General features: G+C 64.7%; 51 protein-coding genes, 1 tRNA gene and 1 riboswitch (1 of these 53 running past the window's edge). Of the genes, 16 read left to right on the top strand and 36 right to left on the bottom strand.

What is annotated here, in order from left to right; translation table 11 throughout:
* Window positions 1-208, bottom strand: the 5' portion of a protein-coding gene (gene ruvB, locus PQU89_RS15610) for a Holliday junction branch migration DNA helicase RuvB (protein WP_047968029.1). It extends 827 nt beyond the left edge of the window; 208 of the gene's 1,035 nt are visible here — the first part of the coding sequence; the start codon lies at window positions 206-208; its stop codon lies off the left edge, out of view.
* Between the two features lie 79 nt (window positions 209-287).
* Window positions 288-438, top strand: a riboswitch (FMN riboswitch).
* 131 nt (window positions 439-569) lie between these two features.
* On the opposite strand from ruvB, the gene ribB reads away from it, so the two are divergent.
* On the top strand, window positions 570-1,202 hold the full coding sequence (gene ribB, locus PQU89_RS15605) for a 3,4-dihydroxy-2-butanone-4-phosphate synthase (RefSeq protein WP_272766619.1): 633 nt from the start codon (window positions 570-572) through the stop codon (window positions 1,200-1,202).
* Window positions 1,203-1,297: 95 nt separating this feature from the next.
* Here the strand turns inward: ribB and PQU89_RS15600 are convergent, their stop codons facing one another.
* The 5 genes from PQU89_RS15600 to PQU89_RS15580 form a co-directional block, all read right to left on the bottom strand.
* Complete coding sequence (locus PQU89_RS15600; RefSeq protein ID WP_272766618.1) at window positions 1,298-2,080, bottom strand: NYN domain-containing protein; 783 nt, start codon at window positions 2,078-2,080, stop codon at window positions 1,298-1,300.
* A gap of 33 nt (window positions 2,081-2,113) precedes the next feature.
* Window positions 2,114-2,860, bottom strand: a complete 747-nt coding sequence (locus PQU89_RS15595) for an SDR family oxidoreductase (protein WP_272766617.1) — start codon at window positions 2,858-2,860, stop codon at window positions 2,114-2,116.
* Window positions 2,861-2,863: 3 nt separating this feature from the next.
* On the bottom strand, window positions 2,864-3,457 hold the full coding sequence (ruvA, locus tag PQU89_RS15590) for a Holliday junction branch migration protein RuvA (protein ID WP_272758467.1): 594 nt from the start codon (window positions 3,455-3,457) through the stop codon (window positions 2,864-2,866).
* 36 nt (window positions 3,458-3,493) lie between these two features.
* Window positions 3,494-4,438 (bottom strand): prenyltransferase, encoded by a 945-nt coding sequence (locus PQU89_RS15585; protein ID WP_272766616.1) that lies wholly within the window; start codon window positions 4,436-4,438, stop codon window positions 3,494-3,496.
* A 78-nt stretch (window positions 4,439-4,516) separates the two neighbouring features.
* A complete protein-coding gene (locus PQU89_RS15580; protein WP_272766615.1) occupies window positions 4,517-4,990 on the bottom strand; it encodes a hypothetical protein in 474 nt (157 codons plus the stop codon).
* A gap of 268 nt (window positions 4,991-5,258) precedes the next feature.
* On the opposite strand from PQU89_RS15580, the gene PQU89_RS15575 reads away from it, so the two are divergent.
* The gene (locus PQU89_RS15575; protein ID WP_272766614.1) at window positions 5,259-6,302 is read left to right on the top strand and encodes a sensor domain-containing diguanylate cyclase; all 1,044 of its coding nucleotides are present in this window, start codon (window positions 5,259-5,261) and stop codon (window positions 6,300-6,302) included.
* A 142-nt stretch (window positions 6,303-6,444) separates the two neighbouring features.
* Here PQU89_RS15575 and ruvC read toward each other — a convergent pair whose 3' ends face one another.
* The 3 genes from ruvC to amgK all read right to left on the bottom strand — a co-directional run bounded on the left by ruvC (window position 6,445) and on the right by amgK (window position 8,786).
* A complete protein-coding gene (gene ruvC / locus PQU89_RS15570) occupies window positions 6,445-6,975 on the bottom strand; it encodes a crossover junction endodeoxyribonuclease RuvC (protein WP_272758471.1) in 531 nt (176 codons plus the stop codon).
* On the bottom strand, window positions 6,972-7,673 hold the full coding sequence (murU, locus tag PQU89_RS15565) for an N-acetylmuramate alpha-1-phosphate uridylyltransferase MurU (RefSeq protein ID WP_272766613.1): 702 nt from the start codon (window positions 7,671-7,673) through the stop codon (window positions 6,972-6,974). Before murU ends, ruvC begins: the two co-directional genes overlap by 4 nt.
* Window positions 7,674-7,739: 66 nt before the next feature.
* Window positions 7,740-8,786, bottom strand: coding sequence for an N-acetylmuramate/N-acetylglucosamine kinase AmgK (amgK, locus tag PQU89_RS15560; protein WP_272758473.1), 1,047 nt, complete (start codon window positions 8,784-8,786; stop codon window positions 7,740-7,742).
* Window positions 8,787-8,902: 116 nt separating this feature from the next.
* Here amgK and PQU89_RS15555 point away from each other — a divergent pair, with 116 nt between their 5' ends.
* The 4 genes from PQU89_RS15555 to PQU89_RS15540 all read left to right on the top strand — a co-directional run bounded on the left by PQU89_RS15555 (window position 8,903) and on the right by PQU89_RS15540 (window position 17,457).
* Window positions 8,903-11,065 (top strand): LPS-assembly protein LptD, encoded by a 2,163-nt coding sequence (locus tag PQU89_RS15555; protein ID WP_272766612.1) that lies wholly within the window; start codon window positions 8,903-8,905, stop codon window positions 11,063-11,065.
* The gene (locus PQU89_RS15550; RefSeq protein ID WP_272766611.1) at window positions 11,065-12,345 is read left to right on the top strand and encodes a peptidylprolyl isomerase; all 1,281 of its coding nucleotides are present in this window, start codon (window positions 11,065-11,067) and stop codon (window positions 12,343-12,345) included. Before PQU89_RS15555 ends, PQU89_RS15550 begins: the two co-directional genes overlap by 1 nt.
* 78 nt (window positions 12,346-12,423) lie before the next feature.
* Window positions 12,424-13,398, top strand: a complete 975-nt coding sequence (pdxA, locus tag PQU89_RS15545) for a 4-hydroxythreonine-4-phosphate dehydrogenase PdxA (RefSeq protein ID WP_272766610.1) — start codon at window positions 12,424-12,426, stop codon at window positions 13,396-13,398.
* Between the two features lie 213 nt (window positions 13,399-13,611).
* Complete coding sequence (locus PQU89_RS15540; protein WP_272766609.1) at window positions 13,612-17,457, top strand: DUF3683 domain-containing protein; 3,846 nt, start codon at window positions 13,612-13,614, stop codon at window positions 17,455-17,457.
* A 71-nt stretch (window positions 17,458-17,528) separates the two neighbouring features.
* Here the strand turns inward: PQU89_RS15540 and PQU89_RS15535 are convergent, their stop codons facing one another.
* Window positions 17,529-18,311, bottom strand: a complete 783-nt coding sequence (locus tag PQU89_RS15535; protein ID WP_272766608.1) for an EAL domain-containing protein — start codon at window positions 18,309-18,311, stop codon at window positions 17,529-17,531.
* Window positions 18,312-18,476: 165 nt separating this feature from the next.
* Between PQU89_RS15535 and PQU89_RS15530 the strand changes: the two genes are divergently transcribed.
* A complete protein-coding gene (locus PQU89_RS15530; RefSeq protein ID WP_272766607.1) occupies window positions 18,477-19,022 on the top strand; it encodes a cysteine hydrolase family protein in 546 nt (181 codons plus the stop codon).
* Entirely contained in the window at window positions 19,012-19,641 is a 630-nt protein-coding gene (locus PQU89_RS15525; protein ID WP_272766606.1) for a VC0807 family protein, read from the top strand. The genes PQU89_RS15530 and PQU89_RS15525 overlap by 11 nt, the downstream gene beginning before the upstream one ends.
* 63 nt (window positions 19,642-19,704) lie before the next feature.
* Here PQU89_RS15525 and PQU89_RS15520 read toward each other — a convergent pair whose 3' ends face one another.
* The 19 genes from PQU89_RS15520 to mnmG all read right to left on the bottom strand — a co-directional run bounded on the left by PQU89_RS15520 (window position 19,705) and on the right by mnmG (window position 39,281).
* Window positions 19,705-20,067 (bottom strand): nuclear transport factor 2 family protein, encoded by a 363-nt coding sequence (locus PQU89_RS15520; protein ID WP_272766605.1) that lies wholly within the window; start codon window positions 20,065-20,067, stop codon window positions 19,705-19,707.
* Between the two features lies 1 nt (window position 20,068).
* Window positions 20,069-21,454, bottom strand: a complete 1,386-nt coding sequence (locus PQU89_RS15515; RefSeq protein ID WP_272766604.1) for a nicotinate phosphoribosyltransferase — start codon at window positions 21,452-21,454, stop codon at window positions 20,069-20,071.
* Between the two features lie 70 nt (window positions 21,455-21,524).
* Window positions 21,525-23,246 carry a diguanylate cyclase domain-containing protein gene (locus PQU89_RS15510; RefSeq protein ID WP_272766603.1) on the bottom strand — a complete coding sequence of 574 codons (1,722 nt, stop codon included), beginning with the start codon at window positions 23,244-23,246 and terminating at the stop codon, window positions 21,525-21,527.
* Window positions 23,247-23,707: 461 nt separating this feature from the next.
* Window positions 23,708-25,537 (bottom strand): glutamine--fructose-6-phosphate transaminase (isomerizing), encoded by a 1,830-nt coding sequence (glmS, locus tag PQU89_RS15505; RefSeq protein WP_272766602.1) that lies wholly within the window; start codon window positions 25,535-25,537, stop codon window positions 23,708-23,710.
* Between the two features lie 15 nt (window positions 25,538-25,552).
* On the bottom strand, window positions 25,553-26,329 hold the full coding sequence (locus tag PQU89_RS15500) for a DeoR/GlpR family DNA-binding transcription regulator (RefSeq protein ID WP_272766601.1): 777 nt from the start codon (window positions 26,327-26,329) through the stop codon (window positions 25,553-25,555).
* A 173-nt stretch (window positions 26,330-26,502) separates the two neighbouring features.
* Window positions 26,503-27,867: a bifunctional UDP-N-acetylglucosamine diphosphorylase/glucosamine-1-phosphate N-acetyltransferase GlmU gene (gene glmU / locus PQU89_RS15495; RefSeq protein WP_272766600.1), complete on the bottom strand. Its 1,365-nt coding sequence runs from the start codon at window positions 27,865-27,867 to the stop codon at window positions 26,503-26,505.
* 112 nt (window positions 27,868-27,979) lie between these two features.
* Window positions 27,980-28,402 carry a F0F1 ATP synthase subunit epsilon gene (locus PQU89_RS15490; protein WP_047968188.1) on the bottom strand — a complete coding sequence of 141 codons (423 nt, stop codon included), beginning with the start codon at window positions 28,400-28,402 and terminating at the stop codon, window positions 27,980-27,982.
* Window positions 28,403-28,417: 15 nt separating this feature from the next.
* Entirely contained in the window at window positions 28,418-29,812 is a 1,395-nt protein-coding gene (atpD, locus tag PQU89_RS15485; RefSeq protein ID WP_047968189.1) for a F0F1 ATP synthase subunit beta, read from the bottom strand.
* 42 nt (window positions 29,813-29,854) lie between these two features.
* Window positions 29,855-30,721, bottom strand: coding sequence for a F0F1 ATP synthase subunit gamma (gene atpG / locus PQU89_RS15480; RefSeq protein ID WP_047968190.1), 867 nt, complete (start codon window positions 30,719-30,721; stop codon window positions 29,855-29,857).
* Between the two features lie 44 nt (window positions 30,722-30,765).
* Window positions 30,766-32,307, bottom strand: coding sequence for a F0F1 ATP synthase subunit alpha (atpA, locus tag PQU89_RS15475; protein ID WP_272766599.1), 1,542 nt, complete (start codon window positions 32,305-32,307; stop codon window positions 30,766-30,768).
* 8 nt (window positions 32,308-32,315) lie between these two features.
* Window positions 32,316-32,852, bottom strand: a complete 537-nt coding sequence (locus PQU89_RS15470; protein WP_189375384.1) for a F0F1 ATP synthase subunit delta — start codon at window positions 32,850-32,852, stop codon at window positions 32,316-32,318.
* 7 nt (window positions 32,853-32,859) lie between these two features.
* Complete coding sequence (locus PQU89_RS15465; protein WP_047968193.1) at window positions 32,860-33,330, bottom strand: F0F1 ATP synthase subunit B; 471 nt, start codon at window positions 33,328-33,330, stop codon at window positions 32,860-32,862.
* Window positions 33,331-33,379: 49 nt separating this feature from the next.
* Complete coding sequence (gene atpE, locus PQU89_RS15460; protein WP_047968194.1) at window positions 33,380-33,667, bottom strand: F0F1 ATP synthase subunit C; 288 nt, start codon at window positions 33,665-33,667, stop codon at window positions 33,380-33,382.
* A 63-nt stretch (window positions 33,668-33,730) separates the two neighbouring features.
* Complete coding sequence (gene atpB, locus PQU89_RS15455; RefSeq protein ID WP_047968195.1) at window positions 33,731-34,543, bottom strand: F0F1 ATP synthase subunit A; 813 nt, start codon at window positions 34,541-34,543, stop codon at window positions 33,731-33,733.
* 10 nt (window positions 34,544-34,553) lie between these two features.
* The gene (locus PQU89_RS15450) at window positions 34,554-35,057 is read right to left on the bottom strand and encodes an ATP synthase subunit I (protein WP_272766597.1); all 504 of its coding nucleotides are present in this window, start codon (window positions 35,055-35,057) and stop codon (window positions 34,554-34,556) included.
* Window positions 35,008-35,865, bottom strand: a complete 858-nt coding sequence (locus PQU89_RS15445) for a ParB/RepB/Spo0J family partition protein (RefSeq protein WP_272766596.1) — start codon at window positions 35,863-35,865, stop codon at window positions 35,008-35,010. The genes PQU89_RS15450 and PQU89_RS15445 overlap by 50 nt, the downstream gene beginning before the upstream one ends.
* A 2-nt stretch (window positions 35,866-35,867) precedes the next feature.
* Window positions 35,868-36,659, bottom strand: coding sequence for a ParA family protein (locus tag PQU89_RS15440; RefSeq protein WP_272766595.1), 792 nt, complete (start codon window positions 36,657-36,659; stop codon window positions 35,868-35,870).
* Window positions 36,656-37,282: a 16S rRNA (guanine(527)-N(7))-methyltransferase RsmG gene (gene rsmG / locus PQU89_RS15435; RefSeq protein ID WP_272766594.1), complete on the bottom strand. Its 627-nt coding sequence runs from the start codon at window positions 37,280-37,282 to the stop codon at window positions 36,656-36,658. Before rsmG ends, PQU89_RS15440 begins: the two co-directional genes overlap by 4 nt.
* A gap of 106 nt (window positions 37,283-37,388) precedes the next feature.
* Complete coding sequence (gene mnmG / locus PQU89_RS15430; RefSeq protein WP_272766593.1) at window positions 37,389-39,281, bottom strand: tRNA uridine-5-carboxymethylaminomethyl(34) synthesis enzyme MnmG; 1,893 nt, start codon at window positions 39,279-39,281, stop codon at window positions 37,389-37,391.
* Window positions 39,282-39,551: 270 nt separating this feature from the next.
* On the opposite strand from mnmG, the gene PQU89_RS15425 reads away from it, so the two are divergent.
* From PQU89_RS15425 to PQU89_RS15415, 3 genes are all read left to right on the top strand, one after another.
* Window positions 39,552-40,304, top strand: coding sequence for a GNAT family N-acetyltransferase (locus tag PQU89_RS15425; protein ID WP_272766592.1), 753 nt, complete (start codon window positions 39,552-39,554; stop codon window positions 40,302-40,304).
* 68 nt (window positions 40,305-40,372) lie between these two features.
* The gene (gene tsaA / locus PQU89_RS15420; RefSeq protein WP_272766591.1) at window positions 40,373-41,074 is read left to right on the top strand and encodes a tRNA (N6-threonylcarbamoyladenosine(37)-N6)-methyltransferase TrmO; all 702 of its coding nucleotides are present in this window, start codon (window positions 40,373-40,375) and stop codon (window positions 41,072-41,074) included.
* 80 nt (window positions 41,075-41,154) lie between these two features.
* Window positions 41,155-42,045: a Tim44 domain-containing protein gene (locus PQU89_RS15415; RefSeq protein ID WP_272766590.1), complete on the top strand. Its 891-nt coding sequence runs from the start codon at window positions 41,155-41,157 to the stop codon at window positions 42,043-42,045.
* A 352-nt stretch (window positions 42,046-42,397) separates the two neighbouring features.
* Here PQU89_RS15415 and PQU89_RS15410 read toward each other — a convergent pair whose 3' ends face one another.
* Both PQU89_RS15410 and PQU89_RS15405 read right to left on the bottom strand, forming a co-directional pair.
* Window positions 42,398-44,311 carry a bifunctional diguanylate cyclase/phosphodiesterase gene (locus PQU89_RS15410; RefSeq protein ID WP_272766589.1) on the bottom strand — a complete coding sequence of 638 codons (1,914 nt, stop codon included), beginning with the start codon at window positions 44,309-44,311 and terminating at the stop codon, window positions 42,398-42,400.
* Window positions 44,312-44,322: 11 nt separating this feature from the next.
* A complete protein-coding gene (locus tag PQU89_RS15405; RefSeq protein WP_272766630.1) occupies window positions 44,323-44,949 on the bottom strand; it encodes a transglutaminase-like cysteine peptidase in 627 nt (208 codons plus the stop codon).
* Window positions 44,950-45,192: 243 nt separating this feature from the next.
* Here PQU89_RS15405 and PQU89_RS15400 point away from each other — a divergent pair, with 243 nt between their 5' ends.
* The gene (locus tag PQU89_RS15400) at window positions 45,193-47,055 is read left to right on the top strand and encodes a TolC family outer membrane protein (RefSeq protein ID WP_308446599.1); all 1,863 of its coding nucleotides are present in this window, start codon (window positions 45,193-45,195) and stop codon (window positions 47,053-47,055) included.
* Window positions 47,056-47,140: 85 nt separating this feature from the next.
* Here PQU89_RS15400 and PQU89_RS15395 read toward each other — a convergent pair whose 3' ends face one another.
* The 3 genes from PQU89_RS15395 to rsmI form a co-directional block, all read right to left on the bottom strand.
* Complete coding sequence (locus PQU89_RS15395; RefSeq protein WP_272766588.1) at window positions 47,141-47,911, bottom strand: TatD family hydrolase; 771 nt, start codon at window positions 47,909-47,911, stop codon at window positions 47,141-47,143.
* 355 nt (window positions 47,912-48,266) lie between these two features.
* A tRNA-Leu gene (locus tag PQU89_RS15390) sits at window positions 48,267-48,351 on the bottom strand.
* A 50-nt stretch (window positions 48,352-48,401) separates the two neighbouring features.
* The gene (rsmI, locus tag PQU89_RS15385) at window positions 48,402-49,274 is read right to left on the bottom strand and encodes a 16S rRNA (cytidine(1402)-2'-O)-methyltransferase (RefSeq protein WP_272766587.1); all 873 of its coding nucleotides are present in this window, start codon (window positions 49,272-49,274) and stop codon (window positions 48,402-48,404) included.
* Between the two features lie 60 nt (window positions 49,275-49,334).
* On the opposite strand from rsmI, the gene PQU89_RS15380 reads away from it, so the two are divergent.
* The 4 genes from PQU89_RS15380 to PQU89_RS15365 are packed head-to-tail and all read left to right on the top strand — an operon-like array spanning window position 49,335 to window position 51,959.
* Window positions 49,335-50,408: a penicillin-binding protein activator gene (locus tag PQU89_RS15380; protein WP_272766586.1), complete on the top strand. Its 1,074-nt coding sequence runs from the start codon at window positions 49,335-49,337 to the stop codon at window positions 50,406-50,408.
* Window positions 50,405-50,743 carry a YraN family protein gene (locus PQU89_RS15375; protein ID WP_272766585.1) on the top strand — a complete coding sequence of 113 codons (339 nt, stop codon included), beginning with the start codon at window positions 50,405-50,407 and terminating at the stop codon, window positions 50,741-50,743. The genes PQU89_RS15380 and PQU89_RS15375 overlap by 4 nt, the downstream gene beginning before the upstream one ends.
* A 23-nt stretch (window positions 50,744-50,766) precedes the next feature.
* Window positions 50,767-51,357: a phosphoheptose isomerase gene (locus PQU89_RS15370; protein ID WP_047968209.1), complete on the top strand. Its 591-nt coding sequence runs from the start codon at window positions 50,767-50,769 to the stop codon at window positions 51,355-51,357.
* Window positions 51,357-51,959, top strand: coding sequence for a BON domain-containing protein (locus PQU89_RS15365; RefSeq protein WP_272766584.1), 603 nt, complete (start codon window positions 51,357-51,359; stop codon window positions 51,957-51,959). Before PQU89_RS15370 ends, PQU89_RS15365 begins: the two co-directional genes overlap by 1 nt.
* Window positions 51,960-52,022: 63 nt before the next feature.
* Here PQU89_RS15365 and PQU89_RS15360 read toward each other — a convergent pair whose 3' ends face one another.
* Window positions 52,023-53,213 (bottom strand): sensor domain-containing phosphodiesterase, encoded by a 1,191-nt coding sequence (locus PQU89_RS15360; protein ID WP_272766583.1) that lies wholly within the window; start codon window positions 53,211-53,213, stop codon window positions 52,023-52,025.
* A gap of 193 nt (window positions 53,214-53,406) precedes the next feature.
* On the bottom strand, window positions 53,407-56,204 hold a 2,798-nt coding region (locus PQU89_RS15355; protein WP_272766582.1), incomplete at its 5' end, for a Calx-beta domain-containing protein.

Below are 56,204 nucleotides of genomic sequence, written 5' to 3'. Positions count from 1 at the left end.
GCAGCACGTGGTCGAGCGCCTCGCCGCGTTTCTTCGCCGCCTCGATGAAGATTTCCAGCTGCTCGCGCGCCTTCTTCTGGCCGACGTACTCGTCCAGCTGCTTGGGCCGCAGCGCGCGCTCCAGCGCCTCTTCCTGCTGCGACAGGCTTTGCTGGGTGACGATGCGGCGCTCCGGCGCGCCGCCTATCAGGTTGTCGGTCTGGATCATGTCGCTATCACTCGGAATCAATCGCCCGATGTTACCACTGCTATACTGTGCCCCGCTTGCGGCCAACGTTGGCCGCAAGCGACGTCTTCAGGGCGGGGTGCAATTCCCCACCGGCGGTATGGCTGCCTGCGCAGCCGAGCCCGCGAGCGCTTTTGCCGCCCGGCAAAAGGTCAGCAGATCTGGTGCGATGCCAGAGCCGACGGTTACAGTCCGGATGAAAGAAGATGACGCCATTCCCCGCACGCCAGCTGGCGGCGGGTGGTGCTGTCCGCGCACGCCGTGCGCCCCAGGTTGGCCGCAAGGCTCGCCGCTTCACGCCCCGTGACGTGTTTCTCACTAGCTGATTTGAGGACCGTTATCCATGAATGCCCACACCGATATCCTTTCCCTGCGCCTCCACGCCGCGCTGGACGCGCTGCGCGCCGGCAAGCCGGTGATCGTCGCCGACGACCACGACCGCGAAAACGAGGCCGACCTGATCCTGGCCGCCGACGCACTGACGGTGCCGGAAATGGCGCGCCTGATCCGCGATTGCAGCGGCATCGTCTGCCTGTGCCTGACACCCGAGCACGCCGCGCGGCTGCAGTTACCGCCGATGGTGGCCGACAACGGCAGCCGCTACGGCACCGCCTTCACCGTCAGCATCGAGGCCGCCGAGGGCGTGACTACCGGCGTGTCCGCCGCCGACCGCGTCACCACCATCCGCGCCGCCATCGCGCCGGATGCCCAGCCCGCCGACCTCGCCCGCCCCGGCCACGTCTACCCGCTGATCGCCCGAGCCGGCGGCGTGCGCGAACGCCGCGGCCATACCGAATCCGCCGTCGAGCTGGCGCGGCTGGCCGGTTTCAGCCCGGCCGGCGTGCTGTGCGAGCTGATGAACCCGGACGGCAGCATGATGCGCGGCGCCGAACTGGACGCCTACGCCGCGCAGCACCAGCTGCCGCAACTGACGGTGGCCGAGCTGGTGCAATGGCTGGCGCGCGAACAGCCGTAAAGGTCTGCGGCCAACGTTGGCCGCAAACAAAAACCGCAGCGTGCCTCACGCTGCGGTTTTTTCCCGGCTGGTGCCGGCATGGTGCGGCAAGCGCCTTACTTGGCCGACTTGCGCCCGCCGCCATTGCCCGGCTTGAGGCGGATCGACACCCCGCCGCGGCCGCTGCTGGCCTTGCGGACCTCGAACCAGCCCGACTTCAGCACCAGCTCGGACAGCTTGGCAAAGCCGTAGTTGCGCGGGTCGAAGTCCGGCATCCACTGGCCGAGCAGGCTGCCGACGCCGCCGAGGTCGGCCCAGCCCTCGTCGTCGTCCATGCTCTCGATGCCCTTCTGGAATTGCGCGCGCAGCTTCTTGTCCAGCGGCCGCAACACCCGCGCCGCCGGCGCCGGTTTGCCGCTACCACGCGCGCCGTCGCCCTCCTTGGCCGCGCTCTCCTCCGCCTTGGCCTCGTCGCTCAGCGCCAGCACTTCCACGTACACGAACTTGCTGCAGGCATTGACGAAGGCCGACGGCGTCTTCTCCTCGCCGAAGCCCCACACCTCCAGCCCGTCCTCGCGCAGCCGCGTCGCCAGCCGCGAAAAATCGCTGTCGCTGGAGACCAGGCAGAAGCTGTGGTAGCGGCCGGAGTGCAGCATGTCCATCGCGTCGATCACCAGCGTGATGTCGGACGCGTTCTTGCCCTTGGTGTTCGGGAACTGCTGGATCGGGTGGATGGCAAAGCGCGCGCACAGGTCGCGCCACGCCTTGTCGTGACGGCTGAAGTCGCCGTATACCCGTTTCAGCGCCAGCACGCCCAGCTTGCCGGCTTCTTCCAGCACGTCCTCGATCCAGCCCGGCGACACGTTGTCCGCGTCGATCAGTACCGCTACGTTGGCCATGGTTTTCCCCTTGTTGACGATGCCGCGGCGCGCTCAGCGGCCGCCGGCGACATCGATGAAACTGCCGGTGGTGAACGAGGCGGCGTCGGACAGCAGCCACAGGATCGCCTCCGCCACTTCCTGCGGCTGGCCGCCGCGTTGCAGCGGTACCGCGCCTTTGACGCGCTCGACGCGGCCCGGCTCGCCGCCGTCGGCGTGCATGTCGGTGTAGATGAAACCGGGGCGCACCGCGTTGACGCGGATGCCCTCGCCGGCTACTTCCTTCGCCAGCCCGATGGTCAGCGTGTCCAGCGCGCCCTTGCTGGCGGCGTAGTCCACGTATTCGCCGGCCGAGCCCAACCGCGCGGCGGCCGAGGACACGTTGACGATGGCGCCGCCCTGCCCGCCGTGACGGGTGGACAGCCGCTTTACCGCCTCGCGGCAGCACAGCAGCGGGCCGATGACGTTGGTGGTCAGGATGCGCTGCCAGCGGGCCACGCTCATTTCATCGAGCCGCATCTGCTGCTCCAGCACGCCGGCGTTGTTGACCAGCGCCGTCAGCGGCCCCAGCGCCAGCTCGGTCTCGGCGAACAGGCGCTGCACGTCGATTTCATCGGCCACGTTGGCCGCAATCGCCACCGCGCGACCGCCGCCGGCGTGAATGGCGGCCACCACCGCCTCGGCGGCCGCCTGGTTGCGGTGGTAGTTCACCGCCACCGCGTAGCCGCGCTGCGCCGCCAGCAGTGCGGTGGCGGCGCCGATGCCACGACTGGCACCGGTGACCAGCAGCACCTTGTCCATACCTTAGCCTTTCATCAGGTTTTTCAGCGCCAGCCGTACGCCGTCGCTGACGGTGACCTCCGCCGGCAAGCCCTTGGTGGCCGCGGCGGCCTCTTTTTCGTTGTAGCCCAGCGCCAGCAGCGCGTTCACGATGTCGCTCTTTTCGTCCGGCGTGGCGGCAAACGGCAGGCCGCCGGGCACGGTGAGGTTGCCGCCGGTGGCCAGCTTGCCGCGCAGCTCCAGCACCAGCCGCTCGGCGGTTTTCTTGCCGATGCCGGGCACGCTGGACAGGCGCTTGATGTCTTCGCTGGCCACCGCGATCGCCAGCTCGTCGGCGGTCATGCCGGACAGGATGGCCAGCGCGATCTTGGCGCCGACGCCGGTGATCTTGATCAGCTGGCGGAAGGTTTCGCGCTCGTCGCGGCTGCCGAAGCCGTACAGCAGGTGGGCGTCCTCGCGCACCACCAGGTGGGTGAACAGCGTGGTCTTCTGCCCCAGCGCCGGCAGCTGGTAGAAGGTGGTCATGGTCACGTCCACGTCGTAGCCGACGCCGTTCACGTCGACGGTGATTTGCGGTGGCAGTTTTTCGAGCAGGGTGCCGGTGAGTCGTCCGATCATTTCGGGGCTTTCAAAAGGTTGGCCGCAGCGCGGCGCTTAACAGGACAGGATGACGGCCAGCGCCAGCGGATACAGGTTGGCCGCGGCAATGGTCTGGATCAGGGCGGGACGCAGTCGCGCCGGTTGCGCGGCATTGTGCCACAGCGTGACGGCCGCCCGTGCCGGCAACGCCCACAGCGGCAACAGCAGCGCGGCCCGCAGCGGCAGCAGGCCGGCGGCGATCGCCGCCAGCAGGCTCAGCAAGGCCAGCGCCAGCAGCAGCGGGTAGCCGTAGCGCGCCTGCTGCGGCGCCAGCCGCACCACCCAGTGGCGTTTGCCGGCCAGTGCGTCGGCGTCGCGATCCGGGAACTGGTTGATGTACAGCAGCGCGGTGGCCAGCAGGCCGTAGGGCAAGGCCGCGGCCAGCAAGGACAGCGACGGCGCGCCGCGCAGCAGCACCTGCGCGCCCAGCGGCAGCAGGGTGAAGCACAGCAGCACGCACAGCTCGCCCAAGCCACGGCTGTTCAGCCGCAGCGGCGGCGCCGAGTAGCCCCAGCCCAGTAGCACGCCGATCACGCCGATGGCCAGCAGCCACGGCCCGCTCAGCCACACCAGCAGCAGGCCGCCGCCGATCACCAGCGCAAACAGCCCCTGCGCCAGCCGCGCCATGTCGCGGCGGCTGAGCAGCGCGTTCTGGATCACGCGGCTGCCGCCGGTAAACGGAAACTGCCGCGCCACGTTGGCCGCATCGCTGCCGTTGTCGTGGTCGGCCACATCGTTGATGACATTGACCGCGGCGTGACACAGCAAGGCCAGCAGCAGCGCCAGCGCCGCTTGCGGCCAACGTTGCCACAGTGCGTCGCCGCCACTGCCTGCGATGCCGAGCAGCACACCGCCCAGCGTCAGGGTCAGGAAGGCCGGGCGCGTGGCCAGCAGCCAGCGCGCGGCGCGGCCGTCGGGGCGGGAGTGGTCAAGTGGCGGCGGGCAAGGGACGGCAGGCATGGTGTCGGGGTCGGAAGGACGATCCTTCTAGCATAACGCAAAGCCGGCGCGCGGCCGCTGCCGGCAGGCGATAAGGCGTCAGAAGCGCCAGCCGCCATGGGCGCCGACCACGCCGGCCAGCAGTGCGCTCAGCGTCAGCGCCAGCAGCACCACGTGCAGCCGCTGCAGCAGGCGCAGGGTGCCGGCCGGGTCGCGCTGCGCGCGCCGCTTCAGCCAGCGGTGGATGAAGAACGGCTCCAGCACGAACAGCATCAGCAGGAAGGGTAGCCACGCCACCAGCATCAGCTGCAGCCAGCCGGTGTCCAGCAGCCGCGCCCAGCCATCGCTGGCGTGCAGCATCCACGCGCCGCTGGCCAGCGCCAGCAGCACCCACAGCCGCGCCTGCGCGCCGAAGCGGTGCTCGACGTCCTCGAACATCGCGTACTGCTGGTCGGGAGCGAAGCGGCGGCCGATGGCCGGAATCAGCACCGTGGTGACAAAGCCGACGCCGCCGACCCACATCACGATTGCCAGCACGTGCAACGCGCGGGCGATGGCATAGTCATTCCACATCACAAGCCCCGCTTTCTTGATGACAAAGGTTGGCCGCAGTGTGCCACACGGCGTGATGGCCGGCCTTGGGCTGGCGCAATAAAACGCGGGGCCGGCCAGTTCATTGCGGCGCCGGGGCGAGACATGACCCGACACGCTGACGCACGACGGCTGCTATGGCCGGCGTCGCGGCGGGTGCGCGGCAAAGCGTTCTTGCCTGAGCGCTATATTTCAATCGCATGTTCCGCTACAGTGCGCAGCAATCGCAACTTCGTTGAGGCTGTTCGGCATGGACCCGATCCTCTCGCAACTCTCGCTGTCCCTGAATACGGCCCGGACCATTGATCAGCTGATTCGCCCGGTGCTCGAGATGCTGGGCAGCATCACCGGCATGGAGTCCACCTACCTCACCAATATCGAGCTGGGACTAGGCCTGCAGCATGTGCGCTATGCGCGCAACAGTGGTGAGATGCAGATCCCGGAAGGGCTGAGCGTGCCGTGGGAAGACACCTTGTGCAAGCGCTCACTGGACTCCGGCACCCTGTCGACCAACCAGGTCAGTACGTTGTGGGGCGATTCCGACGCGGCGCGCCAGCTCGGCATCAAGAGTTACATCAGCGCACCGGTGCGCAGCGCTGACGGCGGGCTGCTGGGCACCTTGTGCGCCGCCAGCGTCCGCGCGGTGACGATCAGCGCCGAAACCGAAACGCTGCTGCAACTGTTTGCCAACATCGCGGCCAACTTCATCGAGCGGGAAATGCTGCTGGAAAACCTGCAGCGCGCCAACGCCCAACTGGCCAGCTATGCGCTGACCGACCCGCTGACCGCGCTGCCCAACCGCCGCGCACTGTTCGACGAACTGGAACGGCTGCTGGCGCAGGCGGTGCGCACCGGCAGCAGCATCCTGGTCGGGGTGATCGACCTTGACGGTTTCAAGCAGATCAACGACCGCCACGGCCACCAGGCCGGCGACGACTTCCTGCAGGCGATCGCGCAACGCCTGCAATCCGGCTTGCGCGCGACGGAAATGCTGGGGCGGATGGGCGGGGACGAGTTTCTGTTCATCGGCCCGGGGCCGGCATGGACGAGTGGCGGCGTGCCGGGAGCACTGATTACCACCGGCGAGCCGGCCAGCGCGGCGCGCGCGCTGCAACAGCGGCTGTCGGCTCTGACAGCCGGCGACTACCAGGTGGCCGGTCACCGCGTCGCCTACAGCGGGGCCAGTGTCGGTGTCGTGCCGCTCGCCCCGTTCGGACTGCGCAGCGCCGACGCCGTCCATCTGGCCGACAGCGAAATGTATGTGGTGAAACAGGCCAGAAAACAGCGCGCCTGAGCGCTGTACCCCTGAGCGCTGTACCATTGCGGCGTGTGACCGGGACGAACCCGCCCGGGACGAGTGGCCGCGATACGGGTGGGTAATATAGAAGTGATGCAACGACACCCCGTCGCGCCCAAGGTTGGCCGCAGGCCGCCGCTCACACCAGCCGCCCGCCCTTGACCTTGTAGCCGAGCTTGGCCAGCTGGCCGATGGCGCCGCCGCTGTGGTTGGCGTGGGTCAGCGCCACCGCCAGCGCGTCGGCGGCGTCGGCCTGCGGCGTGCCGGACAGATTCAGCATGGTCACCACCATGAACTGCACCTGCTCCTTCGGCGCCTTGCCCTGCCCCACCACCGACTGTTTCACCTGCAGCGCGGTATATTCCGCCACCGGCAGCTCCTTCATCACCAGCGCCGTCATGCAGGCGCCGCGCGCCTGGCCCAGCATCAGCGTCGCCGCCGGGTTGACGTTGACGAACACCTGTTCCAGCGCCGACTCGGTCGGCTGGTAGGTGGCGATCACGTCGTGGATGCCGTGTACCAGCACCTTGATACGCTCGGCGAGGCTGGCGCCCTGCGGAGTACGGATGGCACCGGAAGCGACGTACAGCCGCTGGTTGCCGATGATGTCGATGACGCCGAAACCGGTGATGCGGCTGCCGGGGTCGATGCCGAGGATGCGGCGTTTCACGCGGACAGCCAGCCCTGGGCGATGGCGTCGGCCTCCGCAAGCCGCTCCGGCGTGCCCACATCCAGCCACAGCCCGTCGTGGCGGGCGCCAGTCACCTGCCCGTGTGCCATGGCTTCGCGCAGCAGCGGTGCCAGCTTGGCCGGCTGGTGGGCCGGAATGGCGGCGAACAGCGCCGGGTGGTACAGGCCGATGCCGGAGAAGGTCAGGCCGATGCCGTCGGAGGCATTGCCCGCAAGCTTGCCGTCCGCCAGCAGGCCGAAATCGCCGCCCGGGTGGTGCGGCGGGTTGGCCACCAGCAGCAGGTGCGCCAGATGACGCGCGCCATCCAGTGCAGCCAGGGTTGGCCGCAAGGCGGCGAAGTCGACGTCGGTGAGCACGTCGCCATTCACCACCACGAACGGGTCATCGCCCAGCAGCGGCAGCGCGGTGGCGATGCCGCCGGCGGTTTCCAGCGCGCTCTTTTCACGCGAGTAGGCCAGGCGCACGCCGTAGCGGCTGCCGTCGCCCAGCGTGGTTTCGATCTTGTCGCCCAGCCAGGCGTGGTTGATGACGATGTCGCTAAAGCCGGCGGCGGCCAGGTGCCGGATATGCCAGGCAATCAGCGGCTGCCCGCCTACCGGCAGCAGTGGCTTGGGGGTGTGGTCGGTCAGCGGCCGCATGCGTTGGCCGCGGCCGGCGGCGAGGATCATTGCTTTCATGGGGTCGGCTTCCTGACCCCGGCTGGCGCCGGCCCCCCCGCGGGGGTGGCCGGCGCCAGGCCGGGTTTACTGGTCGGACGAGATGCGGGTATGGCTGAACACCGAGCCGATGCTGTCGTCGTTATCGTCCTCGTCGAGGCCGACCAGCTCCACCAGCAGCTGGAACAGCGGCTGCAGCTCGTGATAGCGGCGGCTGGTCTTCTTCAGGTACTTGATGAAGCGCGGGATCTCGGCGCGGTACTTGTCCTTGCCGTCGCGGTGGTAGAGACGGGCGAAGATGCCGGCCACTTTCAGGTGGCGCTGCACGCCCATCCACTCGAAATCGCGGTAGAACTCGTCGATGGTGGCCGCCACCGGCAGGCCGGCGGCGCGCGCCTTTTCCCAGTAACGGATGGCGATGTCGAGCACGAACTCCTCGTCCCAGCCGATGAAGGCGTCACGCAGCAGCGACACGATGTCGTAGCTGACCGGACCGTATACCGCGTCCTGGAAGTCGAGCACGCCCGGCTTGCCCGGGGTCAGCATCAGGTTGCGCACGATGTAGTCGCGATGCACGTAGACCTTGCCCTGCGCCTCGATGCGCGGCAGCAGCACCTGCAGCGCCGCGTCCCACAGCTGGCGCTGGGCATAGGTCAGCGGCTTGCCCAATTCCTTGGCCACGTACCACTCCGGGAACAGGTTCAGTTCGCGGCTGAGCAGCGCGTGGTCGTAGTCCGGCAGCACGCCGGGCTGGCTGATCTTCTGGATCTCGATCAGGGTATCGACCGCTTCGAGCAGCAGGTGCTTGCGCACCATTTCCCACTCATCGTGCTGCAACGCCGCCAGCAGGGTGATGGTGCCGAGGTCCTCCAGCAGCATGAAGCCCTGCTCGCGGTCGCGCAGCAGGATCGCCGGCACGTTGGCCGCCGGCGCAAACAGTTCGCGCACGCTGACGTAGGCGTCGGTGTTCATCTTTTCCGGCGGCGCGTCCATCACGATGCGGGTAGTGCCATCGGGGAAGGTGGCACGGAAGTAACGGCGGAAATCAGCATCGGCGGCGGCGAATTCCACCGTGATGGTCTGATCGGGAAACTGCGTGGCCAGCCACGCTTTCAGGGCTTCGAGTCGCTGCATAGTCGCGTATATCGGCAAATTGGGTACAATGACGCGATTGTAACCGCTTTGACCGCGCCCCAACATGGCCGGCTCGACTTCTTCCGATGCAGACACGCTTCCGTTTGACGCCCGTGATGGCGGCCTTGCTCCCCCTGTTCCTGCTGCCGCTGGCGCAGGCGGACTTCCTGCCGGCGGGCACGCTGAGTGTCGAATCCGACACCCTGAGCGGCCAGATGGACGTCGATCTGAAGGCCAGCGGCCAGGTGAAGGCCACCCGCGACGACCAGACCGTCGAGGCCGACTGGCTGGAATACTTCGTCCAGCGCCAGCAGTTGCGCGCCGGCGAGCGGGTGCGGCTGACTCAGGCGGATGGTCGCATCGAGGCGGAGCAGCTCGACTACCTGCTGGGCGAGCGCAGCGGCAGTGCCAGCAACGCGAGCTTCAGCTTCGGCCGCGACGGCAAGACGCTGCGCGGCAATGCCGGCAAGCTGGAATTCCAGGGCAAGGACAACTACCGCCTGCGCAGCGCACGCGCCAACACCTGTGACCCCAACGACGACTCCTGGTACCTGAAGGCCAGCACCATCGACCTCGACTACGGTCGCAATGTCGGCGTGGCGCGCAATGCGCGGGTGGAATTCCAGGGCGTGCCTATCCTGTACACACCGTGGATCGACTTCCCGCTGGACGGCGGCCGCAAGAGCGGGCTGCTGTTCCCCACCATCAGCACCGGCAGCGACGGGCTGCAGGTGTCGCTGCCCTACTACTGGAACATCGCGCCGAACTACGACGCCACCATTACCCCACGCTACATCGAACAGCGCGGCATGATGCTGGGGCTGGAAGGACGCTACCTGCTGCCGGAGGCCCAGGGCCAGCTGTATACCGAGCAGCTACCCAACGACAAGAAAAGCGAGCAGAGCCGTTTCCTGTGGAAAGGCGAACACGTGCAGCAGCTGGCACCGGCGCTGAGCCTGGGTGCCAACGGTGCCTACGTGTCCGATGACGACTATTTCGACGACTTCGGTGACCGCGTCAGCAGTGCGGCCAACGTCAACCTCAAGCGCGAGGCCTGGCTCAGCTACCGGCCTGAGTGGGGATCGGTAACGCTGACAGCGCAGCGCTACCAGACACTGCAGGATGAGAACGACACGGTGGAAGAGCCTTACGCGCGTCTGCCGCAGCTGAGCATCAACGCCCGCCAGCAGTTCGCCGGTTTCAGCAGCAAGCTCGAAAGCGAGCTGACCCGCTTCAGCCACAGCAGCAAGCAGGAAGGCACGCGACTGGTGGCCTATCCCAGCCTGAGCTATGCCATCGAGCGGCCGTGGGGTTTCCTGCGCCCGAAAGTCGGCGTCCACTTTACCCGCTACGAACTGGCCAACAGCGACAGCAGCCAGACGGTGCGCAGCGACGAACGCACGCTACCGATCGTCAGCCTCGACAGCGGCCTGTACTTCGAGCGCGACAGCACGCTGTTCGGCCGTGACATGAACCAGACGCTGGAGCCGCGCCTGTTCTACGTGAAGATCCCGAAAGTCGAGCAGTCCAGCCTGCCCAACTTCGACACCTCGGAAAACGACTTCAACTTTGCGCAGCTGTTCACCGAGAACCGCTTCTCCGGTCACGATCGCATCAATGCCGCCAACCAGGTCACCGCGGCGCTGACCAGCCGCTACCTGGACAAGGAGAACGGGCTGGAACGCCTGCGCGTCGCCATCGGCCAGCGCTTCTACCTCAGCCGTGACGACATCAGCCTCGACGGTAGCAGCAGCGAACGCAGCGAGGCCGGTTCCGACCTGCTCGTGACCGTCGGCGGCGACCTCAGCCACAGCCTGCGACTGGACGGTTCCTACCAGTACAACCAAGCGCTGTCCAAGACCGAACGCTACAATGCGCAGCTGCGCTACAACCCGGCACCGGGCAAGACCCTCAGCGTGCGCTACCGCTACGGCCGTGACGAACTGATCGGCAGCGGCAGCGAGCGCGACACCTTGCGCCAGGTCGATGTCGCCGGCCAGTGGCCGATCGCGCCGCGCTGGTACGCGGTGGCGCGGCAGAACTACTCGCTGCGCGACAAAAAAGCGTTGGAGCAACTGGCCGGGGTGGAGTACAACGATGGCTGCTGGAGCATGCGCGTGGTCGGCCAGCGCTACGTCACCGACCTCGACAAGACCAAGAATGCCGTGTTCCTGCAGCTGGAGCTGAAAGACTTCAGCAGCGTCGGCAGCAATCCGCTCAATGCCCTGCGCCTAGCCATTCCGGGCTACAGCCCAATCAACGAGACAACAGGTAACTGATGAAACAGCTCCTTCTTGCCGCGACCCTCGCCCTCAGCCTGGCCACCCCGGCCAGCGCTGCCGTGCAGACCGCCGACCGCATCGTCGCCGTGATCAACAACGGCGTGATCACGCTGAGCGAACTGCAACAGCGCGAAGCCGAAATCACCGCCAGCCTGAAACGGCAGAACGTGGCGCTGCCGCCGGCCAGCGTGCTGTCGCGGCAGGTGCTGGACCTGATGGTCAACGAGCAGCTGCAGCTGCAGTACGCCGCCAGCAACGGCCTGCGCGTCAGCGAAAGCGAAATCGACCAGACCCTGCAACGGCTGGCGGCGCAGAACAAGACCGACCTGCAGGGGCTGTACGCCCGCCTGCAGCAGGACGGACTGTCGCTGGAGCAATTCCGCAAGAGCCTGCGCAAAGACCTGCTGCTGGACCGCATCAAGGAACGCGAGATCGCCGGTCGCGTCAATGTCACCGACAGCGAAGTGGAACAGGTACTGAAGAGCACCCAGGGACTGTCCAACGCCGAGTACCGGCTGGCGATGATCCAGCTCAACGTGCCGGAACGCGCTGATGCCGCGCAGATCGAGAAACTGCGACTGCGACTGCAGGAAGCGCAGCAGGCGATCCGTAACGGCCAGCCGTTCGCCGAAGTGGCCGCCCGCTACTCCGAAGCCGCCACCGCGCTCAACGGCGGCGACATGGGCTGGAAAGGCGCCAGCGCGTTGCCGCCGGACTTCATCCAGCTGCTGGACAGCATGAAGGTCGGCGACGTCACCGACATCGTGCGCGCCAACGGCAGCCTGTTCCTGTTCAAGCTGTCCGACAAGCGCAACAGCGCCGGCGAGCAGCTGGTGCAACAACACAAGGTGCGCCACATCCTGATCAAGACCAACGAAGCCACCTCGGAAGCGGAAGCCAAGGCGCGCATCCTGCAGGTGCAGGACCGCCTGCAGCGCGGCGCCAGCTTCGAGGCGGTGGCCCGCCAGTTCTCCGAAGACGGTAGCGCCTCGCTCGGCGGCGATCTGGGCTGGCTCAACCCCGGCGACACGGTGCCGGAATTCGAGCGCGCCTTCAACGCGCTGCAACCCGGCCACAACAGCGAGCCGGTGCGCAGCCCGTTCGGCTGGCACCTGATCCGGCTGGAAGAAGTGCGCAGCCAGGACGTGTCCGGCGAACGCGCCAAGCTGGCGATCAAGCAGCAGATCCGCCAGCGCAAGGCAGAGCAGAACTACAACGACTGGTTGCAGCAACTGCGCGCCTCGGCCTTCATCGATGACCGGCTGATCGAAAAATAACCCCACAGGCCGATGCTCGCATCGGCCTTTTTTATTGCTGCCCCTTTTATTGCCGCCCTTTTATTGCTGGAAGCCGCCATGTCCACCCCGCTCCCCCTCCTCGCCGTCACCGCAGGCGAACCGGCCGGCATCGGCCCCGACCTGGTGCTGCGCCTGCCACAGCTGGCGCTGCCGGCGCGCTGCGTCGTCATCGCCGACAAGAACCTGCTGCAACAGCGCGCCGCTGCGCTGGGACTGGACGTGCCGCTGGTCGACTACCGGCGCACGCAGCCAGCACCGGCCGGGGCGCTGGAAGTGTGGCACGTGCCGCTGGCGGCGCCCTGCCGGCCGGGAGTGCTGGATGCCGCCAACGGCCGCTACGTGCTGGCCACGCTGGACGTCGCCATCGCCGGCTGCGTGCGTGGCGAGTTCGCCGCCATGGTCACCGCGCCGGTGCACAAGGGCGTGATCAATGACGCCGGCGTAGCGTTCTCCGGCCACACCGAGTACCTCGCCGAGCATACCGCCACGCCACTGGTGGTGATGATGCTGGCCGGCGGCGGCATGCGCGTGGCGCTGGCCACCACCCACCTGCCGCTGCGCGCGGTGCCGGACGCCATCACCCAGGAGAGTCTGACGGCGGTCATCCGCATCCTGCACGCCGACCTGGTCAGCAAGTTCGGCATCGCCGCGCCACGCATCCTGGTGGCCGGCCTCAATCCGCACGCCGGCGAGGGCGGCCACATGGGTCGCGAGGAAATCGACGTCATCGAGCCAACGTTGGCCGCATTGCGCGCGGAAGGTATGAACCTGATCGGCCCACTGCCGGCCGACACCCTGTTCAACCCGGACAAGCTGGCGCAGGGCGACGCGGTACTGGCGATGTACCACGACCAGGGCCTGCCGGTGCTGAAGCACGCCAGCTTCGGTGCCGGCATCAACATCACCTTGGGCCTGCCCATCATCCGCACCTCGGTCGATCACGGCACCGCGCTCGATCTCGCCGCCACCGGCCGCGCCGATCCCGGCAGCCTGTTCGAGGCGGTGCGGCTGGCGGCCCAGCTCGCGACCTGACCCCTCCCCATTGCGCCCTGCTGGCGGCCGATCCTGGCCGCCAGTTGCCATGCGGCGCCCGCAAACGACGGTTCACGTTATTTGCATAATGTCGACAATAGCCAATCACTAACGGTTATATCAGCCTGACGTTAGCGGCATTTTTCGCGGCGCAGCATTTGCGGTAAAATCGCGGCAACTCTCCACAAATAATCGCCGAAGTTCAGGGACATAATGAGCGCCACCACTCACACACGCGTACGGGAAATCCCGTACAACTACACCTCATATTCGGATCGCGAGATCATCATTCGCCTGCTGGGCGAACCGATGTGGCAATTACTCGAAGAGCTACGGGCAGAACGGAAAACAGGCCGTTCTGCCCGTATGCTTTTCGAGGTGCTGGGCGACATCTGGGTGGTGGACCGCAACCCCTATCTGGTCGATGACCTGCTGGATAACCCGCAGCGCCTGACCGCGCTGGTCGGCGCGCTGCGCCACCGCCTCGGCGAAGTGGACAAGCGCCGTGACGGCAACGACAAGGTTGGCCGCATGATCGCCGCCGCCTATCAGGCGGTGGACAGCTTCGAGCAGCAGTTCGGCGAGACGCGCGAGCTGCGCGCCGCCATCCTCAAGCGCTTCGGCAAGATCACCCGCCGCGACAACATCCTGTTCGACGGCCTGGCGCGGGTGTCGCACGTCACCGACGCCACCGACTGGCGCGTCGAGTACCCGTTCGTGGTGCTGTGCCCGGATACCGAAGCCGAGATCGCGCCGCTGGTGAAGGCCTGTATCGAACTGGAACTGACCATCATCCCGCGCGGCGGCGGCACCGGCTACACCGGCGGCGCGGTGCCGCTGGACAAGCGCTCGGCGGTGATCAACACCGAGAAGCTCGACCGTCACGTCGGCGTCGAATACATCGCCCTGCCGGGCCTCGACGGCAAGCGCGCCACCATCCAGTGCGGCGCCGGGGTGGTCACCGCCCGCGTATCCGAAGCGGCCAGCGCCGCTGGCCTGGTGTTCGCGGTGGACCCGACCTCGGCGGAAGCCTCCTGTATCGGCGGCAACGTGGCGATGAACGCCGGCGGCAAGAAGGCGGTGCTGTGGGGCACCGCGCTGGACAACCTCGCCAGCTGGAAGATGGTCGACCCGGACGGCAACTGGCTGTTCGTCGAACGCCTCAATCACAACTACGGCAAGATCCACGACGTCGATGTCGCCAGCTTCCGCGTCAGCCGCCTGCAGGACGACGGCCAGACCGTGATCTCCAGCGAGCAGCTGGACGTTCCGGGCCGCAGCTTCCGCAAAGTCGGCCTCGGCAAGGACGTCACCGACAAGTTCCTCGCCGGCCTGCCCGGCGTGCAGAAGGAAGGCACCGACGGCATCATCACCAGCGCGCGCTTCGTGCTGCACAAGATGCCGGCGCACACCCGCACCGTGTGCCTGGAATTCTTCGGCACCGTGGCCGAAGCCACGCCCGCCATCGTCGAGATCACCGACTACTTCAAGCCGAACGGCGCCGGCGTGCTGGCCGGCGTGCAGCTGGCCGGCCTGGAGCACCTCGACTGGCGCTACGTGCGCGCCGTCGGCTACGCCACCAAGGCCAAGTCCAAGGGCCGGCCGAAGATGGTGCTGATCGCCGACATCGTGTCCGACAATGAAAACGCGGTGGCCGAGGCCGCCAGCCAGGTGGTGCGCTACGCCAACGCCCGCCACGGCGAAGGCTTCATCGCCGTCACCCCGGAGGCGCGCAAGACCTTCTGGCTCGACCGTTCGCGCACCGCCGCCATCGCCCGTCACACCAACGCCTTCAAGATCAACGAGGACGTGGTGATCCCGCTGGATCGCCTCGGCGACTACAGCGACGGCATCGAGCGCATCAACATCGAGCTGTCGATCGCCAGCAAGATCAAGCTGCTGGGCCAGCTGGCCGAATTCTTCCACGGCCGCCTGCCGGTGGATACCGAAGGCGGCACCCTGTCCGCCGACGAGCTGATCGGCGACCGCCGTGAAACCGCGCTGGAGCTGATTACCGCCGTGCAACAGCGCTGGCAGTGGCTGCTGGACAACCTCGACACGCCGCTGGCGCAGTACGTGCAAGGTTGGCCGCAGGCACCACTGGAAGACGCTGCGGCCAACCTTGAGGCCAGCGTGTTCATCGCCATGCGCGACTTCAAGCTGCGCGTCAGCTGGAAGCGCGAACTGCAGGCCGATCTGGAAGCGCTGTTCGCCGGCAAGGCCGACAGCCCCATTATCGAAGCCATCCGCCTGATCCAGCAGAAGGTGCTGCGCGGCCGCGCCTTCGTCGCGCTGCACATGCACGCCGGCGACGGCAACGTGCACACCAACATCCCGGTCAACTCCGACGACTACGAGATGCTGCAGACCGCGCACCGCGCGGTGGAACGCATCATGAAGCTGGCACGCTCGCTCAACGGCGTGATCTCCGGCGAGCACGGCATCGGCATCACCAAGCTGGAATTCCTCACCGAAGAGGAAATCCAGCCGTTCCGCGACTACAAGGCGCGCGTCGACCCCAACGGCCACTTCAACAAGGGCAAGCTGCTGCCGGGTGCCGACCTGGCGATGGCCTACACGCCGTCGTTCTCGCTGCTGGGCGCCGAATCGCTGATCCTGGAACAGTCCGACATCGGCCAGATTTCCGATTCGGTGAAGGACTGCCTGCGCTGCGGCAAGTGCAAGCCGGTGTGCTCCACCCACGTGCCGCGCGCCAACCTGCTGTACTCGCCGCGCAACAAGATCCTCGGCGTCGGCCTGCTGACCGAAGCCTTCCTGTACGAGGAACAGACCCGCCGCGGCGTCAGCCTGAAGCACTTCGAGGAGCTGTCCGACGTCGCCGACCACTGCACCGTGTGCCACCGCTGCGTGAAGCCGTGCCCGGTGAAGATCGACTTCGGCGACGTGTCGGTGGCGATGCGCAACTTCCTGCGCAAGACCGGCAACAAGAAGTTCAACCCCGGCACCGCACTGGGCATGGCCTTCCTCACCGCCAAGGACCCGGCCACCATCAAGACCATCCGCAGCGGTCTGGTCGGCGGCGCCTACAAGCTGCAGCGCCTGGGCAACCGCATCGGCAAGAAGCTGGGGCTGACCGGCACACAGACAGCGCAGCCGCCGGCGACGCTGGGCAAGGCGCCGATCAAGGCGCAGGTGATCCACTTCATCAACAAGCCGATGCCGGGCGGGCTGCCGAAGAAAACCGCGCGTGCGCTCTTGGACGTGGAAGACGGTAACGTGATCCCGGTGATCCGCAATCCGAAGGACAGCGAAGACGCGGAAGCGGTGTTCTACTTCCCCGGCTGCGGCTCGGAGCGGTTGTTCAGCCAGGTCGGCCTCGCCACCCAGGCGATGCTGTGGCACGTCGGCACCCAGACCGTGCTGCCGCCGGGCTACCTGTGCTGCGGCTACCCGCAGACCAGCGCCGGCTTCAAGGACAAGGGCGACGCCATCACCACCGAGAACCGCGTGCTGTTCCACCGCATGGCCAACACGCTGAACTACCTGGACATCAAGACCGTGGTGGTCAGCTGTGGCACCTGTTACGACCAGCTGGCGCAGTACCGCTTCGAGGAGATCTTCCCCGGTTGCCGCATCATCGACATCCACGAATACCTGATGGAGAAGGGCTTGAAGCTGGACGGCGTCGGCGGCCAGAAGTACATGTACCACGACCCGTGCCACACCCCGATGAAGGCCTACCAGCCGATCAAGGTGGTGAACGAGCTGCTCGGCGGCGGCGTGGTGCAGAACGACCGTTGCTGCGGCGAATCCGGCACCTTTGCCGCCAGCCGCCCGGACATCGCCACCCAGGTACGCTTCCGCAAGGAAGAGGAGATCAACAAGGACCTGGCCAAGCTCGGCGACGCCGACAAGCCGGTGAAGATCCTGACCTCCTGCCCGTCCTGCCTGCAGGGTCTGTCCCGCTACAGCGACGACACCGGCACCCAGGCCGACTACATCGTGGTGGAAATGGCCAAGCACCTGCTGGGTGACAACTGGATGAAGGACTACGTCGACAACGCCCGCAACGGTGGCATCGAACGCGTGCTGCTGTAAGGCGTCAACCCGGCAAAAGGTTGGCCGCAAGCCCGTTACCGGCTTGCGGCCAACCTTTTTTCATTCTTGGCTCACAGCTCGCGCCGCACCGGCAGGAAGCCCGGCCGCCCGAGGTAAAAGCCCTGGTACAGCTCGACGCCGAGGCCGCACATCGCGCGGTACTGCGCCTCGGTCTCGATGCCCTCCACCAGCATGCGGCTGCCGACCTCCCAGCCCAGCTGCAGCACCGCCGCCAGCTGGCCGTTGTCGCCCTGCATGTAGTCCAGCAGCAGGCTGCGGTCGATCTTGATGATGTCCGGCCGCAGCGCGCGCACCCGGCCGTGGCCGGAGGCCATGGCGCCGAAATCGTCCACCGCGATGCCGAAGCCGGCCGTCGCCGCCGCGCGCAGCGCCGCCGACAGCGCGCCGTCGCCCTCTTCCACCTCGTACTCCACCACCTCCAGGATCACGCGGCCGTTGTCGATGCCCAGTTGCTGCAGCCGTTGCAGCATCAGCGCGTAGTTGCCGCCGTAACCGGCCTCGTGCACCACCGTCAGCGGCAGCAGGTTCAGTGTCAGGCAGCCCGGCTCGGCGCTGGCGGCGAAATTGCGGATGTGGATCACCCGCGCCAGGCGGTCGGCGTCGATCTGCTGCAACAGCGGCAGGCCGGCAAGAAAACGGTCCGGGCGCACGCTGTCGCCGGCGGCGTCGTGCACCCGCAGCAGCGCCTCGTGGCCGAACACGCCGCCGCTGCGGTAGAAGATCGGCTGGAAACAGCTCTGCAGCCAGCAACCGGCAAACTGGGCGACATAGCGCTGTGCGGTGTCGCGCTGCAGGTGCTGTTCGAATGCCTGCTGACTATCGAGTCGTGCCATCATGCCTCCGCCGCGGGGTTGCCCATCAACTCAGCATAGCAAGGCGCTGCCGCCGCCGACAGCACGATGACATCCCGGACCGCGCCGCCAGCGGCTACACTGTGCGCGATGGCCGCCCAGCCTGCGGCCAACCTTGCCACCCCGTTGCCGAAGGAGTCTTGCCTGATGTCCGCTACCGCACTGCTGGTCATCGATTTCCAGTATGGCCTGATCGAGCTGGAGCCGCGCGCCACGCGCGGCGCCGAGACCCTGGCCAACCTCAACCGGCTGATCGACCACGCCCGCGACTGCGGCCACCGCGTGGTGTTCATCCAGCACCATGCCGCCGACCTGCCGCGCGGCAGCGAGGAATGGCAGCTGCACCCCGGCCTGCAGCGCTTGCCGGGCGACCCGGTGATCGAAAAAACCGCCTGCGACAGCTTTCTCGACACCAGCCTGCGCCAGTACCTGGACAGCGAGGAGATCGAGAACCTGTGGGTGGGCGGCTACGCCAGCGACTTCTGCGTCGACACCACCGTGCGCCGCGCCGCCTCGCTCGGCTACGCCGTCACCGTGGTGGCCGATGCCCACACCTGCAAGGACCGTCCGCACGCCAGCGGCGAAACGCTGGTGGCGCACCTGAACTGGCTGTGGGCGAACATGGACGTGCCCGGCAACGCCATCCGCGTACTGCCGCTGGCCGCGCTGCAAAGCGGTGACGATGCGACCTGACTGGCGCACGCGCCTATCGCTAGTGGCGGATCTGGCCGTCAACCTGCTGCTGCCGTGGCTGATCTATGACCACACCGTGGCCGGCTGGGGCGAGCGCGGCGCACTGCTGTGGTCTGCCTTACCGCCGACGCTGTGGAGCCTGTGGGAGCTGTACCGCCACCGCCGGCTGGACGCGATGAGCGCTCTGGTGCTGGCCGGCATTGCGCTGTCGCTGCTGGCGATGCTGGGCGATGGCGACAGCCGCTGGCTGCTGGTGCGCGAATCGCTGGTCACCGGCGCGGTGGGGATGGCATTCCTGCTGAGCCTGCTGTGGCGCCAGCCCCTGCTCGGCCGGCTGGCACTGGCGGCGGCGGCGCGGCAGTCGCCGCAGCAGCGGGATGAGCTGCAAGCCCGGCTAATGCTGCCGGCGCTGCAAAACGTGCTGCGTGGCATGACCCTGCTGTGGGGCGGCGGCCTGCTGGCGGAATGCGCCGCCCGCATCTGGCTGGCTTTCCACTGGCCGGTCGCCCGCGCGGTCGCCATCGGCCCGTGGCTCAGCTACGGCATCATGGCGCTGCTGGCGGCGGCCACCTGGCTGTGGCGCCGGCGCCTGCAGCAGCAGTCGCTGCAAGCGGCCTGAAAATGATAAAGGTTGGCCGCATGCGGCCAACCTTTTTGTATCGCGCCTCGGCCTGCGCCGGTATCAGCGCTCGTCCAGCACCGGCGTGCCGGCGATCACCGAGGCATCGACGATGCGGCCGTCGGCCACGCGGTAGATCATGGTCATACTCATGCTGCCGCGACCCTCGGGAAAATTGCGGGTCACGATCTCGTCGTCGATCACCAGCTCGCCCAGCACCACGCGCCGGCGCAGCTCGGCATGCAGGTCTGGCTCGGCAAAGCGCAGGCGCATGCGCTCGCGGATGGCGGCATGGCCCTGCGCCACCAGCGTCGCCGGGTAGGCATACATGCAGGCGTCGGCGGCATAGCAGGCCAGCAGCGCGTCGAGATCGCGCGCGTTGTAGGCGTCCAGTTGCGCCTGGACCACTTGTTCGGGGCTCGGCATGTCAGTGCTCCAGATGCGCGGCGGCACGGGCGCGAATGGTGGCGAAATCCTCGTCCAGCAGCAGCTGGCCGTTTTCCCACACCACGCGCATCTGCAGGTCGGCGTCGCTCACCCGCTCCAAGGTGTTGACGCCCCAGGCGCCGCGGCTGTCGCGCGCCGCCACCACGCGGCCGCCGAGCGAACGCTTGCCGGGATCGGTCACCGGGTCCTTGAACACGTCGCGCCACTGGCCGCCGATACTGATCGCCGAGCACTTCAGCGCCATCTTGTGGGTGTCGCGATCCAGCTTCTGCAGCAGCTCCGCGCCCATGCCGAAGGCGACGTTGTCGGCGCTGTAGCCGAGCTTGGCCAGCCGCGACAGGATGGCGTCGATGCTGGCGAGGTTGACACCGTCGCCCTGGATCACGCGCACATGGTTCAGCACGCGGTAGCCCTTGCCGTTCAGCGTGGTGCCGAAGGCGGCCGCCAGCCGGTCGATCACCTCGGCCACCACCTGTACCGGCTCGCCGGAGTCGGGGCGGATCACCACCGTGGCGCCGCTGGCTATCACCTGCTGGCGCAGGCGCTCGCCCCACAGCTCGCTGACGGCGTGGAACACGTCGTAGCTGTCGCTGACCACCGCCAGCAGCGCGCCGGGTTTGGCGAAGTGGGTCAGCATGTTGCCGAAGGCGTCGCCCTCCTGCGGCCGGCCCCAGGCGGTGATGGTGGCGTGCTCGGCCGCCGGAATCGAGAACGCCGCGCACGGCTCGTGGTAGTGGCGGCGCGCGGCGACCAGTGCCGCCAGCGTGTCGCTGCCCATGAAGTTGACCAGGTGTGCCATGCCGCCAATTTCCGAGCTTTCGTAGCTGGACACGCCGCGCGCGCCGAAATCGTGCAGCTTGAACGGCAGGCCGGACAGGTCGTCGGCGGTCTGCAACAGATAGCGGCGGATGATTTCCTTGGCGCGGAAGCTGCGCGTGGCCACGCTGATCGGATACCACACGCGCAGCAGCGCCGTCTCCAGGAAGGACACCACCCAGAACAGCTCCGGGTCGGTGGATTCAATGGTGAGCATCGGCACCCCGGTCGGGATCAGCTCGCCCTCGGCCACCGCACGGATGCGCACCGGCCAGTAGCCGTGGTGCTTTTTGACAATGCGCTCGAAGCCGGCACGGTTGAACGGCAGGCCATGCAAGCTGGCCAGCGTCTCCGCCTCGGCGATATGCGCCATGGTGATGCGCTGGCTGAGGTAGTCCTTCAGCAGCGCCTGCAGGCCGAAAAACAGCACGTGCGAGGCGGTACCGCCACGCGCGGCCACGTAGGAATACATGCCGTCGGTGCCGGGCGGATACTGCACCCAGTGACTGAGCTTGTAGGAATCGCTATTGAGAATGGGATTGACGGTCATGGCGGCGCACACACGGGACAGGAGACAACAGCATACCCGCCCCGCCCGCGTCTGTCATAAGGAGGCCGGCTCAGGCCGGGCGGGCGGTGGCCACGGCAAACGGCTGCAACCCCTGCCCGTCGTGCAGCCACACCACACCGCCGCCCTGCGACTTGGCGCGGTACATCGCCTGATCGGCCTGCGCCAACAGCACCGTGGCCGTCAGCGCATCGCCGTGGCAACAGGCGACGCCGAAGCTGGCGCCGACCGCCAGCAGCGTCCCGTCCGGCTGCGGACAATGCAGGTTCACTGCCTGCTGCAGGCGCTGCAGCAGGGCGGCCAGCGCCGCCGCGTCGCCGCAGGCCGGCAGCAGGATGGCAAATTCGTCGCCGCCCCAGCGCCCGACCAGGTCACCGCTGCGCACCGCACGGCTCAGCCGCGTGGCGATGCGGCACAACACTTCGTCGCCGGCCTGATGCCCCAGCCGGTCGTTGACCTGCTTGAAGCCGTTCAGGTCGACAAACACCAGCGCCAGCGGCGTGCCGGCCGCGCGGCTGGCCTGCAGCGCCCGCTCCAGCTGCTCGTTGAACAGCGTGCGGTTGGCCAGCCCGGTCAGGCCGTCGAAAAAGGCCAGGCTCTGCAATTGGCGCTCCGACTCCTTGATGCGACTGATGTCGGTAAACACCCACACCATTTCCGCACCGCCGCCGGCGTTCTGCACGCGCGATACCGACGCCAGCACCGGCAAGGGCATGCTGCCGGGGCGGGCGATGCGCAATTCGCCCTGCCAGTGGTGGCGCTCGCCGAGCAGGCCCAGCAGCTCCTTGCCGCGCAAGGCGGTATCCGCGCCCGGCAGCAGGAACGACGGCGCAGCCGCCAGCAGCGCCGCCTCGTCGCGCCCGGCGATGCGGCACAGCGCCGGATTGACATACAGCCAGCGCATGGCGCCATCGGCAATCGCCACCGCCTCGGAGCTGTGCTCGACCGCCAGCTGCGCCAGTTGCAGCTGGCGCTGCAGCTGCTTGTGCTGGGTCATGTCGATCACCGTGCCCCACAGATGGTCGACGGTGCCGTCCGGCAGGCAGTGGATATGGTTGCGCTCCAGCAGGTCGCGGATGTCGCCATCCGGGCGGATGATGCGGTATTCGATGTCGAAGGGTTGCAGCAGCGCCATCTTGGCGTCCAGCTCCGCGCGCACCCGCGCCCGGTCATCCGGATGCACGCGTTCGAAATAGGCGCTCTCGGTGGCGCGGAAGGTCGCCGGATCGGTGCCGAAAATGCGGTGCACCTCGCGGCTCCAGTCCAGCCGGCCGGAGGCCATCTGCAGCACCCACGAGCCGATGCCGGCGTCGGCTTCCGCCGTTTGCAGCAGCTTTTGCGCCAGATAGTGATGCGGCTGGTCGGTGTTCTGCCGCGACGGCGGCCGCAGCGTCAGCAGCACCAGCGCGTCCTCCGGCAAGGCGGCGGCATCGATCACCATACGCTCCAGCCCGGCGCGGTAGCGCACCTGACGCAGGCCCAGGCTGCCGACAAAGCGCGAGTGGCGGGAAAACAGCGTCGCCCACACCGGGCCGTAGCCGTCGCTGTCCGGCAACACGATCTGCTCCAGCCGCAGCCCCCGCACCTCGGCCGCCGGCAAGTCCAGCAGCTGGCACAGCTGGCGGTTGGCAAAGCGGATGCGGCCGTTGCGCTCGACCAGCAGCACCGGATCGGCGGCGCCGTCCAGCCAGCGCCGGTAACGCCGCAGCTGCCTGCCGCACCAAAGCGCCCAGGCTGCCACCGCCAGCACCGTCACCACGGCCAGTATCTGCATGCTGAAGCCCTCCTCACTGCCGAAAAAACTTATTAGAACACATCATGACACAACAATATTGCGGTCATGGCCGGCAGCGGGCCTTCCCCATCGTCACCATGGCCACAGCGCCAGGACAAGGTTGGCCGCAACATGTTTAGCAATTGCGGCCAACCTTGGGGCCGAGGCCGCGGCCAGCCGAACAAGCCTGTATGTTGTCCTCTTGTTCTCTTCCGCCTCTTCCAGCCTAAACAAGACGGAAGTAAGCATGTCCGAGTTTTTGTGCAAAGCGGGCAGCACTTAGACCTGCCGGGCAAGGCCGCACTTCATCGGGCTGAAGCACCCATTCCACCGCGTCAGCCCCCCTTGGCAACGCCGCCCCAAACGCTGCATAGAAAAAGCGAAGGGGCCACAACGGCCCCTTCGCTTTGCTCAGACGCTGGCGGATTTAATTTGCCATTGCCTTGTAAATTCAAGCATTTTTATTCAACTGTCACACTTTTTGCCAGGTTACGTGGCTTGTCCACGTCGGTGCCGCGCGTCAGCGCCACGTGGTAGGCCAGCAGCTGCACCGGGATGGAGTGCACGATCGGGCTGAGCACGCCGACGTGGCGCGGGGTGCGGATGACGTGTACGCCGTCGGAGTCGCTGAAGTGGCTGTCGGCGTCGGCAAACACGAACAGCTCGCCGCCACGGGCGCGCACTTCCTGCATATTGGACTTCACCTTCTCCAGCAGCGCGTCGTTGGGGGCGATCACCACCACCGGCATGTTCTCGTCCACCAGCGCCAGCGGGCCGTGCTTCAGCTCGCCGGCAGGGTAGGCTTCGGCGTGGATGTAGGAGATTTCCTTCAGCTTCAGCGCGCCTTCCAGCGCGATCGGGTAGTGCAGGCCGCGGCCGAGGAACAGTGCGTCGTTCTTGGCGGCGAACTGCGCCGACCAGGCGGTGATCTGTGGCTCCAGATTCAGCGCGTGCTGCACGCTGCCCGGCAGGTGGCGCAATTCGGCCAGATACTGCGCCTCCTGCTCGGCGCTGACGCGGCCGCGCACCTTGCCCAGCGTCACCGCCAGCGCGAACAGGCTGACCAGCTGGGTGGTGAACGCCTTGGTGGAGGCGACGCCGATTTCGGCACCGGCGCGGGTGTAGAACACCAGGTCGGAGGCACGCGGGATGGCCGATTCGCGCACGTTGCAGATCGACAGCGCGTGGCGGTGGCCCAGCGACTTGGCGTATTTCAACGCTTCCATGGTGTCCAGCGTCTCGCCGGACTGCGAGATGGTCACCACCAGGTGCTGCGGATCGGCAAAGGCGTCGCGGTAGCGGTATTCGCTGGCGATTTCCACGTCGCACACCACGCCGGCGATGCTCTCGATCCAGTACTTGGCGGTGAGGCCGGCGTAGTAGCTGGTGCCGCAGGCGAGGATCTTCACACCGGTGAGGGCGGGCAAGACGTTGGCCGCAGCGGCGCCGAACAGTTCGGCGCTGAAACCGTCGTCAAGAATCGCCTCGATGGTGTCGGACAGCGCTTTCGGCTGCTCGTGGATTTCCTTCTGCATGAAGTGGCTGTACGGACCCAGTTCCAGCGAGGCCAGCGACACGTCGGAGACGTGCACCTTGCGTTCCACCGGCTGGTCGTCCTTGTCGATCAGCGTGACACCGTCGCGGGTCAGCAGGCCGATGTCGCCCTCTTCCAGGAAGATCACGCGGCGGGTGGCGGACAGGATGGCGGAGACGTCGGAGGCAATGAAGTTTTCGCCCTCGCCGAGGCCGACCAGCAGCGGGCAGCCCATGCGCGCGCACACCAGTTCGTCCGGACGATCCAGCGCGATGACGCCGATGGCGTAGGCGCCGGTCAGCTCGCGGGTGGCCTTGTGCACGGCACGGAACAGGTCTTTTTCCTGCAGGTAGTACTGGTGCACCAGGTGGGCGATCACCTCGGTGTCGGTCTGCGATTCGAACTGGTAACCGGCGGCTTTCAGCTCGGCGCGCTTCTGTTCGTGATTCTCGATGATGCCGTTGTGCACCACCGCAATCAGGCCGTGCGACACGTGCGGGTGGGCGTTGTATTCGGTGACGCCGCCGTGGGTGGCCCAGCGGGTGTGGCCGATGCCCAGCTCGCCCTGCACCTGATCGGCCTGCGCCGCGGCTTCCATCTCCGCCACGCGACCGACGCGGCGCACGCGGGTGATGTCGCTGCCGGCGTGCACGGCGATGCCGGAAGAGTCATAACCGCGATACTCGAGGCGCTTCAGGCCCTCGACCAGTACCGGAACAATATTACGCTGCGCGATAGCGCCTACGATGCCGCACATACTTCTCTCCTTGAACTAGCGGTGTGCAAAGGGAGCGCAGATCAGCGTCACCCCTTTGGCCTGAATCATGTCCCTGGCCGCCGGGGCCAGGGCGTCGTCGGTAACCAGGGTCTGGATGCGCGCCCATGGCAACTCCAGATTGGGGATGCGGCGGCCGATCTTGTCGGACTCCACCATCACCACCACTTCGCGCGACACCTCGGCCATCACGCGGGACAAACCGACCAGCTCGTTGAAGGTGGTGGTGCCACGCTCCAGATCGATACCGTCGGCACCGATGAACAGCTGGTCGAAGTCGTAAGAGCGCAGTACCTGCTCGGCGATCTGGCCCTGAAACGATTCGGAATGCGGGTCCCAGGTGCCGCCGGTCATCAGCAGCGTGGGTTCGTTCTCCAGCTCGCGCAGCGCACCGGCCACGTTCAGCGAGTTGGTCATCACGATCAGGCCACGCTTGTTGCCCAGCAGCGGGATCATCGCACTGGTGGTGGTGCCGCTGTCGATGATGACGCGGTTGTGATCGCGAATGCGTTCGGCGGCGGCACGGGCAATCGCCAGCTTTCGTTGCGAAACCCTGGCCGGGTCCGCTTCGGCTACCATTTCGGTGGGCAGCGAGATCGCACCACCGTAACGGCGCAGCAGCAGGCCGCCGGTTTCCAGCAGCGCCAGATCCTTGCGGATGGTCACTTCGGAGGTGGAGAAGCGTTTGGTCAGCTCGTCGACACTGACTTCACCGCGCTCCTGCACCAGGGCAACGATGGCATGGCGGCGTTGCTGCGTGTTTCGCTTGGTCATCAAATATTTCGTTTCGGAAGTTTTGCGAAATATATCAGCGAAAGCTGTGCAGAACAAGCACCTTACGGCGATGAAATACGCACGGCCCGCTTGCGGCCAACCTTGCACCACACAAGCATGAAAAAACCGCCTGGCCGGATGGCCAAGGCGGTTTTTTGCTGCGCAAGAACGCGTCAGTTTTTCTTCTGCGGGCGCTGCCAGCCCGGCACCGTCAGCTGCTTGGCACGCGCCACGGTGAGCTGGCCAGCGGGGGCGGTCTTGGTGAGCACCGAGCCGGCGCCGATGGTGGCGCCCTCTTCCAGAGTCACCGGCGCCACCATCAGCGTGCCGGAGCCGACGAAGACATGATCGCCGATCACGGTGCGGTACTTGTTGACCCCGTCGTAGTTGCAGGTCACCGAGCCGGCGCCGATATTGACCTTGCTGCCGATGTCGGCATCGCCGATATAGGTCAGGTGATTAACCTTGGAGCCGATGCCGACATTGCTCTTCTTGATCTCGACAAAGTTGCCGACGTGCACCTGCGCCGCCAGTCTGGCGCCGGGACGCAGCCGCGCATACGGCCCGATGCGGCAGCCCTCGCCCACCTCTGCGTCTTCCAGGTGCGAGTACGGGGCAATGCGGCTGCCGGCCGCGATGCTGACATTTTTCAGCACGCAGTAGGCACCGATCTGCACGCCGTCACCGAGCTGTACCCTACCTTCGAACACGCAGCCGACGTCGATGCTGACATCCTGGCCGTGCTGCAATTCGCCGCGCACATCGATGCGTGCCGGATCGGCGAGGGTGACGCCGGCGGTGAGCAGTGCCCGCGCCTGGTTCAGCTGCAGCTGACGCTCCAGTTCGGCCAGCTGCCACTTGTTGTTGACACCGGCGGCCTCCCACGAGGCGGTCACGGTGACGCCGGGTACCGCCAGACCGTCGGCCACCGCCAGGCCGATGACATCGGTCAGGTAGTATTCGCCCTGCGCATTGCCGTTTTTCAGCGCGCTGAGCCAGCCGTCGAGACGCTCGTTCGGCAGCACCAGCATGCCGGTATTGATCTCGCGGATCGCCTTCTGCTGCGGGTTGCAGTCCTTGTCTTCCACGATGGCGACGATGTCGCCGGCGGCATTGCGCACGATGCGGCCGTAACCGCTGGCATCCGGCAACACGTCGACCAGCAGCGCCATGCCCTGCTCCGCCACCGCCAGCAGCTGCTGCAGGGTCGCCAGCGTGGTCAGCGGCACGTCGCCGTACAGCACCAGCGTGCGGCCAACCTTGGGCAGGTGCGGCAGCGCCATCTTCAGCGCGTGGCCGGTGCCCAGCTGCTCGGCCTGTAGTGCCCAGGCGATGTCCGGGTCCTGGATCTGCTCGCGAACCTGCTCACCGCCGTGGCCGTAGACCACCACGATCTTGGCCGGCTGCAACTGGCGGGCGGTCGCGATCACGCGCGCCAGCATCGGCTGTCCGCCGATCGGGTGCAATACCTTGGGCAAGGCCGAATACATACGCTTGCCTTTGCCGGCAGCCAGAATGACAACGCTGAGAGAGTCCATGAACAGTCCAGATAATGACAATAGCCAGGCGGCGAGTATGCCTGTCTATCCAGAAATGAAAAAGGCTGTCACCGGAGTGACAGCCTGAACTATACAGCAAACGCTGACGCGCTTAGTGCACGCGCTTGCGCAGATACTCCAGTGCCTTGAGCTGGGCAATCGCAGAAGCCAGAGCAGCTTGTGCTTTCGCCGTGTCTTGATCACTGGCCGCATGCTTGAGGGCATCCTCAGCAGTACGTTTGGCTTCTGCCGCACGCGCTTCGTCGAGATCCTCACCGCGAATCGCCGTATCCGCAAGAACCGTGATGTGGTTAGGTTGCACTTCCATCATGCCACCGGATACCGCCACCAGCACTTCTTCCTTGGAACCAGGCACTGTCAAACGCAACAGGCCTGGCTTGATACGGGTCAACAGCGGCACGTGACGTGGATAAATACCGATCTCGCCTTCCTGAGCCGGCGCCACCAGAAATTCGGCTTCACCAGAGTAGATCTGCTGTTCGGTACTGACCACTTCCACATGCATCTTGGCCATTAGCCCTCTCCTTGATTAAAGGGTCTTGGCTTTCTCGACAGCTTCGTCGATGGAGCCGACCATGTAGAACGCCTGTTCCGGCAGATGGTCGTACTCGCCGCTGATAATTGCCTTGAAGCCCTTGATCGTTTCCTTCAGCGGAACGTATTTGCCCGGCGAGCCGGTAAACACTTCTGCCACGTGGAACGGCTGGGACAGGAAACGCTGGATCTTACGCGCACGGTATACGGTGAGCTTGTCTTCTTCAGACAGTTCGTCCATACCCAGAATCGCGATAATGTCACGCAGTTCCTTGTACTTCTGCAGGGTAGTCTGCACGCCGCGAGCAACGCTGTAGTGCTCGTCGCCAACAACCAGCGGATCCAGCTGACGGGAAGTCGAATCCAGTGGGTCTACCGCAGGGTAGATACCAAGGGATGCGATGTCACGCGACAGCACCACGGTTGCGTCCAGGTGGGCAAACGTTGTGGCAGGAGACGGGTCGGTCAAGTCATCGGCTGGAACGTAAACGGCCTGGATGGAGGTAATGGAACCATCCTTGGTCGAGGTAATACGTTCTTGCAGACGGCCCATTTCTTCGGCCAGGGTCGGCTGGTAACCCACTGCGGAAGGCATACGGCCCAGCAGTGCGGATACTTCGGTACCGGCCAGTGTGTAACGGTAGATGTTGTCCACGAAGAACAGCACGTCGCGGCCCTTGCCGTTTTCGTCCTTCTCGTCGCGGAAATGCTCGGCCATGGTCAGACCGGTCAGCGCTACACGCAGACGGTTGCCTGGCGGCTCGTTCATCTGGCCGTACACCATTGCCACTTTATCCAGAACGTTGGAGTCTTTCATCTCGTGGTAGAAGTCGTTACCTTCACGAGTGCGCTCACCAACGCCGGCAAACACGGACAGACCCGAGTGTGCCTTGGCAATGTTGTTGATCAGTTCCATCATGTTAACGGTCTTGCCGACACCGGCACCACCGAACAGACCCACCTTACCGCCTTTGGCAAACGGGCACAGCAGGTCAATAACCTTGATGCCAGTTTCCAGCAGTTCAGTAGCGGAGGACAGTTCGTCGAACTTCGGCGCAGTCTGGTGAATGGCGCGAACGGATTCGCTAGCCACCGGACCTGCTTCGTCAACCGGATTGCCCAGTACATCCATGATACGACCGAGGGTGGCAGCGCCAACCGGTACCGAAATCGGTGCGCCGGTATTGGTGATCGCCATGCCACGCTTCAGGCCGTCAGAGCTACCCATCGCGATGGTACGCACTACGCCGTCACCCAGCTGCTGCTGGACTTCAAGCGTCAGATCTGCGTCAACCAGCTTCAGGGCATCATAAATCTTTGGCATGGCGTCGCGTGGGAATTCCACGTCAACCACCGGGCCAATGATTTGTACGATTTTGCCTTGGCTCATTATCGGTTCCTAACTCAATAAACTTTTACAGTCCTGCGACGGTTATACCGCAGCGGCACCAGACACGATCTCGGACAGCTCTTTGGTAATTGCTGCCTGACGCGACTTGTTATACACAAGACGCAGTTGCTTGATCGCATTACCCGCGTTATCGGTTGCAGCCTTCATGGCGACCATACGGGCGGCTTGCTCGGAAGCAATGTTTTCCGCCACAGACTGGTACACCACGGACTCCAGATAACGCTTCACCAGGAACTCCATCACGTCAGTGGCATTCGGCTCGTAGAGGTAGTCCCACGAATGGGTGTGCTCCGATACCATATGCTCGTCGGTCAACGGCAACAGTTGTTCCAGGGCTGGCTCCTGCTTCATCGTGTTGATGAAACGGGAATACACGATATAAACCGCATCCAGTTCGCCTTCAGCATACTGTTTCAGCAGTACTGTAAGCGGGCCGATCAATTTTTCCAGCTTGGGCACATCGCCCAGCTGAACCGCACTTGCCACAACGTTCAGTTTGGCACGCTGGCATGCTGCAAGGCCTTTCTGGCCGATGGCGCAGACGTCAACTGCGACATCTTGCGCTTGCAGTTCGCTGACTTTGGCATAAAAGCGCTTCAGGGTATTGGCGTTTAAGCCACCGCAAAGGCCTTTGTCCGAAGTGATCAACAGAATACCAGCACGCTTGATAACGTCACGACGTGCAAGCAGTGGGTGCTCCAGATCCGTGTTGGCCGAAGCCAGGTGCGCCATAACGGAGCGCACCTTCTCGGCGTAAGGACGGGCAGCGCGCATACGCTCTTGCGTTTTGCGCATCTTGGAGGTTGACACCATTTGCATAGCGCGGGTGATCTTCTGCGTGTTCTGCACGCTTCGGATCTTGGTGAGAATCTCTTTACCGACTGCCATATCCCGAACCTTTCTTTAACTCGAGGTTGTCCGAAAGACTCAGTTTAGAAACTGTAGCCAGCCTTGAACGACGCGATCGCCGAGGCCAGTACTTTTTCGTTGTCGGCAGACAGGTCACCGCTCGCATCCGTTGCAGCCAGTACGTCAGCATGGTTGGCGCGAACATAGGCCAGGAAGGCGGCTTCGAAAGCCAACGCGCTCTTCACCGGCACATCTTCGTAGTAACCCTTGTTCACCGACCACAGTGTCAGCGCCATTTCGGCGGTAGACAGGGTCGAGAACTGCTTCTGCTTCATCAGTTCGGTAACCACCTCACCGTGCTGCAGCTGCTTGCGGGTTGCTTCGTCCAGGTCGGAAGCAAACTGCGAGAACGCAGCCAGTTCGCGATACTGGGCCAGAGCCAGACGAATACCACCGCCCAGTTTCTTGATGACTTTGGTCTGAGCTGCACCACCCACGCGCGACACCGAGATACCGGCGTTGATCGCAGGACGGATACCGGCGTTGAACAGGTCGGTTTCCAGGAAGATCTGACCGTCGGTAATCGAAATCACGTTGGTCGGAACGAAGGCGGAAACGTCACCAGCCTGGGTTTCGATGATCGGCAGCGCGGTCAGCGAGCCGGTTTTGCCTTTGACGGCGCCACCAGTCAGCTTCTCTACCTCGTCCTCGTTGATGCGGGAAGCGCGTTCCAGCAGACGGGAGTGCAGGTAGAATACGTCGCCAGGGTAGGCTTCACGGCCCGGTGGACGACGCAGCAGCAGCGAGATCTGACGGTAGGCAACAGCCTGTTTCGACAGGTCATCGTATACGATCAGCGCATCTTCACCGATGTCGCGGAAGTATTCGCCCATTGCGCAACCGGAGTACGGGGCAATGAACTGCAGCGCAGCAGCTTCGGAAGCGGTCGCGGCAACCACGATGGTGTGGGCCAGTGCGCCGTGCTCTTCCAGTTTGCGAACCACGTTGGCGATCGACGATGCTTTCTGACCTACGGCTACGTAGATGCAGACAACGCCGGTGCCTTTCTGGTTAACAATCGCGTCCAGTGCGACAGCAGTTTTGCCTGTCTGACGGTCGCCAATGATCAGCTCACGCTGACCACGGCCAACCGGCACCATGGCGTCGATCGACTTCAGGCCGGTTTGCATAGGCTGCGAAACGGACTGACGGGCAATCACGCCCGGAGCAATCTTTTCGATCGGGGAGGATTTGGTCGCGTTGATCGGACCTTTACCATCGATCGGCTGACCCAGCGCGTTTACCACGCGGCCAACCAGCTCAGGACCTACCGGCACTTCCAGAATGCGACCGGTACACTTAACTTCCTGACCTTCGGAGATGTGCTCGTACTCGCCCAGGATCACGGCACCAACGGAGTCACGCTCCAGGTTCATGGCCAGGCCAAAGGTGTTGCCCGAGAACTCGAGCATTTCACCCTGCATCACGTCTGTCAGGCCGTGGATACGAACGATACCGTCGGTCACGGAGATCACGGTACCTTTGGTACGCGTCTCTACACCTTCGGACAGGTTCTGAATCTTCGCCTTGATCAGGTCACTGATTTCAGAGGGGTTCAACTGCATGATCTCTCCTAATTCTTGAGGCTTGCCGCCATTGCGTGCAGTTTGCCGCTCACAGACGCATCAATCACGTCATCACCGATCAAAATGCGTACGCCGCCGATAAGCTCGGCAGCTTCGCGCACTTCAATTCGTACGGTCTTGCCATACTTCTTGGTAAGCGCGGCGATCAGATCGGTTTGCTGAGCTTCGGTCAGCGGGAAAGCCGATTCGACGACTGCGTCGACGACTCCCTCGGACTTGGCTCGGAGCTGTTCAAACTGGCCAGCAATTTCCGGTAACAATGTCAGACGGCGGTTTTCGATGAGGGTGACAACAAACTTCTTGATGTCGTCACTACCACGTTCACCCAACACGTCCAACAACAGCGCCTCAACCTCTTGCGCGGTATGTTTCGGGTTGGTGACCACCTGGGCCACGTCCGGGTTTGTCACCATGGCAGCCAGCCACGCGAGCGCTTCAGACCATTTGGCCTGCGACTGCTGCTCGGCGGCCAGGCTGTATACCGCTTCGGCATAGGGCCTTGCTACGGTAATAAGTTCTGCCATGAGTTGTTTAAAACTCCGCTTTGATGGAAGCTAACAGATCAGCGTGCTTGGCTGCATCGATCTCTTTGCGCAGGATTTTTTCCGCGCCGCTCACGGCCAGGGAGGCAACCTGCTCACGCAGCGACTCCTTGGCACGCAAAACTTCCTGATCGATTTGGGCCTTCGCGTCCGCCACCAGCTTTGCACCTTCGGTGCGAGCTGCGTCCTTGGCTTCATCCACGATCTGGTTGGCACGCTTTTCAGCGGCCAGAATCAGCTCGGTAGCTTGTTGTTTTGCCTGACGAAGTTCGTCAGCAACGCGCTTTTCGGCTGCTTCCAGATCCTGTTTGCCACGCTCTGCAGCGGCCAAGCCATCAGCAATACGCTTGGCACGCTCGTCCATCATGTTGGTAAGCGGAGGCCAAACAAACTTCATGGTGAACCATACCAGGATAGCGAACGTGATCGCCTGGCCTAGTAGTGTTGCATTGAATTCCACGCTTGTTTTCCTCCAGTGGGGTTACGACAACAACCGCTTGCGTTAAAAATTAAGCGCCAGCTTTAACAGCAGCGATCGCTGCAGTCAGGAATGGGTTGTTGAAGGTGTACAGCATGGCAACACCCACACCGATCATGGAGATCGCGTCAAGCAGACCGGCGATAATGAACAGTTTGGTTTGCAGAACAGGGATCAGCTCAGGTTGACGAGCGGACGATTCCAGAAACTTACCGCCGAGGATGGCAAAACCCAGGGCAGTACCAATCGCGCCAAGACCAATGATCAGGGCTGCGGCCAGAGCGGTCATCGACTGGATCTGAGAAACGAGAGCTTCCATTTAAATCTCCTAAAGACTAAGTGCAAGGATGGTTTGAAAAAAGGTACTAAGAAAATCGTTAAATCAGTGTTTCTCGACCGCGAGGCTGAGATACACGATGGTCAGCATCATGAACACGAAGGCCTGCAGGGTGATCACCAGGATGTGGAAGATCGCCCATGGCGCGCCCAGAATCCACTGGAACGCAACTGGCAGCAGTGCAATCAGGATGAAGATCAGTTCGCCGGAGTACATGTTACCGAACAAACGAAGTGCGAGAGAGATCGGCTTGGCGGCCAGTTCAACCAGCTGGAACGCGAAGTTGACCGGTGCCAGGATGATGGTCATCACCAGACCTTCGGCATGGAACGGGGCGGTGAACAGTTCCTTGGTCCAGCCACCCAGACCCTTGGCGGCGATGGAGAAACCGATGATGCACAGCATCACCGACAGCGACATCGCGAAAGTGGCGTTCACGTCGGCGGACGGTACTACGCGCAGGTAAACGTGAGCCGGGTCGGCACCGAAGAAGGTGTGACCGATCCACTGCGCCACCATCGGCAGCAGGTCAACCGGCAGCAAGTCCATGGTGTTCATCAGGAAAATCCAGCAGAAGATGGTCAGCGCCAGCGGGGCGATGACTTTGCTCTTGGCATGGAAAATCTCTTTTACCTGAGTGTCGACCATCTCGACGATGGTTTCGACGAACATCTGCAAGCGACCCGGGTTTTCCATCTTGGCGTTGCGTGCCACGGAGGCAAACACGGCCAGGAAAATGAAGCCGAGGATCAGCGATACCGAGAAGGTATCGAGGTGCAGGGTCCAAAAGCCGCCTTCGTGCGATGACTTCCAGAACGTCAGGTGATGCTGGATATATTCAGTTGCGTTGCTTGCCATTGCTTTGGTCTCAATTTTTGATCAGAAGCCCGAACCAGTACGCGGAAGTGGCGGCGATGAAGCCACCAAACAATCCCGGCACCGATAAATCCTTGAAAAACAAAAGCACACCACCAAATAGGAGCAGTGTCAGTATAAATTTTGCCGCGGCAGCGCGGTAATGGCTGCGCATGATGGCCGCCGGATCGCCACGCTGCAGCGTACCGGCGATGCGGATATACACCAGCGCCGGGATGATGGCACACAAGCCACCCAACAAGACAGACATGGCGGCGTTCAGCGGCGCTTCGGCAACCACCAAGCCAACCAGCATGGCAAGCAGCGTCAATCTGAGCTGAATGCGGACTACGCGTTTGGCGTCTGGATTAATCATGTCTGAATCGTAAAAAATCGGACGATTATAGGCTTGACGTGACGAAAGCGTCAACTTTGCTTCGTTCCGCTGTTTATGGCCAAAACCCGGCTCACAACTTTGATTTTGCTTGCAGTTTTTCCAGCAGCCGGTCAAGTTCATCCAGATTTGCATATTCGATGATCAGCTTGCCGTTGCCGCGCGCCGCATTGCGCAAACTGACGCTCATGCCCAGCTGTTCGGACAGCGTTTCCGCCAGCCGGCGCACGTCGGCATCCTGCCGTACCGGCGCGGCCGGTTTGCGGCCAACCTTGCCGTCCTGCTGTTGCGCTTTTTGTTCTACCTCGCGCACGGTGAGGCCGTCGGCGGCAATCTGATGCGCCAGGCTGATCTGTTCCAGCACCGGCAGCGGCAGCAATGCCCGGGCATGCCCCATTTCCAGACGACCATCGTGCAGCATCTGCTGCACCGGCTCCGGTAGCGCCAGTAGCCGCAGCAGGTTGCTGACCGCGCTGCGCGAACGGCCGACCGCCTCGGCGGCCGCCTCGTGGGTGAGGGCAAACTCGTCGATCAGCCGCTTCAGGCCACGCGCTTCCTCGATCGGGTCCAGCTCCTGGCGCTGGATATTCTCGATCAGCCCCATCGCCAGCGCCGCCTCGTCGGAAACACAGCGGATCACCGCCGGAATCTCGGCCAGACCGGCCTTGCGGCTGGCACGCCAGCGGCGCTCGCCGGCGATCAGCTCGTAGTCGCCGAGGCCGACCTCGCGCACCACCACCGGCTGGATCACGCCCTGGGCGCGGATCGAGGCCGTCAGCTCTTCCAGTGCGGCGTCGTCGATCTGGCTGCGCGGCTGGTACTTACCGGGACGGATGCGCTCAATCGCCAATGCGGTCAGGCGGTCGTCAACGGATTCGACGGTGGAGAGCAGCGCGTCAAGACCGCGGCCCAGTCCTTTGAGTTTGGCCATCTTTATTGTTCTGCTGTGGTTGTTTGCGGTTCGAGACGGGCAGTCAGCTCCGCCGCGAGGGCGATGTACGCCTGGGCGCCACGGGCATTGCGATCGTAGATCAGTGCCGGCAGGCCGTGACTGGGCGCCTCCGCCAGGCGGATGTTGCGCGGGATGACGGTATCGAACACCTTGTCGCCGAAGTGGCGCGCCAGCTGTTCCGACACCTGTTGCGACAGGTTGCTACGGGCATCAAACATAGTGCGCAGCAGGCCCATGATCTCGATTTTCGGATTGACCGCCAATCGCACCTTGCGCAGGGTGTTGACCAGGTCGGTCAGCCCTTCCAGCGCGTAGTATTCGCACACCATCGGGATCAGCACGCCCTGCGCTGCCACCAGCCCGTTCAACGTCAGCAGGTTCAGCGACGGCGGGCTGTCGATCAGGATGTAGTCGTAGTTGGCCGCCACCTGCTCCAGCGCGTTCTTCAGCCGTGCTTCGCGCGCCAGCTCCTGCATCAGCTCGACCTCGGCCGCCGACAGGTCGCGGTTGGCCGGCAGCACATCGTAACCGCCCTGCTTCGCCGGCTGCACCACCTCGACCACCTCGTGCTCGGCCAGCAGCACGTGGTAGACCGAGCGCGACAGCGCGCTCTTGTCGATGCCGCTGCCCATCGTGGCATTGCCCTGCGGGTCGAGATCAACGATCAGCACCCGTCGGCCCTGCTCGGCCAGGCTGGCAGCCAGGTTGACCACGGTGGTGGTTTTGCCGACGCCGCCTTTCTGGTTGGCGACCGCGATGATGCGTGCCGTCATTTGGCGACGACGCGCACGAGGTGACGCTCGGCATCGAGGCCAGGCACGGAGAGCGGCAGCACTTCGGATACCGCGAAGTCTTCCGGCAGCTGCGCGATTTCCTCGTACGGGTACACCCCCTTCATCGCCACGAACTGGCCGCTGTCGGCCAGCAGGTGCTTGGACAGCTTGACGAACTCGGCCAGCTCGGAGAAGGCGCGACTGGTGATGCGGTCGAACTTCTGCGCCGGCTGGTAGGCCTCGACGCGGTCAGTGATCACTTCCACGTTCGGCAGCTTCAGCTCGATCACCGCCTGGCGCAGGAAGGTGGTCTTCTTGTGGTTGGCGTCCAGCACCACCACCTGCAGGTCCGGGCGTGCGATCGCCGCCGGGATGCCGGGCATGCCGCCACCGGAGCCGACGTCGAGCAGGCGCGTGCCGCCGGCCAGATGCGGCACCAGCGTCAGGCTGTCGAGCAGGTGGTAGCTGACCATGCGCTCTTCCTCGCGGATGGCGGTCAGGTTGTAGGTCTGGTTCCACTTGGCCAACAGGCCAAGATAGCCCTCCAGCAGAGTGATCTGCTCCGGCGTCAGCTCCAGGCCGATTGCGGCCAACCCTTGGGTAAGTTCTGCGTGGTGCGTCATGATGAAGTGGGCAATGATTGGAAACGAATAGCCCGATTGTAACGGGTATCAAAAACAAATGCGCCCCGAAGTCGGCACTTCGGAGCGCAGTGCAGCAATTTGGCGTTCAGGCGCCGTGACGGGCGTCGCTGAAGCCGCGTTTGAGGTGCACCAGCAGCAGCGCGATCGCCGCCGGGGTGATGCCCTGGATGCGCGAGGCCTGGCCCAGCGTCTCCGGGCGATGCTGGTTGAGTTTCTGCGACACTTCCTTCGACAACCCCTTCACCAGCGCGTAGTCGATGTCCAGCGGCAGCTTGACGTCGTCGAGTTGCTCGCGCTTGGCCACCTCCTCGTTCTGGCGGTCGATGTAGCCCTGATACTTGACCTGGATCTCGACCTGTTCCGCCACTACCTCGTCGGCGACGCCCTCCCCCGCCTGCGACAGCGTCATCAGCTGGCGATAGTTGACGTTAGGGCGCTTCAGCAGGTCGTGCAGGCTGTACTCGCGCGCCAGCTTCTGGCCGAACATTGCCTCGTCCTCGCCCGGCTGCAGCTTGCCCGGGTGCACGTAGTGCGTGGCCAGGCGCTGCTTTTCCGCCTCGACCGCGTCGCGCTTGCGGCAGAACGCGTCCCACTGTGCGTCACCGACCAGCCCCAGCTTGCGGCCAAGCTCGGTCAGGCGCAGGTCGGCATTGTCCTCGCGCAGCTGCAGGCGGAACTCGGCGCGACTGGTGAACATGCGGTACGGCTCGGACACGCCCATGGTGGACAGGTCGTCGACCAGCACGCCGAGGTAGGCCTCGTCGCGGCGCGGGCACCAGCCGGCCTGTTCGCGGGCGAAGAGACCGGCGTTGAGACCGGCCAGCAGCCCCTGCGCCGCCGCTTCTTCATAGCCGGTGGTACCGTTGATCTGGCCGGCGAAGAACAGGCCGTGGATGGCCTTGGTTTCCAGCGTCGACTTCAGGCCGCGCGGGTCGAAGTAGTCGTACTCGATGGCGTAGCCTGGGCGCAGGATGTGCGCGTTTTCCAGTCCGGGAATGGAGCGCACCGCCGCCAGCTGGATGTCGAACGGCAGGCTGGTGGAAATCCCGTTCGGATAGTATTCGTGAGTAGTCAGGCCTTCCGGCTCCAGGAAGATCTGGTGGCTGTCCTTGTCGGCGAAGCGGTTGATCTTGTCCTCGATCGACGGGCAGTAGCGCGGGCCGACGCCTTCGATCACGCCGGTGAACATCGGGCTGCGCGCAAAACCGCTGCGGATGATGTCGTGGGTACGCTCGTTGGTGTGGGTGATCCAGCACGGCAGCTGTTTCGGGTGCATCGCGCGGCTGCCGCGATAGGAGAACACCGGCTCCGGGGTGTCGCCCGGCTGCGCTTCCATCACGCTGAAGTCGATGCTGCGGCCGTCGATGCGCGGCGGGGTGCCGGTCTTGAGACGGCCCACCGGCAGGCTCAGCTCGCGCAGGCGCTCGCCCAGCGTCGACGCCGCAGCGTCGCCGGCGCGGCCGCCGCTGTAGTTTTCCAGCCCGACGTGGATCTTGCCGGACAGGAAGGTGCCGGCGGTGAGCACCACACTCTTGCCGCGGAAGGTGATGCCGATGGCGGTGATGGCGCCGGCGACACGGTCGCCCTCGATCAGCAGGTCGTCCACCGGCTGCTGGAACAGCGTCAGGTTGGGCTGGTTTTCCAGCATCTCGCGGATGGCCGCCTTGTACAGCACGCGGTCGGCCTGGGCGCGAGTGGCGCGCACCGCCGGCCCCTTGGAGGCGTTGAGGGTGCGGAACTGGATGCCGCCGATGTCGGTGGCCAGCGCCATGGCGCCGCCCAGCGCGTCCACTTCTTTTACCAGATGACCCTTGCCGATGCCGCCGATCGACGGGTTGCACGACATCTGCCCCAGCGTCTCGATATTGTGGGTCAGCAGCAAGGTGCTGCAGCCCATGCGCGCGGCCGCCAGCGCGGCTTCGGTACCGGCATGGCCGCCGCCCACCACGATCACGTCAAAGGTCGTCGGATAAATCATGAAATGCCCGCCTGCTAAATAAGACCGTGAGCCGTTGCCGCCGTGCCGCCACCGTATTAAAGGTTGGCCGCAAGCGGCAGCACCTGCCCGGCTATGGAAAGAACCGGACATTGTAACCGAAATCCGCCACCGCGGATAAGCCGTTGATTTTCATCACCCTGACTGTCATCAGGGTTTCATCGCCCGGTCACCCGCCGTTCATGGACTGGACACGGCGCTGTCAGAATCGGCGTTTAGCATGCAGCCATCGACCCCGCACAGGAATGCAGCATGCAATTGAGCGAACAACTGGCGGTCAGCACCGCCCCCCGTCTGAGCGTGCGACTGGCACGCAGCGACAAGGACATCCGCCGTGCGCAGAAGCTGCGCTACCAGGTGTTTGCCACCGAGATGGGCGCGCAACTGGCCTCCGCCGCCGAAGGCATCGACCGCGACGACTACGACGCCCACTGCGACCACCTGCTGGTGGAGGACAACGCCAGCGGCAAGGTGGTCGGCACCTACCGCATGCTGCCGCCGCACAGGGCGCGGCAGCTGCCGCAGCTGTATTCCGAGCACGAATTCGAACTGTCGCGGCTGGCCGGCATCCGCGACCACGTGATCGAGGTCGGCCGCTCCTGCGTGCACAAGGATTACCGCCGCGGCGCGGTGATCGCCATGCTGTGGGCCGGCCTCGCCGACTACGTGCGGCAGCAGGGCGGCCAGTACCTGGCCGGCTGCGCCAGCGTCAGCCTTGCCGACGGCGGCCATCAGGCGGTCAGCCTCTATCGCCAGCTGGAAGGCAAGCATCTGGCACCGCCGGAGTGGCGCGTCACGCCGCATCTGCCCCTGCCGCTGCACCGGGTACAGGACGACGCCGCGCCGGCACCGCTGCCGCCGCTGATCAAGGGCTACCTGCGCGCCGGTGCCTGGGTGTGCGGTGAGCCGGCGTGGGACCCGGATTTCAACTGCGCCGATTTCTTCATGCTGCTGCCGATAAACCGCCTCGACCTGCGCCACCAGAAGCACTTCGCCGCCGGCTAAGCCACGACGCCAGGTTGGCCGCCCCTGCGCCTTGCGGCCAACCTTTGGCGCGCTGTTACAATCGCGGGATGGAATATTCAGTCACCCCCGTCGGCATCATCCGCTCGCCGTACCAGGAAAAATTCGGCATCCCGCGCCAGCCGGCGCTGGCCCCGTCCGCCCCGGTCACGCTGGAATTGCTGCCACCCTACAACCAGCCCGACTGCGTGCGCGGGCTGGAAGACTTCTCCCACGTGTGGCTGACCTTCGTGTTCCACGACACGCTGGCGCGCGGTTGGCAGCCGCTGGTGCGGCCGCCGCGGCTGGGCGGCAACAGCAAGGTCGGCGTGTTTGCCAGCCGTGCCACCCACCGCCCCAACGGCCTCGGGCTGTCGCTGGTGGAACTCAAAGGCATCGACACCCGCCACGGCGTCACGCTGCAGCTGAACGGCGCCGACCTGCTCGACGGCACGCCGGTACTGGACATCAAGCCCTACATCCCGTTCGTGGAGGCCAAGCCCGACGCCCGCGGCGGCTTCGTCGACGGCCCACCGCCGCAGCTGGCGGTGCGCTGGAGCGAGACCGCCCGCGCGCAGCTACAAGCCTGGCCGCAGGCCCCGGCGTGGCTGGCGCAGCTGATCGAGGAAGTGCTGGCGCAGGACCCGCGCCCGGCCTACCAGGACGACCCGCAGCGGCGCTACGGCGTGCGGCTGGCCGGCTGCAACATCGCCTTCAGCATCGCCGACGGACAGGTGACGGTGCTTGAAATAACGCCACTGGCCCCGAACTAATCACTTCGACCCTTTGTCGAATTGTGTCCGGCGCTACACGCAAGAACTTATAAGTGCCGCTTACATTGGAGATTGACACCATGACATCCCGAGCGAAGACCGCCATTCTGGCCCTCTCCCTCATCAGCATCCTTGCTGCCCCACTTGCCGAAGCCGCACGGCTGGGCAAGGGTCGCAGCGCCGGCATGCAGCGCTCGACCCCGACACAAAGCTACCAGCAGCCTAGCGCCGCACCGGCCCAGCCTGCCGCGCCGATGGCACCAGCCGCCGCCGGCCAGCAAAAAGGTTCCGGCATCGGTGGCATGCTGGCCGCCGGCGCCGTTGGCGCCGCTGCCGGCTACATGCTGAGCTCCGCCTTTGGCGGCGATGGCGACTTCCCGTGGCTGGGCATCCTCGCCGGCGGCCTTGGCGGCCTCGCCCTGCTGTCCTTCCTGCGCAACCGCGCCGCCCGTCAGCGCCAGCAGGCACCACGTCCGATGTCGGTGCCGCACGCCAGCCGCTTCGAACCAGCCGCCGCCGGCCCCAACGGTGCCATTCCGCCGATCGGCTCCGGCATGCAGCCGCAAGGCGGCAGCGGACTGACGCCGCCACCGGCAAGCCTGCAGCGCCTGCCGGACGGCACCGAGATCCCGCACTTTCTGCGCCAGGCCAAGGCCACCTTCCTGCACCTGCAGAACCTGAACTCGGCGGAGAGCCTGGAAGAAGTACGCAAGTACATGACACCGGAGCTGTTCAACGCGCTGCGTGACGACATCAGCAGCAACACCGAAGCGGCCGACTTCCCTCAGCTGGATTGCAGCGTGATCGAAGCCGTCAACGAAGGCGGCCGCATGATCGCCAGCGTCCGCTTCAGCGGCACCGTCAGCGAAAGCGTCGGCACCGCGCCGGTACCGTTCAGCGAGGTGTGGCACTACGTGAAGGCAGACAGCAACAGCGCCAAGTGGCTGATCGCCGGCATCCAGCAGAGCTGACCCGCTACCATCGCACGCAATGCACAACGCCGCCCAATCGGGCGGCGTTTTTCATGTGGTGCAGGTGAAAAGCCGGCAGCGGACATTGCGGCCAACCTTGTTGCGTTCCCGGCGACAGGCGATGCACGACTGACGCGGCGGTCGATCGTCAGCGGACCGCCGGGCCGGTGAGGCTGATCACCAGCATCCAGCAAGCCGGACCCGACAATGCCGCACCATGGCAACGCACAACGCCGCCCAATCGGGCGGCGTTTTTCATGGGGTGCCGGTGAAAAGCCCGTGGCGAGGGTTGCGGCCAACTTTGCCGCATGCCTGCCGACAGGCGCAGCGCTGCGGCCGCAACGGTCAGCCGTCAGCGGACCGCCGGGCCGGTGACGCCGTCAAAGCCCAGCTCGAACAGCATCTGCTGCTCCTGCTCCTGCTTCACCCCTTCGGCGATCACGCCGAGGCCGATATTGTGCGCGATATTGCACACGCCCTTCAGGAACACCTGGTTGCCGGCGTGCTGCTGGATGTCCTGCACGAAGCTGCCGTCGACCTTCAGGTAGTCGATACCCAGGTCGTGTAGCTGCCCGATCAGGCTGAACTGGCGGCCAAAGTGCTCGATGCCCAGCTTGCACGGCAGCTCGGCCAGCGCCAGGCACAACGCACGGAACGCGTCGAAGCGCGGCAGGATGCCGGCCTCCGGCATTTCCAGCCACAGCCGCGCGGCGCTGTGGCCGTGCTCGCGGATCTGCGCCACCAGCTGGCGCAGGAAGTGCTCGCTGGCCAGCGATTCCGCGGCCAGGTTGACGGCGATACCGGGACAGTCCGGCTCTGCCGCCAGCTGCCGCAGTGCCATCGCCACCGCCGCCAGATCCAGCCCCGCCACGCGCCGGGTACGAATCGCCATCGGCATGAACTGGCCTGCTGGCAGCCACGCCTCGCCCTGACGCAAGCGCAGCGGCGCCTCCTCGTGCAGCAGCGTGCCCTGGCTGTTGCGCACCGCAAAGCGCACCAGGCGCAAGCCGTCGCCCTGCAGCGCCTGATCGAGAATGCCGCCCCACACCTCCGCAGTCGGCGCCGGCGGCTTGTCGACGTTGCTGCCGGCCATCTCGATGCGCACGCCGGCGGCAAACTCGGACTGCGCCAGCGCCTGGTCCAGTCGCGACATGATGTCGCGCACGGTATCGCCGTCGCGCAGGTCGGTTGCCGCCATCGCCAGGGCGACCGGCTGCGCGGCAAAGCTGCTCAGCAGCGCGTGCAGCTCGTCGTGCAGCTGCTGCAGGCTGGCGGCCTCGGCCTGGCTCGCCGGCAGCAGCAGCGCAAAATCGGCACCGTTGAGGCGCGCCGCCTGGCTGTCGACACCGAAACGCTGCGCGTCGCGCAGCACGGCGCCGAACTGGCCCAGCATTTCATCGGTCAGCGGCCGGCCCAGCTTGCTGTTGATGTCGGCCAGCGCCTCGATGCGCATCAGCAGCAGCACGCTGCTCTCGTCTTCGCGTTCCTGCAGATCGGCGCCGAGACGGCCCATGAAGAACTGGCGGTTGGCCAGCCCGGTGACGCTGTCGAAGTTGACCTGACGGCGCAACACTTCCAGCCGCGCGGCCTCCTCTTCAAACATCATCTTGACGCGGGTCACCATCGCATTCATCGCCTGCGCCAGCCGCCCCATTTCCGGGCCCGGCGGTTCGGGGATGGTGATGAAGCGGCGCTGGGTAATCGCCTTGGCCTGATTGACCACGCCCAGCAGCTGGTTCCGGATAGTATTGACGCCGAAGGAGCCGATGGCACCCACCACCAGCCCGGCGATCAGCACCCAGAACGACACCTGCAACGCGCCTTCCCATAATGAGGCGTAGGCGTAGCCGGCCTCGCTCTCCACCTCGATGGTGCCGGCCTGCATCCAGCCGCTGCTGACCATCGCCCGCGCCGGCGTCGGCGCCAGGGTAAAGATGTTGCGGAACCACGCCGGCGCACTGCCGGACTGGTAGGCATTGATGCGCTGTACCCGCGGCTTGCCATCGGCGCCGACCCAGGAAATGCGGCGGAAGTGCCCCTGGTCGAAGGCGGCGTTGATCAGCGTCTCGCCCATCGCCGGGTCGGCCTGGTTCTGGGTGATCAACAGCGCCAGCGAGTTGGCCGCATCGGCACTCTGCGCCGCCAGCTGCTGCTGCAGATAGTTGCGGGCGTTGAACAGGTTGGCGGTCAGGCTGCCCGCCGCCGCCAGCACCACCGCCGCCACGACCAGAAACCAGAGCTGTTGAATCAGGGAAACGCGTTTCATCGGTGCCGCTTTCAGGTAATAAAGCCTTCGGCCTTCATTTTGTCGATCAACTGTCGCCAGCGGGTCAGCCGGTCGACACTGGAGTTGGGGGCCGCGCCAGCGCCGACCCAGATGCCGTCGGCGTTAAAGCTGAACACCGGCTGCAAGTCGCTACGCTGCGAGGCAGGTTTGATGCTGGAAATCAGGTTGTCCAGCACCAGCGGCTCGGCGGTCGGCTCGGCATAGTATGCCAGCACCATGTGTGCCTGGGTGATGGTGCTGGCCGGGCCGCCGATGCGGGCACGGACATAGATCATGCGCAGTTTCTGCGGTGCCACGCCCAGCTCGCGCAGGGTGAAGTACTTGGCCAGCGCAAAGTCCTCGCAGTCGCCGGCCCCCTTGGCCATGCTTTCCAGCGGCGTCGCCCAGTAGTCCGCTTGCCGCCACAAGTCCGCATCTTCAACGTATTTTAATTTCTGATTAAAGAATTGATTTACGTTCTGCACGCGATTGATTTCATTGCTATCGCGACGCAGTTGCAACAGCAGTTGCTGCCAGTCGCGGTAAACACGCAGCGCCTGTACGCCGTACAGCTGCTGCACCCGCTCCGCACTCAGTTCCGCCAGCACCAGCCCGGCCAGCGCCAGCAGCAAAGGCACGGCCAGCAAGGCTCTCCTCCAACACCGGGATAACGTTGCCGCGCAGACTGCGATCTTGTGAATGAAGCTGTTGCCAAGCATGCGGGCCGTGACCTGTGTGGAAATCCGCCTATCTATACTGTCAATGGTGAACTATCTTTCCCTTGACACTGCTTAAATCACTTCCGACAATACATTGTCTTAAGGTAATATTGAATTACTTGCAACTGACCGATTAATAATTACTGGCATGTCGAGGCTATCATGAACTTCCGCCGCAAACACCTCTACGGTTGTACCCTGGCCGCATTATTGACCATGGTTATCCCTTCCGCATCCTTTGCGCTCGAATTAAAGGATGCCATCACGCAAACGGTGCAAAACAACGCGGAAGTGGGCATGAAGTGGTACAACTTCCGCGCCACCGCGGAAGAAAAGGGTGTCGCCAGTGCCGGCTTCTTCCCTACCGTCGACCTCAGCTACAACACCGGTCGCGAGCGCCTGCGCGAGCCGCAGACTGACGGTTCCGTCAACAGCCGTACGTTCAACCGTCATGGCTACACCGCCACGCTGAACCAGAACCTGTTCCAGGGTTTCATGACCGTGAACCAGGTCAAGCAGCTGGACTATACCAGCCGCGCCCGCTATTTCGAGTACCTGGCCGCCGCCGAACAGCAGAGTCTGGAAGCGTCGCGCACCTTCATCGACGTGGTGCGCTACAGCAAGCTGGTTGAGATCGCCGAAGACAACTACGCCATCCACAAGGGCATCTACGAACAGATCCTGCAGCGCGTGACGCAAGGCGTCGGCCGCCGCGTGGATCTGGAACAGATCAACGGCCGTCTCGGTCTGGCCGAATCCAACCTGATCAACGAGATTTCCAACCTGCACGATGTCTCGGCGCGTTACGCCCGCATCATCGGCGAGGCACCGCCGGCAGAACTGAAGCTGCCGGTGCTGGACCTGGGCCTGCTGCCGGCCGGCGACCAGGTGATGCCGCTGGCGGACAAGAACAACCCGACGCTGCTGGCTGCCCGTTCCTTCTACCGCGCGGCCGAAGCGGATGTACGCGTCCGTCGCGGCGCCTTCTCGCCGACGCTGGACCTGCGCGCCACCAAGGACATCACCCATAACGAAGACGGCATCAAGGGCCGCAATTCGCAGCAGGCGGTGGAACTGATCCTGAACATGAACCTGTTCCGTGGCGGCGCCGACCGCGCCCGCCTGGCCTCCTCCGCCGAACGCCAGAGCGAAGCCGAAGCACTGGGCATCAAGGCCTGCCGCGACATGCGCCAGCAGGTCAGCATCGCCTACAACGACGTGTCGAAGCTGACCAGCCAGCTCGACTCGCTGCGCCAGCACCAGCTGTCCACCGAAAAGGCGCGCGACGCCTATCGTCGCCAGTTCGACATCGGCCAGCGTACCCTGCTTGACCTGCTGGACAGCGAAAACGAACTGTTCGACGCCCGCCGCGAGCTGCTCAACGCCGAGCTGAACCAGCAACTGGCAATCTACCGCGTACTGGGTGAATCCGGCCGCCTGCTGGAAGTGATGCAGATCAAGCCACAGGACAGCTCGCTGGCCAGCGTCGACGACCTGACCGTACCGGCCTGCCCGTCCGACTACACCCCAGCCTCGCCGCTGGACAAGAGCAAGATCGCCGCCAAGTCCTTTACCGACGACACCATCGTCGCCAAGACCACCCCGTCGGCCATCGAGCGCAATGTCTCGGTGAACGTGCAGGTGCAGTTTGATCTGGATTCGGCTCGCATCCGCCCAGAAAGCAACCCGACCCTGGACCAGCTGGCCAGCACCCTGCTGATGCCGGAGCTGGGCAGCAAGCGCTTCGTGGTGGAAGGCCATACCGACACCACCGGTGGCGCCAGCCATAACCTGCCGCTGTCGCAGCGTCGTGCCGCCGCGGTACGCGACTACCTGATCACCAAGGGCGTGCCGGCGGACCGTCTGGACAGCGTCGGCTACGGCAGCAGCAAGTTGCTGCCGAACCTGGCACCGACCGATCCTAGCCACCGCCGCGTGGTGGTGACCTTCCAGGAACAGGCACCGATGGGTGCGGTGAAACCGAAGGCCGCCGTCAAACGCCGCGTCGCCAAGCCGAAACCATAAACATAAGTAGTGCAGCCCAACGCCAAGTGGCCGGTTAATCCGGCCACTTTTTTTACGTCCACCTCGCGGGCAAGCGGCGCCGGCGCTACGGCACCAGCATGGCCGGGAACACCCGCGCCGCGTTTGCGGCCGTCGCGGCGGCGATGTCGGCCAGCGGCACACCGCGCAGCGCGGCCAGCACCGTGGCAATCCTGGGCAGGTTGTCCGGTGTATTCGGTACCGCCGGTGCCCACTCCGGCGGGATGTCCGGGCCATCGGTCTCCAGCACGATCGCCGACAGTGGCAGCGTTGCGGCCAACCTGCGGATGCGTTGCGAACCCTGGTAGGTCATCGCGCCGCCAAAACCGAGGCAGAAGCCCAGATCAATAAAGGCATTCGCCTGCTGCAGGCTGCCGTTGAAGGCGTGCACCACGCCGCCACGAACCTTGTGCTGGCGCAGGTATTTGAGGATGCGGTCATGCGAACGGCGCGCATGCAGGATCACCGGCAGCTCGAAGCGGCGCGCCAGCTTCAGCTGCGCCTGCAACCAGTATTCCTGCTGCTGCGGATCCAGCCCCGGCACAAAGAAATCCAGCCCGCACTCGCCGACCGCAACCGGACGTTGCCGCGCCAGGTAGTCGGCCAGCAGTTCCAGATGTTCATCCCGATGCCGCGCCAGATACAGCGGATGCAGCCCGAAGGCGACATCGACGCCGAACTGTTCCCGCATCGCCAGCACTTCGTCAAAGGTATCCGCCATCACCGCCGGCACGATGGCATGGCTGACACCGCCAGCGCGGGCCTGTTGCCACAGCTGCGCACGGTTGGCCGCAAACTCCGCCGCATCCAGATGCAAGTGGGTATCGACAAGTGACATGGAGAATCCTGTTCCGGATGAATTAAGCAGGCCGCCGATAACCTGTTCCGACGGCAGCGCGGGGCCGCTTGGCCGCATCAGCACGCCCCCGCTGACAGCACGGCGCGTGGCCACCCTGCGCTGTGTTATAGCCGAAGCACGACCGGCTGCCGTGATCCGCGGCACCGGAACATCGAGAGGGACTCATCCCGTGACATTCACTGTTCGTACGGCCACCATGTGAAAACGGCGACCGCGGCGCCGCCGTGGCGATCAGGGGCAAGCGACCGGGAGCCGCTGGCGGCGAAAAGCAGACAACAAAAAACCCGCAGAGCCTGTGCTGTGCGGGTTTGATGCGGTGCTTCAGATTTTTTCGTGGTGCCCGGGGCCGGACTCGAACCGGCACACCTTGCGGCGGGGGATTTTGAGTCCCCTGCGTCTACCAATTTCGCCACCCGGGCGAAAAAATCCAAGACGCGCATTATATAAGCGGCATTACGCCTTGTAAAGCTCAGTCCGCCACTTTCAGCTGCAGCGCGCGCTCGTACAGCTGCTTCTTGTTGAGGTCGTAATGCGTCGCCACAATCGCCGCCGCCTGCTTGGTCGGCAGCACCGCCGCCAGCTCGGCGAGCAGCGCCAGCGCCGGCGGTGGCAGGCTGTCCGCCGTCTGCGCCACCGGCGCGGCGGCGTCGATGATCAGCACGCACTCGCCGCGCTGCTGGTTGCTGTCGCTGCGGATGCGCTCGGCCAGTTCGGCTGCCGGCAGGCGCAGGAAGGTCTCGAAGGTCTTGGTCAGCTCGCGTGCCAGAATCAGCGGTCGTTCCGCACCGAGGGTGGCGGCGACGTCTTCCACGCACTCCAGGATGCGATGTGGCGCCTCGTAGCAGACCACCGCGTAGTCGGCGTCCTGCCATTGCTGCAGCGTCTTGCAACGTTGGCCGCGCTTGGGCGGCAAAAAGCCGTGGAACAGGAAGCGCGCGGTATCCAGCCCGCTGGCGGACAAGGCGGCGATCACCGCCGAGGCGCCGGCCACCGGCACCACGCGCAGGCCGGCGGCCCACACTGCCTGCGCCAGGCGGGCACCGGGGTCGGAAATGCCCGGCGTGCCGGCGTCCGATACCTGCACCACGATCTTGCCCTCCTGCAACCAGCGGATCACGCTGGCCGCCATTTCGCGCTCGTTGTGTTCGCGCAGGCTGACCAGTTTCTTGCTGATGCCGTAGGCGGCCAGCAGGCTGCCGGTGACGCGGGTATCTTCCGCCAAAACAATGTCCGCGGCGTGGAACCCGGCAATGGCGCGCAGTGTCACATCAGCCAGATTCCCAATCGGCGTGGCCAGCACATATAATGACCCGTTGACAAACGTTTCCTGGGCAGAATTCATCAAGTGATCAAGCATTGTCTGCACGTTTTGGCTCCCTGGTTATCCGGCACAGCCGTTTTAATGGCGGCAAGTGTAGCCGCTGCACAGTCGCCGGGCTATATCCTTCAGCAAAATCAGCAAACGCTCCGGAACATCGGCGCCAGCGCTGCCTCCGCACCGCTGGCCAGCCCTGCCGTCGCGGCCCCCGCCACGCCTGCCGCCAAGCTCAGCGACAACAAACCACGCCTGCATCTGGGGCTGCTGCTGCCGGTGGAAGCACCGCAGCTGGGTGATGCCGCCCAGGTGGTGAAGGCCGGTTTCGACGCCGCCGCGCAGCAGGACAGCAACGTCCAGCTCAGCTTCGTCGCACTGGCCAGCGAGAACGACGCGGTGAAGGGCTACCAGCAGCTGCTGGCGGCCGGCGCCAACGTGATCGTCGGACCGCTGACCCGCGAGGGTGCGGCCAACGTAGCGGCGCAGGCCAGCGTGCCGACACTGGTACTGAATACGCTGAGCAAGGCGCCGGCCGGCGGCAAGGTATGGAGCCTGTCGCTGGCGGTCGAGAGCGAAGCGCGCCAGATCGCACGCATGATGCGCGACGACGGCCGCAAGGCGCCGCTGGTGCTGTTCAATAACGATGCGCTGTCGACACGCCTGCGCGCCGCCTTCAGCGAGAGCTGGACGCAGCGTCATCCGAGCGCGCCGCTGGAACTGAACATGACGCAGCCGGACGGCGCGCAGTTGAGCACGCTGCTGGCTGGTGCCGACAGCGTGTTCCTGGCACTGGACGACAAGGAGGCCGAGGCCAGCCGTGCGCTGCTGCCGGCTGAACTGGCCGCCTACGCCACCTCGCTGATCAACACCCGGCAAGCGGCACCGGCACTGGACGGCGTGCACTTCGTCGACATGCCGTGGTTCCTGATGCCCAATCACCCGGACGCCGCCGGCATCGCCCGACCGGCCACGCCGCTGACCAAGGCCACCGAACGCCTGTACGCGCTGGGAGTGGATGCCTTCCGCCTCGGCAAGGCGCTGGGGCAGAGTCGCAATCCGGCCAGCATCCGCCTGCGTGGCGTCACCGGCGACCTGCAACTGGGCAAGGACTGGGTGATCCAGCGCGAGCTGCCGACCGCCATCCGCGGCGAGTCGCAATGAGCAAGGCCAGTGGCGACCACTACGAAGCGCTGGCCTGCCGTTTCCTGCAGCTGCAGGGGCTGACGCTGGTGGAACGCAACTGGCACTGCCGGCAGGGCGAACTGGATCTGGTGATGCGTGACGGCGCCTACTGGGTGTTCGTCGAAGTACGTGCCCGGCAATCGGCCCACTTCGGCGGCGCCGCCGCCAGCATCGGCAGCGCCAAGCAGCACAAGCTGCACACTGCGGCCAACCTTTACCTCAGCAGCAAACGCATTGATGCCCCCTGCCGTTTCGACGCCGTGCTGTTCGATGGCAGCGAACAGGCCCGGTGGCTGAAAAACATTTTCGGTTAAGCGCCACCGACCAAAGGAAAAACATGGATTTGATCGAACGTGTCAGCGGACACTTCCTTGAAAGCATCGCCATCAAGCAGCAGGTGATGGACGAGCTGTCGCCGGCCGTGGCGCTGGCCGCAGAGCGCATGGTCAGCAGCCTGATGAACGAGGGCAAGATCCTCGCCTGCGGCAACGGCGGTTCCGCCGCCGATGCGCAGCACTTTGCCGCGGAAATGATCGGCCGCTTCGAGAAGGAACGCCCGGGGCTGGCGGCGATGTCGCTGGCCACCGACAGTTCGATCCTCAGCGCTATCGGCAACGACTACGATTTCGACATGATCTTTTCCAAGCAGGTGCGGGCGCTGGGCCACCACAACGACCTACTACTGGCGATCTCCACCTCCGGCAACTCCGCCAACGTCATCGAGGCGATCTATGCCGCGCACGAACGCGGCATGGGCGTGATTGCCCTCACCGGCAAGGACGGCGGCCAGATCGCGGAAATCCTGTCACCGGAAGACATCCACCTGAATGTGCCGAGTCTGCGCACCGCGCGCATTCAGGAAGTTCATATCTTGTTGATCCATGCGCTGTGCGATGCCATCGATTGCATGCTGCTCGGAGGAGAATGATGAAAAACCGTTTGTTCGCGCTGCTGCTGGCTAGCAGCGCCGCCGCCAGTCTCAGTGCCTGCTTCCCGCTGGTTGCCGGCGGCGTTGCTGCCGGTGCGCTGGTGGCCACCGACCGCCGTACCAGCGGCGCCTATGTCGAGGACCAGGCCATCGAGCTGAAGTCGCTGCGCCAGAGCAGCGAACGCTTTGCCGGCGCCCGCATCAGCATCACCAGCTACAACCGTGCGGTGCTGATCAGCGGCGAGGCGCTGAACGAGGCACAACGCCAGGAAATCGAGATGATGGTGCGCGGCACGCCGAACGTGCAGCGCGTCTACAACCACCTGGTGGTGGCACCGGTCGCGACGCTGGCGCAGAAGAACAATGACCTGTGGATCACCACCAAGGTGCGCACCCGCCTGCTGGAAGGCAAGGGCTACCCGCCACAAGCGATCAAGGTGGTGACTGACCGCGGCGTGGTCTACCTGCTTGGCCTGGTCACCGCCAGCGAAGGCGCCGCCGCCGCCGATGTCGCCAGCCGCACCAGCGGTGTACAGCAGGTGGTCACCCTGTTCGAAACGCTGGCCGAGACGCCGGCGGCCAGCATCCAGCCCGGTAACTGAGCACCACCACGGCAAGCAAAAAGGCGACTCGCGAGTCACCTTTCTGCTTGGTGCCGGCAACGGCTACAGGCTGCGCCCCGCCCCCGGCATCAGCACGTCGCTGCACAGCACGTGCTGCACCTCGTCGATCTCGATCGCCATCGACAGCGTGACGCAGATGCGGGTATCGGTCATCGACAGGTAGGGCTCGCTCATGTACAGCACACCGGGCTGGTCGATCGCGTGCTGGAAATAGGCGCGCCGCGACCACACCGCGCCGGTGGTGTCCTCCAGCGGGGAAAAGCGCAGATTGTCCCCGTTCCCGTTGCGCCCGGAATTGAGGTTGCGCCCCTGCTGGCGGCCTTCCTGATCCAGCAGGAAGCAGCGGATCACGTCCGGCAGCTGCAACATCGGTTTTGCCGCCACCTCGAATTCGCTACCCTGCATCAGCGCGATCGCCGTCTGCACAAAGGCCTGCCGCGACAACTCCATCTGGCGACGGTTGAGCTTGCGCCGTAGCAGTTCGCGGTTCATCAGCTCGTCCCACTTGGCGTCGAGCCGCGGCGTGATCAGCTGGTCGCTGTCCGGCACCGCCGCAGGGCGTGCCACGTAGTAGCCCTGCACCAGGTCGCAGCCGGAATCCAGCGCCACCACCACGTCGGAGTCGCTTTCCACCCCTTCCACCACCACCAGCGCACCAATCTCGTGCATCAGCCGCACCAGGCGCGACAATAGGGTGCGCGTGCGCTGCTGGGTCACCGCGCTGCGCAGCAGGTGGCGGTCAAACTTGACGAAATCCGGCTCCAGGCTGCACACCCGGTCGATATTGGAATGGCCGACGCCGAAATCGTCGATCGCCAGCAGGCAGCCCTGCTCCCGCAACAGCGCCACCCCCTCCAGCAGCCGCGCATCCAGCTCGATCGCCTGCTCCAGCACCTCCAGCACCACCGACTGCGGCGCGATGCCGGACGCCACGATGATCTCGCCCAGCTGCGTCGCATAGTCAGGATCGGACAGCGTCATGGCATCGACATTGAGGAACAGCCAGCGCTGGGCATGGCCGGCGGCGGCAAAGCGCTGGCAATGCGCGGCACACACCGCCAGGTCCATCGCCACCCGCTCGTCGCGGCGGATATAGCGCTGGTACACCTCCAGCGGCGACAGCGAGACCTCGTCCTCCGACGCCCGCAGCAGCGCCTCCATGCCAACCGTGCGCCGGTGCGCCAAGCTATAGATGGGCTGAAAGTGGGAGTTCAGTACCAGGGAATCCCGCATCGGTATGTTATTCACAGCAACGCTCCGGCAAAAGTTGTACACAGACTAGCAATTGCTGTTCCAGTTTAAGTGAGGTTGGCCGCAAGCCCAACCTCGGATAACAAAAAAAGACCGGCAACTGCCTGAGATCAGCCAGTGGACTCTGACTGCTCTCAAGCCGTTGCCGGCCTTTTGTTCCCCTTTTCCCCTTGCCTCAATCCGTTTTCAGGTTGGAATTGTTTTTCAGCATGTCGATGATTTGCTGATCGGTCGCCCCCACCCCGGCCAGGGTGTCCAGTGCCACGCCGGTCAGCACAATCTGCTGATCGGTGGCAGTGCCATAGTTACTGCCGTCGAACTCACCGCTGTAACTGATCTGGACCAGCGTGTTGCTACCGTCCGCGCTGAAGTGCAGGTATTGCTGGAGATTACTGCTGTTTTCCCCTTGTAGCAGGTCGCGCAGATCGAGGGAGTCACCTTCACTGGTTTTAAAGTCGTTAACGCTGACGATATCGGTGGCCGCACCACCACCCAGCCCCTGATCACCAAGGCTCCACTTGAAGGTGTCGCTGCCCGCGCCGCCAATCAGCGTGTCATTGCCGAAACCGCCATACAGCACATCGTTGCCATCGCCGCCGTACAGGGTGTCATTGCCCAGCCCGCCCATCAGCACGTCGTTACCGGCACCGCCATACAGGGTATCGTTGCCGGCACGACCATCGATGAAATCGTCACCGGCACCACCGCTGAGGGTGTCTGTGCCGACACTACCGTAAATCATGTCATTGCCGCCCTGCACATCCAGCGTCTGTCCGGCAACCGATACCGGGCCGCTGACCGCAAACTCGCCACCATTGGTATCACTGCTCAGCCAGTCACGATCGGCATCGTTGCCCGCCGTAGCACTGTCAAAGTCTGTGGCGTAGTTATCCGCGTAGTTGCTGTGCGGTTTCACGTACTCGTCCGAGTTGATGATGTGCACGTTGGTGCTATCGGAGATGCCGCCACCAAGCAGCTGGATCTCGAACTGCCCGGTGCTGCTGCTCTGGCTCATCACTACATCGTTTTCACCGGCAGTCAGGTAGAAGCGGAACAGGGTGTCACCGTTGGCGGTATACAGTTTTTCCCAGTAGCCGGTGGTGCCGGTCGGCAAGGACGATGCCAGCAGGGAGAGCCCGGCAGCATTGATATTGTCGACCCAGATGTCCCAGTGAATGGTGCGGCCGGCGAACAGGGTGATGTTGCCGCTCTTGGCACGCAGGTCGAACGTCTGGTGCTTGGAGTCGTAGTTCATCTGCCAAGCGCCGTCATCACCGTAGAACACCGGTGGCGGATAGTCGTCATCCACGATGGTGGCGGTGGCGCTGTCCTGGTAAGTGCTGCCGTTGCTGCTCAGCGTGGCAGCGAGGGTGAAGGTTTCGTTTGCTTCGTCACTGCTGTCATCCACCGTGGTGGTGCGGATCAGCAGGTTGCTGTCGCCCGCGGCCAACGTGATGCTGCCGCTGTAGGTCGTCCAGCTGCTGCCGCCGTCACTGCTGTACTGGAAGCTGCCGGAAGCGTAGTCCGCCGGGCTCAGCGCGGTGCCGTCGGCCAGGGTCAGTTGCAACGTGCTGCCGGCGGCGGCGCCGGTGATGTGCAACTCGAAGGTAGCCAGCTGGCCTTCCGGTACGGTGATGTTGCCGCTGGCGGTGTCGCTCTCGCCGAAGAAAATTTTCGGAGTGTCGTCGTCGACGATGGTGGCGATGGCGCTGTCGCCGTAGCTGCTGCCGTTACTGCTCAGCGTGGCACCGAGGGTGAAGGTTTCATCGGCCTCGTCGACACTATCCTCTGCCGTGGTGGTACGGATCAGCAGGTCGGTATCGCCGGCGGCCAAGGCGATGCTGCCACTGTAGATGGTCCAGCTGACGCCATTATTAGTGCTGTACTGGAAGTTGCCAGAAGCGTAGTCCGCCGGGCTCAGCGCCGTACCGTCGGCCAGGGTCAGCACCAGCGTGCTGCCGGCGGCGGCGCCGGTGATGTGCAGCTCGAAGGTGGCCAGCTCGCCTTCCGGCACCAGAATGTTGCCGGTTGCCGTGTCACTCGCACCGAAGAAGATTTTCGGGGTGTCGTCGTCGACGATGGTGGCGCTGGCGCTGTCACCATAGTTGTTGCCACTGCTGCTCAGCGTGGCAGCGAGGGTGAAGGTTTCATCGGCCTCGTCGACACTATCCTCCGCTGTGGTGGTACGGATCAGCAGATCGGTATCACCTGCAGCCAAGGCGATGCTACCGCTGTAGATCGTCCAGCTGACGCCATTGTCGGTGCTGTACTGGAAGGTACCGGAAGCGTAGTCCGCCGGACTCAGCGCCGTGCCGTCGGCCAGGGTCAGCTGCAGCGTGCTGCCGGTGGCGGCACTGGTGACGTGCAGCTCGAAAGTAGCCGGCTCGCCTTCCGGCACCAAGATGTCACCGCTGGCGGTGTCGCTCGCACCGAAGAAAATGGTCGGGGTGTCATCATCAATAATGGTGGCGGTGGCGCTGTCACCATAGCTGCTGCCGTTGCTGCTCAGCGTGGCACCGAGGGTGAAGGTTTCATCAATTTCCTCCGCATTATCACCCACCGTGGTGGTACGAATCAGCAGATCGGTATCGCCTGTGGCCAACGCGATGGCACCGCTGTAGCTGCTCCAGCTGACACCGTTGTCAGTACTGTACTCGAAGGTACCGGCCGCATAATCGTCGGGGCTCAGCGCGCTGCCGTTAGCCAGCGTCAGTACTAGCGTGCTACCGGCGGCAGCAGCTGTGACGTGCAGTTCGAAGGTCGCCGGCTCGCCTTCCGGCACGGTGATGTCGCCGCTGGCGGTGTCGCTCGCGCCGAAGAAGATGGAAGGGATGTCGTCGTCGACGATGGTAGCGGTGGCACTGTCGCCATAGCTGCTGCCGTTGCTGCTCAGCGTGGCACCGAGGGTGAAGGTTTCGTTCGCTTCGTCAACGCTGTCACCGACCGTGGTGGTACGGATCAGCAGATCGGTGT

It is taken from the genome of Vogesella indigofera (genome assembly GCF_028548395.1).
Lineage (GTDB): Bacteria > Pseudomonadota > Gammaproteobacteria > Burkholderiales > Chromobacteriaceae > Vogesella > Vogesella indigofera_A.
The sequence above is the reverse complement of the archived record's forward strand: the minus strand, read 5'-3'. Positions and strand labels throughout refer to the sequence as shown.

Excerpts from the sequence above, each read along its gene's own strand:
- PQU89_RS15580 (WP_272766615.1), bottom strand. The coding sequence starts at position 4,990 with ATGTGGAATGACTATGCCATCGCCCGCGCGTTGCACGTGCTGGCAATC.
- PQU89_RS15425 (WP_272766592.1), top strand. The coding sequence starts at position 39,552 with ATGCAATTGAGCGAACAACTGGCGGTCAGCACCGCCCCCCGTCTGAGC.
- PQU89_RS15415 (WP_272766590.1), top strand. The coding sequence starts at position 41,155 with ATGACATCCCGAGCGAAGACCGCCATTCTGGCCCTCTCCCTCATCAGC.
- mnmG (WP_272766593.1), bottom strand. The coding sequence starts at position 39,281 with ATGATTTATCCGACGACCTTTGACGTGATCGTGGTGGGCGGCGGCCAT.
- PQU89_RS15380 (WP_272766586.1), top strand. The coding sequence starts at position 49,335 with ATGGCGGCAAGTGTAGCCGCTGCACAGTCGCCGGGCTATATCCTTCAG.
- PQU89_RS15490 (WP_047968188.1), bottom strand. The coding sequence starts at position 28,402 with ATGGCCAAGATGCATGTGGAAGTGGTCAGTACCGAACAGCAGATCTAC.
- PQU89_RS15445 (WP_272766596.1), bottom strand. The coding sequence starts at position 35,865 with ATGGCCAAACTCAAAGGACTGGGCCGCGGTCTTGACGCGCTGCTCTCC.
- PQU89_RS15550 (WP_272766611.1), top strand. The coding sequence starts at position 11,065 with ATGAAACAGCTCCTTCTTGCCGCGACCCTCGCCCTCAGCCTGGCCACC.
- PQU89_RS15370 (WP_047968209.1), top strand. The coding sequence starts at position 50,767 with ATGGATTTGATCGAACGTGTCAGCGGACACTTCCTTGAAAGCATCGCC.
- PQU89_RS15525 (WP_272766606.1), top strand. The coding sequence starts at position 19,012 with ATGCGACCTGACTGGCGCACGCGCCTATCGCTAGTGGCGGATCTGGCC.
- PQU89_RS15585 (WP_272766616.1), bottom strand. The coding sequence starts at position 4,438 with ATGCCTGCCGTCCCTTGCCCGCCGCCACTTGACCACTCCCGCCCCGAC.
- PQU89_RS15500 (WP_272766601.1), bottom strand. The coding sequence starts at position 26,329 with ATGACCAAGCGAAACACGCAGCAACGCCGCCATGCCATCGTTGCCCTG.
- PQU89_RS15360 (WP_272766583.1), bottom strand. The coding sequence starts at position 53,213 with ATGCGGGATTCCCTGGTACTGAACTCCCACTTTCAGCCCATCTATAGC.
- PQU89_RS15410 (WP_272766589.1), bottom strand. The coding sequence starts at position 44,311 with ATGAAACGCGTTTCCCTGATTCAACAGCTCTGGTTTCTGGTCGTGGCG.
- PQU89_RS15595 (WP_272766617.1), bottom strand. The coding sequence starts at position 2,860 with ATGGACAAGGTGCTGCTGGTCACCGGTGCCAGTCGTGGCATCGGCGCC.
- PQU89_RS15530 (WP_272766607.1), top strand. The coding sequence starts at position 18,477 with ATGTCCGCTACCGCACTGCTGGTCATCGATTTCCAGTATGGCCTGATC.
- PQU89_RS15555 (WP_272766612.1), top strand. The coding sequence starts at position 8,903 with ATGGCGGCCTTGCTCCCCCTGTTCCTGCTGCCGCTGGCGCAGGCGGAC.
- PQU89_RS15535 (WP_272766608.1), bottom strand. The coding sequence starts at position 18,311 with ATGGCACGACTCGATAGTCAGCAGGCATTCGAACAGCACCTGCAGCGC.
- atpE (WP_047968194.1), bottom strand. The coding sequence starts at position 33,667 with ATGGAAGCTCTCGTTTCTCAGATCCAGTCGATGACCGCTCTGGCCGCA.
- rsmI (WP_272766587.1), bottom strand. The coding sequence starts at position 49,274 with ATGAATTCTGCCCAGGAAACGTTTGTCAACGGGTCATTATATGTGCTG.
- PQU89_RS15440 (WP_272766595.1), bottom strand. The coding sequence starts at position 36,659 with ATGACGGCACGCATCATCGCGGTCGCCAACCAGAAAGGCGGCGTCGGC.
- PQU89_RS15600 (WP_272766618.1), bottom strand. The coding sequence starts at position 2,080 with ATGGCCAACGTAGCGGTACTGATCGACGCGGACAACGTGTCGCCGGGC.
- atpG (WP_047968190.1), bottom strand. The coding sequence starts at position 30,721 with ATGGCAGTCGGTAAAGAGATTCTCACCAAGATCCGAAGCGTGCAGAAC.
- pdxA (WP_272766610.1), top strand. The coding sequence starts at position 12,424 with ATGTCCACCCCGCTCCCCCTCCTCGCCGTCACCGCAGGCGAACCGGCC.
- rsmG (WP_272766594.1), bottom strand. The coding sequence starts at position 37,282 with ATGACGCACCACGCAGAACTTACCCAAGGGTTGGCCGCAATCGGCCTG.
- glmU (WP_272766600.1), bottom strand. The coding sequence starts at position 27,867 with ATGGACTCTCTCAGCGTTGTCATTCTGGCTGCCGGCAAAGGCAAGCGT.
- glmS (WP_272766602.1), bottom strand. The coding sequence starts at position 25,537 with ATGTGCGGCATCGTAGGCGCTATCGCGCAGCGTAATATTGTTCCGGTA.
- atpB (WP_047968195.1), bottom strand. The coding sequence starts at position 34,543 with ATGGCAAGCAACGCAACTGAATATATCCAGCATCACCTGACGTTCTGG.
- PQU89_RS15365 (WP_272766584.1), top strand. The coding sequence starts at position 51,357 with ATGAAAAACCGTTTGTTCGCGCTGCTGCTGGCTAGCAGCGCCGCCGCC.
- PQU89_RS15400 (WP_308446599.1), top strand. The coding sequence starts at position 45,193 with ATGAACTTCCGCCGCAAACACCTCTACGGTTGTACCCTGGCCGCATTA.
- PQU89_RS15510 (WP_272766603.1), bottom strand. The coding sequence starts at position 23,246 with ATGCAGATACTGGCCGTGGTGACGGTGCTGGCGGTGGCAGCCTGGGCG.
- tsaA (WP_272766591.1), top strand. The coding sequence starts at position 40,373 with ATGGAATATTCAGTCACCCCCGTCGGCATCATCCGCTCGCCGTACCAG.
- ribB (WP_272766619.1), top strand. The coding sequence starts at position 570 with ATGAATGCCCACACCGATATCCTTTCCCTGCGCCTCCACGCCGCGCTG.
- PQU89_RS15540 (WP_272766609.1), top strand. The coding sequence starts at position 13,612 with ATGAGCGCCACCACTCACACACGCGTACGGGAAATCCCGTACAACTAC.
- PQU89_RS15470 (WP_189375384.1), bottom strand. The coding sequence starts at position 32,852 with ATGGCAGAACTTATTACCGTAGCAAGGCCCTATGCCGAAGCGGTATAC.
- PQU89_RS15395 (WP_272766588.1), bottom strand. The coding sequence starts at position 47,911 with ATGTCACTTGTCGATACCCACTTGCATCTGGATGCGGCGGAGTTTGCG.
- atpD (WP_047968189.1), bottom strand. The coding sequence starts at position 29,812 with ATGAGCCAAGGCAAAATCGTACAAATCATTGGCCCGGTGGTTGACGTG.
- PQU89_RS15375 (WP_272766585.1), top strand. The coding sequence starts at position 50,405 with ATGAGCAAGGCCAGTGGCGACCACTACGAAGCGCTGGCCTGCCGTTTC.
- PQU89_RS15520 (WP_272766605.1), bottom strand. The coding sequence starts at position 20,067 with ATGCCGAGCCCCGAACAAGTGGTCCAGGCGCAACTGGACGCCTACAAC.
- PQU89_RS15450 (WP_272766597.1), bottom strand. The coding sequence starts at position 35,057 with ATGAACTTGACCGGCTGCTGGAAAAACTGCAAGCAAAATCAAAGTTGT.
- amgK (WP_272758473.1), bottom strand. The coding sequence starts at position 8,786 with ATGCAGCGACTCGAAGCCCTGAAAGCGTGGCTGGCCACGCAGTTTCCC.
- atpA (WP_272766599.1), bottom strand. The coding sequence starts at position 32,307 with ATGCAGTTGAACCCCTCTGAAATCAGTGACCTGATCAAGGCGAAGATT.
- PQU89_RS15575 (WP_272766614.1), top strand. The coding sequence starts at position 5,259 with ATGGACCCGATCCTCTCGCAACTCTCGCTGTCCCTGAATACGGCCCGG.
- ruvA (WP_272758467.1), bottom strand. The coding sequence starts at position 3,457 with ATGATCGGACGACTCACCGGCACCCTGCTCGAAAAACTGCCACCGCAA.
- murU (WP_272766613.1), bottom strand. The coding sequence starts at position 7,673 with ATGAAAGCAATGATCCTCGCCGCCGGCCGCGGCCAACGCATGCGGCCG.
- PQU89_RS15515 (WP_272766604.1), bottom strand. The coding sequence starts at position 21,454 with ATGACCGTCAATCCCATTCTCAATAGCGATTCCTACAAGCTCAGTCAC.